The 57,671-nt window shown below is 27.5% G+C and carries 57 protein-coding genes, 1 riboswitch and 1 other annotated feature (2 of these 59 only partly in view); of the genes, 14 read left to right on the forward strand and 43 right to left on the reverse strand.

Features of this window, described 5'->3' with window-relative positions:
* The 3 genes from IC213_RS05185 to add all read right to left on the reverse strand — a co-directional run.
* Positions 1 to 581, reverse strand: the 5' portion of a protein-coding gene (locus IC213_RS05185) for a double-cubane-cluster-containing anaerobic reductase (RefSeq protein ID WP_227483213.1). The gene continues 571 nt to the left of window position 1, outside the view; 581 of the gene's 1,152 nt are visible here — the first part of the coding sequence; the start codon lies at positions 579 to 581; its stop codon lies beyond the left edge, outside the window.
* A 198-nt stretch (positions 582 to 779) separates the two neighbouring features.
* Complete coding sequence (locus IC213_RS05190) at positions 780 to 1,517, reverse strand: EcsC family protein (RefSeq protein ID WP_227433250.1); 738 nt, start codon at positions 1,515 to 1,517, stop codon at positions 780 to 782.
* A gap of 74 nt (positions 1,518 to 1,591) precedes the next feature.
* The gene (gene add, locus IC213_RS05195) at positions 1,592 to 2,581 is read right to left on the reverse strand and encodes an adenosine deaminase (protein ID WP_227831052.1); all 990 of its coding nucleotides are present in this window, start codon (positions 2,579 to 2,581) and stop codon (positions 1,592 to 1,594) included.
* A gap of 270 nt (positions 2,582 to 2,851) precedes the next feature.
* Between add and IC213_RS05200 the strand changes: the two genes are divergently transcribed.
* Together IC213_RS05200 and IC213_RS05205 are read left to right on the forward strand one after the other, a co-directional pair.
* Positions 2,852 to 4,105, forward strand: a complete 1,254-nt coding sequence (locus IC213_RS05200; RefSeq protein ID WP_227433248.1) for a sodium/glutamate symporter — start codon at positions 2,852 to 2,854, stop codon at positions 4,103 to 4,105.
* A gap of 96 nt (positions 4,106 to 4,201) precedes the next feature.
* Positions 4,202 to 4,426, forward strand: a complete 225-nt coding sequence (locus IC213_RS05205) for a FeoA family protein (RefSeq protein WP_003423664.1) — start codon at positions 4,202 to 4,204, stop codon at positions 4,424 to 4,426.
* Between the two features lie 276 nt (positions 4,427 to 4,702).
* Here the strand turns inward: IC213_RS05205 and IC213_RS05210 are convergent, their stop codons facing one another.
* From IC213_RS05210 to IC213_RS05245, 8 genes are all read right to left on the reverse strand, one after another.
* Entirely contained in the window at positions 4,703 to 5,146 is a 444-nt protein-coding gene (locus IC213_RS05210; RefSeq protein ID WP_227433245.1) for a FlxA-like family protein, read from the reverse strand.
* An 87-nt stretch (positions 5,147 to 5,233) separates the two neighbouring features.
* Positions 5,234 to 6,619, reverse strand: coding sequence for a sensor histidine kinase (locus IC213_RS05215; RefSeq protein ID WP_227862814.1), 1,386 nt, complete (start codon positions 6,617 to 6,619; stop codon positions 5,234 to 5,236).
* A gap of 1 nt (position 6,620) precedes the next feature.
* On the reverse strand, positions 6,621 to 7,328 hold the full coding sequence (locus IC213_RS05220; RefSeq protein WP_227862815.1) for a LytR/AlgR family response regulator transcription factor: 708 nt from the start codon (positions 7,326 to 7,328) through the stop codon (positions 6,621 to 6,623).
* A 299-nt stretch (positions 7,329 to 7,627) separates the two neighbouring features.
* Positions 7,628 to 8,935 carry a sarcosine reductase complex component B subunit beta gene (grdF, locus tag IC213_RS05225; RefSeq protein ID WP_227433242.1) on the reverse strand — a complete coding sequence of 436 codons (1,308 nt, stop codon included), beginning with the start codon at positions 8,933 to 8,935 and terminating at the stop codon, positions 7,628 to 7,630.
* A gap of 85 nt (positions 8,936 to 9,020) precedes the next feature.
* Entirely contained in the window at positions 9,021 to 10,307 is a 1,287-nt protein-coding gene (gene grdG, locus IC213_RS05230) for a sarcosine reductase complex component B subunit alpha (protein ID WP_227834475.1), read from the reverse strand.
* Positions 10,308 to 10,586: 279 nt separating this feature from the next.
* Positions 10,587 to 11,912 carry a sigma-54-dependent transcriptional regulator gene (locus tag IC213_RS05235; protein ID WP_227483221.1) on the reverse strand — a complete coding sequence of 442 codons (1,326 nt, stop codon included), beginning with the start codon at positions 11,910 to 11,912 and terminating at the stop codon, positions 10,587 to 10,589.
* Positions 11,909 to 13,903, reverse strand: coding sequence for an ATP-binding protein (locus IC213_RS05240; protein WP_227483222.1), 1,995 nt, complete (start codon positions 13,901 to 13,903; stop codon positions 11,909 to 11,911). Before IC213_RS05240 ends, IC213_RS05235 begins: the two co-directional genes overlap by 4 nt.
* A gap of 83 nt (positions 13,904 to 13,986) precedes the next feature.
* On the reverse strand, positions 13,987 to 15,234 hold the full coding sequence (locus IC213_RS05245) for a GntP family permease (RefSeq protein ID WP_227483223.1): 1,248 nt from the start codon (positions 15,232 to 15,234) through the stop codon (positions 13,987 to 13,989).
* A gap of 237 nt (positions 15,235 to 15,471) precedes the next feature.
* Between IC213_RS05245 and IC213_RS05250 the strand changes: the two genes are divergently transcribed.
* Both IC213_RS05250 and IC213_RS05255 read left to right on the forward strand, forming a co-directional pair.
* Entirely contained in the window at positions 15,472 to 16,017 is a 546-nt protein-coding gene (locus tag IC213_RS05250; protein ID WP_227433237.1) for a helix-turn-helix domain-containing protein, read from the forward strand.
* A gap of 12 nt (positions 16,018 to 16,029) precedes the next feature.
* On the forward strand, positions 16,030 to 16,716 hold the full coding sequence (locus IC213_RS05255) for a YjjG family noncanonical pyrimidine nucleotidase (RefSeq protein ID WP_227862816.1): 687 nt from the start codon (positions 16,030 to 16,032) through the stop codon (positions 16,714 to 16,716).
* 109 nt (positions 16,717 to 16,825) lie between these two features.
* Here IC213_RS05255 and IC213_RS05260 read toward each other — a convergent pair whose 3' ends face one another.
* From IC213_RS05260 to IC213_RS05275, 4 genes are all read right to left on the reverse strand, one after another.
* The gene (locus IC213_RS05260; RefSeq protein ID WP_227483225.1) at positions 16,826 to 17,446 is read right to left on the reverse strand and encodes a hypothetical protein; all 621 of its coding nucleotides are present in this window, start codon (positions 17,444 to 17,446) and stop codon (positions 16,826 to 16,828) included.
* Positions 17,433 to 18,458, reverse strand: coding sequence for a uroporphyrinogen decarboxylase family protein (locus IC213_RS05265; RefSeq protein WP_227855695.1), 1,026 nt, complete (start codon positions 18,456 to 18,458; stop codon positions 17,433 to 17,435). Before IC213_RS05265 ends, IC213_RS05260 begins: the two co-directional genes overlap by 14 nt.
* Before the next feature lies 1 nt (position 18,459).
* Positions 18,460 to 19,098, reverse strand: coding sequence for a cobalamin-dependent protein (locus IC213_RS05270; RefSeq protein ID WP_227862817.1), 639 nt, complete (start codon positions 19,096 to 19,098; stop codon positions 18,460 to 18,462).
* 194 nt (positions 19,099 to 19,292) lie between these two features.
* A complete protein-coding gene (locus tag IC213_RS05275; RefSeq protein ID WP_227433232.1) occupies positions 19,293 to 20,444 on the reverse strand; it encodes a GNAT family N-acetyltransferase in 1,152 nt (383 codons plus the stop codon).
* A 440-nt stretch (positions 20,445 to 20,884) separates the two neighbouring features.
* Here IC213_RS05275 and IC213_RS05280 point away from each other — a divergent pair, with 440 nt between their 5' ends.
* Positions 20,885 to 21,697 carry an Mrp/NBP35 family ATP-binding protein gene (locus tag IC213_RS05280; protein ID WP_227855694.1) on the forward strand — a complete coding sequence of 271 codons (813 nt, stop codon included), beginning with the start codon at positions 20,885 to 20,887 and terminating at the stop codon, positions 21,695 to 21,697.
* A gap of 96 nt (positions 21,698 to 21,793) precedes the next feature.
* On the opposite strand, the gene IC213_RS05285 is transcribed toward IC213_RS05280, so the two are convergent.
* The 7 genes from IC213_RS05285 to IC213_RS05315 all read right to left on the reverse strand — a co-directional run bounded on the left by IC213_RS05285 (position 21,794) and on the right by IC213_RS05315 (position 28,243).
* Entirely contained in the window at positions 21,794 to 21,985 is a 192-nt protein-coding gene (locus IC213_RS05285) for a hypothetical protein (protein ID WP_227433230.1), read from the reverse strand.
* 159 nt (positions 21,986 to 22,144) lie between these two features.
* The gene (locus IC213_RS05290) at positions 22,145 to 23,356 is read right to left on the reverse strand and encodes a nitrogenase component 1 (RefSeq protein WP_227433229.1); all 1,212 of its coding nucleotides are present in this window, start codon (positions 23,354 to 23,356) and stop codon (positions 22,145 to 22,147) included.
* A gap of 1 nt (position 23,357) precedes the next feature.
* Positions 23,358 to 24,635: a nitrogenase component 1 gene (locus IC213_RS05295; RefSeq protein WP_227862818.1), complete on the reverse strand. Its 1,278-nt coding sequence runs from the start codon at positions 24,633 to 24,635 to the stop codon at positions 23,358 to 23,360.
* A 106-nt stretch (positions 24,636 to 24,741) separates the two neighbouring features.
* On the reverse strand, positions 24,742 to 25,536 hold the full coding sequence (locus tag IC213_RS05300) for an ABC transporter ATP-binding protein (protein WP_227433227.1): 795 nt from the start codon (positions 25,534 to 25,536) through the stop codon (positions 24,742 to 24,744).
* Complete coding sequence (locus IC213_RS05305; protein WP_227855692.1) at positions 25,536 to 26,516, reverse strand: iron ABC transporter permease; 981 nt, start codon at positions 26,514 to 26,516, stop codon at positions 25,536 to 25,538. The genes IC213_RS05300 and IC213_RS05305 overlap by 1 nt, the downstream gene beginning before the upstream one ends.
* A gap of 16 nt (positions 26,517 to 26,532) precedes the next feature.
* Positions 26,533 to 27,429 carry an ABC transporter substrate-binding protein gene (locus tag IC213_RS05310; RefSeq protein ID WP_227433225.1) on the reverse strand — a complete coding sequence of 299 codons (897 nt, stop codon included), beginning with the start codon at positions 27,427 to 27,429 and terminating at the stop codon, positions 26,533 to 26,535.
* Positions 27,430 to 27,493: 64 nt separating this feature from the next.
* A complete protein-coding gene (locus IC213_RS05315; protein WP_227433224.1) occupies positions 27,494 to 28,243 on the reverse strand; it encodes an AAA family ATPase in 750 nt (249 codons plus the stop codon).
* Positions 28,244 to 28,391: 148 nt separating this feature from the next.
* Here IC213_RS05315 and IC213_RS05320 point away from each other — a divergent pair, with 148 nt between their 5' ends.
* Both IC213_RS05320 and IC213_RS05325 read left to right on the forward strand, forming a co-directional pair.
* Positions 28,392 to 29,132: a helix-turn-helix transcriptional regulator gene (locus tag IC213_RS05320; RefSeq protein WP_227433223.1), complete on the forward strand. Its 741-nt coding sequence runs from the start codon at positions 28,392 to 28,394 to the stop codon at positions 29,130 to 29,132.
* Positions 29,133 to 29,445: 313 nt separating this feature from the next.
* On the forward strand, positions 29,446 to 31,065 hold the full coding sequence (locus IC213_RS05325) for a Na/Pi cotransporter family protein (protein ID WP_227855691.1): 1,620 nt from the start codon (positions 29,446 to 29,448) through the stop codon (positions 31,063 to 31,065).
* 149 nt (positions 31,066 to 31,214) lie between these two features.
* Here IC213_RS05325 and IC213_RS05330 read toward each other — a convergent pair whose 3' ends face one another.
* Together IC213_RS05330 and IC213_RS05335 are read right to left on the reverse strand one after the other, a co-directional pair.
* Entirely contained in the window at positions 31,215 to 34,121 is a 2,907-nt protein-coding gene (locus IC213_RS05330; RefSeq protein ID WP_227855690.1) for an EAL domain-containing protein, read from the reverse strand.
* Positions 34,122 to 34,423: 302 nt separating this feature from the next.
* On the reverse strand, positions 34,424 to 34,705 hold the full coding sequence (locus IC213_RS05335) for a hypothetical protein (protein ID WP_004454426.1): 282 nt from the start codon (positions 34,703 to 34,705) through the stop codon (positions 34,424 to 34,426).
* A gap of 311 nt (positions 34,706 to 35,016) precedes the next feature.
* On the opposite strand from IC213_RS05335, the gene IC213_RS05340 reads away from it, so the two are divergent.
* From IC213_RS05340 to IC213_RS05350, 3 genes are all read left to right on the forward strand, one after another.
* Positions 35,017 to 35,826: a helix-turn-helix transcriptional regulator gene (locus tag IC213_RS05340; protein WP_227433220.1), complete on the forward strand. Its 810-nt coding sequence runs from the start codon at positions 35,017 to 35,019 to the stop codon at positions 35,824 to 35,826.
* A 41-nt stretch (positions 35,827 to 35,867) separates the two neighbouring features.
* The gene (locus IC213_RS05345; RefSeq protein ID WP_227483233.1) at positions 35,868 to 36,134 is read left to right on the forward strand and encodes a DUF3795 domain-containing protein; all 267 of its coding nucleotides are present in this window, start codon (positions 35,868 to 35,870) and stop codon (positions 36,132 to 36,134) included.
* Between the two features lie 392 nt (positions 36,135 to 36,526).
* Positions 36,527 to 36,727: a cold-shock protein gene (locus IC213_RS05350; protein ID WP_227433218.1), complete on the forward strand. Its 201-nt coding sequence runs from the start codon at positions 36,527 to 36,529 to the stop codon at positions 36,725 to 36,727.
* 246 nt (positions 36,728 to 36,973) lie between these two features.
* Here the strand turns inward: IC213_RS05350 and IC213_RS05355 are convergent, their stop codons facing one another.
* Positions 36,974 to 37,663: a radical SAM protein gene (locus IC213_RS05355; protein WP_227855689.1), complete on the reverse strand. Its 690-nt coding sequence runs from the start codon at positions 37,661 to 37,663 to the stop codon at positions 36,974 to 36,976.
* Positions 37,664 to 37,681: 18 nt separating this feature from the next.
* Positions 37,682 to 38,389: a B3/4 domain-containing protein gene (locus IC213_RS05360; protein ID WP_227855688.1), complete on the reverse strand. Its 708-nt coding sequence runs from the start codon at positions 38,387 to 38,389 to the stop codon at positions 37,682 to 37,684.
* A 63-nt stretch (positions 38,390 to 38,452) separates the two neighbouring features.
* Positions 38,453 to 38,547, reverse strand: a riboswitch (guanidine-I (ykkC/yxkD leader).
* Between the two features lie 293 nt (positions 38,548 to 38,840).
* On the opposite strand from IC213_RS05360, the gene IC213_RS05365 reads away from it, so the two are divergent.
* The gene (locus IC213_RS05365; protein WP_227855687.1) at positions 38,841 to 39,596 is read left to right on the forward strand and encodes a lysophospholipid acyltransferase family protein; all 756 of its coding nucleotides are present in this window, start codon (positions 38,841 to 38,843) and stop codon (positions 39,594 to 39,596) included.
* Between the two features lie 71 nt (positions 39,597 to 39,667).
* A complete protein-coding gene (locus IC213_RS05370; protein WP_227433215.1) occupies positions 39,668 to 39,952 on the forward strand; it encodes a transcriptional regulator in 285 nt (94 codons plus the stop codon).
* Between the two features lie 82 nt (positions 39,953 to 40,034).
* Here IC213_RS05370 and IC213_RS05375 read toward each other — a convergent pair whose 3' ends face one another.
* From IC213_RS05375 to IC213_RS05435, 12 genes are all read right to left on the reverse strand, one after another.
* Positions 40,035 to 41,579: a hydantoinase/oxoprolinase family protein gene (locus tag IC213_RS05375; protein ID WP_227855686.1), complete on the reverse strand. Its 1,545-nt coding sequence runs from the start codon at positions 41,577 to 41,579 to the stop codon at positions 40,035 to 40,037.
* Positions 41,580 to 41,599: 20 nt separating this feature from the next.
* On the reverse strand, positions 41,600 to 42,679 hold the full coding sequence (locus IC213_RS05380) for a DUF917 domain-containing protein (RefSeq protein WP_227433213.1): 1,080 nt from the start codon (positions 42,677 to 42,679) through the stop codon (positions 41,600 to 41,602).
* Between the two features lie 53 nt (positions 42,680 to 42,732).
* The gene (locus IC213_RS05385) at positions 42,733 to 44,022 is read right to left on the reverse strand and encodes a cytosine permease (protein ID WP_227823823.1); all 1,290 of its coding nucleotides are present in this window, start codon (positions 44,020 to 44,022) and stop codon (positions 42,733 to 42,735) included.
* Between the two features lie 162 nt (positions 44,023 to 44,184).
* Positions 44,185 to 44,396 (reverse strand) — a binding site (T-box leader).
* A 665-nt stretch (positions 44,397 to 45,061) separates the two neighbouring features.
* On the reverse strand, positions 45,062 to 45,496 hold the full coding sequence (locus IC213_RS05395; protein WP_227433211.1) for an MOSC domain-containing protein: 435 nt from the start codon (positions 45,494 to 45,496) through the stop codon (positions 45,062 to 45,064).
* A 34-nt stretch (positions 45,497 to 45,530) separates the two neighbouring features.
* A complete protein-coding gene (gene moaC / locus IC213_RS05400; RefSeq protein WP_227433210.1) occupies positions 45,531 to 46,001 on the reverse strand; it encodes a cyclic pyranopterin monophosphate synthase MoaC in 471 nt (156 codons plus the stop codon).
* 3 nt (positions 46,002 to 46,004) lie between these two features.
* A complete protein-coding gene (gene moaA / locus IC213_RS05405) occupies positions 46,005 to 46,964 on the reverse strand; it encodes a GTP 3',8-cyclase MoaA (RefSeq protein ID WP_227433209.1) in 960 nt (319 codons plus the stop codon).
* A gap of 46 nt (positions 46,965 to 47,010) precedes the next feature.
* Positions 47,011 to 47,514, reverse strand: a complete 504-nt coding sequence (locus IC213_RS05410; protein ID WP_227483237.1) for a molybdenum cofactor biosynthesis protein B — start codon at positions 47,512 to 47,514, stop codon at positions 47,011 to 47,013.
* 62 nt (positions 47,515 to 47,576) lie between these two features.
* Complete coding sequence (gene yqeB, locus IC213_RS05415) at positions 47,577 to 48,392, reverse strand: selenium-dependent molybdenum cofactor biosynthesis protein YqeB (RefSeq protein ID WP_227823822.1); 816 nt, start codon at positions 48,390 to 48,392, stop codon at positions 47,577 to 47,579.
* Positions 48,393 to 48,580: 188 nt separating this feature from the next.
* Positions 48,581 to 48,919, reverse strand: coding sequence for a heavy metal-binding domain-containing protein (locus IC213_RS05420; protein WP_227433206.1), 339 nt, complete (start codon positions 48,917 to 48,919; stop codon positions 48,581 to 48,583).
* A gap of 163 nt (positions 48,920 to 49,082) precedes the next feature.
* Positions 49,083 to 49,454: a CoA-binding protein gene (locus IC213_RS05425; protein ID WP_227433205.1), complete on the reverse strand. Its 372-nt coding sequence runs from the start codon at positions 49,452 to 49,454 to the stop codon at positions 49,083 to 49,085.
* 47 nt (positions 49,455 to 49,501) lie between these two features.
* Positions 49,502 to 50,083 (reverse strand): molybdenum cofactor guanylyltransferase, encoded by a 582-nt coding sequence (locus IC213_RS05430; RefSeq protein ID WP_227483266.1) that lies wholly within the window; start codon positions 50,081 to 50,083, stop codon positions 49,502 to 49,504.
* Between the two features lie 42 nt (positions 50,084 to 50,125).
* On the reverse strand, positions 50,126 to 51,493 hold the full coding sequence (locus tag IC213_RS05435) for a GTP pyrophosphokinase family protein (protein WP_227433204.1): 1,368 nt from the start codon (positions 51,491 to 51,493) through the stop codon (positions 50,126 to 50,128).
* A gap of 277 nt (positions 51,494 to 51,770) precedes the next feature.
* Here IC213_RS05435 and IC213_RS05440 point away from each other — a divergent pair, with 277 nt between their 5' ends.
* Positions 51,771 to 52,031 (forward strand): autorepressor SdpR family transcription factor, encoded by a 261-nt coding sequence (locus IC213_RS05440; RefSeq protein ID WP_227433203.1) that lies wholly within the window; start codon positions 51,771 to 51,773, stop codon positions 52,029 to 52,031.
* Between the two features lie 9 nt (positions 52,032 to 52,040).
* Entirely contained in the window at positions 52,041 to 52,550 is a 510-nt protein-coding gene (locus tag IC213_RS05445; protein WP_227862819.1) for an SdpI family protein, read from the forward strand.
* A gap of 179 nt (positions 52,551 to 52,729) precedes the next feature.
* Here IC213_RS05445 and IC213_RS05450 read toward each other — a convergent pair whose 3' ends face one another.
* The 5 genes from IC213_RS05450 to thiF all read right to left on the reverse strand — a co-directional run.
* Positions 52,730 to 54,124, reverse strand: coding sequence for a YfcC family protein (locus IC213_RS05450; protein ID WP_227433201.1), 1,395 nt, complete (start codon positions 54,122 to 54,124; stop codon positions 52,730 to 52,732).
* 179 nt (positions 54,125 to 54,303) lie between these two features.
* A complete protein-coding gene (locus IC213_RS05455) occupies positions 54,304 to 55,002 on the reverse strand; it encodes a thiamine phosphate synthase (protein ID WP_227433200.1) in 699 nt (232 codons plus the stop codon).
* Positions 55,003 to 56,106: a 2-iminoacetate synthase ThiH gene (thiH, locus tag IC213_RS05460; RefSeq protein WP_227483240.1), complete on the reverse strand. Its 1,104-nt coding sequence runs from the start codon at positions 56,104 to 56,106 to the stop codon at positions 55,003 to 55,005.
* Between the two features lie 16 nt (positions 56,107 to 56,122).
* Entirely contained in the window at positions 56,123 to 56,893 is a 771-nt protein-coding gene (locus tag IC213_RS05465; protein ID WP_227828421.1) for a thiazole synthase, read from the reverse strand.
* Positions 56,894 to 56,955: 62 nt separating this feature from the next.
* A protein-coding gene (gene thiF, locus IC213_RS05470) for a sulfur carrier protein ThiS adenylyltransferase ThiF (RefSeq protein ID WP_227862820.1) crosses the window boundary here: on the reverse strand, positions 56,956 to 57,671 show its 3' portion. 88 nt of this gene lie beyond the right edge of the window; only the last 716 of its 804 coding nucleotides appear in the window; its start codon lies off the right edge, out of view; its stop codon occupies positions 56,956 to 56,958.

Raw genomic sequence — 57,671 nt, forward strand, 5'->3', positions numbered from 1 at the left:
AGACCTGTAAGTGCAGATGGCTGTAATTTACCAAGTGCATAAAACTCTTTTAGAAGTTCTCTTTCTTCATTCTTATCTTTTATAGCAGCTCTTATATCATCTTCTGTTATAGTCACTCCTAAAGACTTTTCAACTTCATCTTTTAATTTTATCATTTCATCTTTCCAAAGCTTATAAGCAAACTCACCTTTTGCAGTATTTGGTAAATGCATTACATATGTTGGTTTAACCTTTGCAAGTTCTTCATACATTTTTTTCTTGCCATCACAGGTAGTTTCTCCTATTAATAAATCAGAAAAATAGAAATATGGACATGTATCTGTTATTGCATGTCCATAACTTGATTTTATTAAAGGACAAAGATTTCTTGGTAACACTTTTTCTGCATCTGGAATTGGTTCTTCACTAACTCCACAAACACCTACTACTGTTGCTCCTGCTGCCATTGGAATTTCAACTGGAGTAAATGTACAGAACACTCCAACCATTTTTTTCCCACTTTCTTTAAGTTCCTTTGCATTTATAAATCCTTTTTGTCTAGCTTCATTAAAACTATCAAATTGTTTTGGTAAATTTGCCATGAAAACATTCCTCCCAATTACTTCTCTTTATAATTCATTTTGTATTTTAAACAGTAAAACTTAAATATTTCCATTAAAATACAAACCTCTACATTAGATTTTATCATGCTTTACCTTTCACTCATCATTGTTTTTATCAATGCAAATCAATATATATATAGATATATTTTATAGTCACTTTTAAAATTTTAACACTTATTAATTAAACTCTCTAATCCTCAATCTATAAGCAAATACTGCTGTTTCATGTAATTTATCAATTAATTTTCCATTCACATAAAATCCTACAAATGCTCCTATTCCAGGCATTAGTTGCAAAAATTTGGCTAAATCTAAATAGTCCCTGTATTCTTGCTGAAATGTTCTCCAATCAAAATCATTGATATCATTTGGTAAATTTTTTATATACTCATCCCAATTATCCATCAATTTAAATGTTGTATTTATATGAGATTGGCTAGAAAAGGCCAACTGCAATATATTTAGTATATAAATTCTTTCTCTATAGTCTTTGACATCATATCCATATATTGAAGCAACATCGTATAAAAATTTTATCTTAATACCTAAAAGTAGAGGAAAATCAGAAAGCCCTAAAAAAATCCCTCCAGCTCCTGTACCTGCTCCTTCAATCATTGCTGTAGTTTTATAATTTTTAGCCTTTTCATCAACTAGCTTTTCCCTTTCCTCTAAAGATATATTTCTAATTGGTGTCTTTGTCGCATATTTATATCCAAACAATACAGTTTTTGTCATTCCTTTTATTGAAGAAGTCATTATTTCATGGTATTTATCTGGCAAGACTCCATTGAATTTATTTTGTATACCTTTTGACGCCTTATCAAATATAGACGGTTTTTTTAATATATCTTTCTTCCATTGTTCTAATTCTTTTTTTGCTAATTCATTATAAGAAATCTCTTTATAATTTTTCAAATTTATCTCCTACTCTAAAATACAAATTTAATTAACTTACTTAATTGATTTAAAGTTATAGTTCATTTAACCTACTAAATTAGACTGTATAAATATTTTTTAGTCTCCTTATCTGCAAAACTTGCTTCTACTGTGTTTTTATAAATTATTTTATAGTCTTCTAAATTTAGATTAAATATATCAAATATTAGATTTAGTTCTGAATTTAAACTTATATCTGACACAGTTCTATTATCAGTATTTATGCTTACATTCAAATTATCTTTATAAAAATCGTAAAATGGATGACTTTTATAAGAATCTACTGTCTTAGTTTGTACATTACTGGTTGGACATATTTCCAGTAATACTTTTTTATTTTTAACTAAATCATATGCATCTTTTTCTCCATTAATTTTTATACCATGGCCAATTCTATCTGCCTTTAAAATATTTATAGCATCTAGTACATTTTTTCCACTTGCAGCTTCTCCTGCATGTACTGTAACTTTATATCCATAATCTCTTGCCAATTTAAAAGCTTCTTCATATTCACTGCAAAATCCGTCCTTCTCTGGACCACATAAATCTACTGCTACAACACCTCTATTTATAAAAGATTTACCTGCTTCAATTACCAACAATGCCTCTTCTGAGGTCATTGTTCTCATACAACCTAATATTAAATTCCCTTTTACATCATAAATACTTTCAGCATCTCTAATTCCTTCAACCACACTTTCAATTATACTTTTAGCACTCAACCCATTTTGAGTATGAAGTAATGGAGCAAATCTAATTTCTATATATTTAATATTTTCTTTACTTACATCCTCCAAAAGTTCAAAAGTAATTCTTTTTAAACTTTCTTTAGATTGCATAACTTTTAGAGGTAAATCAAATTTTTTTAAATATTCATCAAGTGAAGTACAATCATGTGGAACTTTTGATAATTTTTTTATTTCATCAATATTATCTGATGGTAAGTCTATTTTCTCTTTAAGTGCTATATCAAATATAGTTTCTACTCTAACACTTCCATCTAAATGGCAATGTAATTCTATCTTAGGTAAATTTTCAAACATTTTATCCTCCTTTTATACTTATAAATAATATATTCTATTGATAAGTTTTTAAGTCTTATTTCTATTATAACAATATACTAAAATTTTTCATGTTAAAAGCTGTGTATTAGTAAAATATTCTCATTTAATTTATAATTATCTAATTATATCCATTGATTTTTTTTAATATACATTTATTAATATACATTTGATAGTAAAAATTCCATTACATAATAATTTAAATTATATAAAGGCAATTTTAAATTTTTAAATTACAAAGGAGGACTTATTTTGATTACTTTAACTTTTAATACTATACAAACTTTAACCTTATCTATGCTATTCTTTTTAATTGGTAATCTGTTAAAGAATAAGATTAAATTTTTAAATAACTTCTGTATACCTGCACCAGTAATAGGAGGTCTATTATTTTGTTTTTTAAATTTATTTCTTAAATACTTTCATATAGCAGATATCTCTGTGAGTGGAAACTTAATGCCAAATTTCATAACTTTCTTTTTTACAACTATTGGACTTGAAATAAGCATAAACCTTATAAAAAAAGGTGGTAGTGTATTATTTAGATATTGGATTTTATGTGGAATATTAGCATTTTGTCAAAATATCATAGCCATATCAATATCAAAAATTATAAAACTTGAACCACTTTTAGGACTTATGTGCGGTAATGTATCTATGGAAGGTGGTCATGGTTACTCGGCTGCATTTGGGCTTACAATAGAAAGTCTTGGTATAAATGGTGCAGTTGGAGTTGGCTTATCGGCTGCAACAATAGGTCTTATTATAGGCGGGATATTGGGATGCCCTGTTGCTAGATTTCTAATAGAAAAGTATAAATTGCAACCTTCAACAAAAGCAGATTTATCAAGCCTTAAATATAAAAAAGATTCAATGAGAGTAATGAATAAATTTTTTAGAAACAGGAATAAAATAATCCAAAATAACTCGTCCCAAAAGATAACTCCTACTATATTTTTGGAGCAAGTTCTTCTTATATTTATTTGTATAAATACAGGAGAAATTATAAGCAGAATATTTTATATGACATGTAACATTCTTTTACCTTCTGTTGTGACTTGTATGTTTTCAGCAGTTATTTTTAGAAATTTAAATGACAAAATAAATATACTGGAGTTAAATTTTAAACTTATAGAGTTTCTAAAAGAACTTTCATTAGGAATTTTTCTAACATTATCACTTATGAATATAGATTTATTTGAATTATCAACATTATTGCCTCCAATTCTTCTAATAGTAACTTTTCAAGTAATCTTTATAATTTTATTTTCAATCTTTATTTGTTTTAAGATACTTGGAAAAGATTTTGATTCTGCCATCATAATAAGTGGCTTAATTGGACATGGAATAGGTGCTACTCCAAATGCTTTAGCCAATATGAGCTCTTTAACACAAAAATACGGAGATTCTCCAAAAGCGTTTTTGGTTGTTCCCTTAGTAAGTGGTTTTTTACTAGATGCCATTAGTATCCCTTGTATACTATTTTTTATAAACATACTGAGCTAGTATGTTTATTTTTTGTTATATATTGACAATTTAGCTTTTTTATTATATATTATAAGTATAGAACTTGATAATGATTTTCATTAGGAGGTGTTAATAATGACTGTTTACAACTTAAAACTTGGACAAAAGGGAATTATAGATAATATAGCTGGGAATGAAAAACTTATGAAGAGACTTCTTGCTTTAGGATTAATAGATGGCACTGAAGTTGAAGTAAAAAAAATAGCCCCTCTTAATGATCCTATAGTGATTAGATTTAGAGGATTTGATTTAGCTATTAGAAAATCTGATGCAAAAAATATAAATTTAAAAAATAATTAATATAAAATAAAAATAAGAAAAGAGATTTTAAAATCTCTTTTTTTATTTGCATTAAAAACATTTGTATTAGAACCATAAGTAATCTTAAGAAGATAGCCACTGACATTTATATTTGTTATAAAATTTAAAATAGAAATTCATAAATAGTAGTTATAAAGCTATATTTAAATTTGTATAAATATAGTATATTTATTTACATTTAATATATTTATATAATTATTACTTAAGAGTATAAAATACTAATTAATATTTCAACAAGTTGATTTTCTAGATACACTATATAGGTCTATTAAATTTTACTTTTAAATTTTTATCGTCTTGAACAAGACTATAAGTATTGTCCCATTGTTCTTCTTCATTGCTTTTTTCAAAAATATCATATGGTGTTTTTGCATTTTTATTATTAGAATTTTCTTCTTTTCTATCTAATGTACTATTCTTCACTTCAGAAACAGTATTTTGTCCTCCCTCTGACTCTTGTGCTTTCTTTTCTTTTAATTCTTGAATTTTACTTTCGATTTCTTTTATTTCTTTTTTTAAATTTTCTATTTTTGACTTAGCCATTTCATTATCAATACTTTTATCGTTTTTAACTTTCTCCAATTCTTCTTGCAATACTTTTTTTTGCTGTTCTAAACTTTGTATTTCACTTTGGTTATTACCTGAACTGTCTATATTAGACATCCTTGGTGTCTGACCACTTATACTTTCAATTTTCATTTTAGTAACCTCCTATTTCTATATGTTAAATTTTTCATTTATATATACTTTTATTTACATATATAATATTGGTTACAAATTCTATTTTCAAGTTAATTGTTCTGAAATGTCAGTATAGTGTAATGAAATAATTAGTAATATATTTATTTGAAAATAATCTGATGTATTCTCTATACTTATAGCTCCCTGGTATTTCTTAGCAACCTCTCTTATATTTGAAATTCCGATACCTGAACCACTTGTGTAATTATTTGCTGCATTATAACTATTCCTTATTTCTATCATAAAAAATCCACCATCTAGTTTAGTTGATAGTTTTAAATATCTATTTCGTTTATCTACAAATTTACAAGCTTTAATTGCATTGTCAATAGCATTGGCAAATACTATACAGAGGTCAACATCATTTATACTAGTATTACTTGGTATAATTACGTCACAATCCACCTGTATTCCTAATTGTTTTGCTATGCTTAATTTATTGTTGAAAAGGGCATCAATTACAACATTTCCTGTATTACAAGAAAATGATAGGTCACTGGTTATTTTTTCGAGTTTATTTAGGTACTCTTGTGCTTTTAAAATTTCGCCTTTTTTTAGCAATCCATTTACAATAGCTAAATGATTATTAAAATCATGCCTAAAAGACATCGTTTGTGACAATCGAGATTTTGCTTCTTCAATGTAATTTTTTTGAGAATGAATTTGTTGGTTTAAAATCGCCTTATTTTTCTCTTCTTTTAAATATTGCATCAATTTCTTAAACTCAAATAAAGAGAAAAAAACACATATAATTCCAATTGAAGAAAAAAGGAAAGCTTGAATTTCTTTAGTAAGAGATGTATTCATTAATAATTTTACAGTTTGAAGTTTTGTATCGATATTTATCGTTGAACTCGAATAACCAGTATGCTCAAATGATTGCCAAAATAATATTATGAGTAACAATGGCATTATCAAAATTATTGAATATCTATCAAATTTTACAGTTTTAATATTAAATTTTTTAGCACTATACCAATATATAAATCCAACTATTATAATCGTAATAAAAAATGAAATCTCTGTATTTATAACAAATTTATAAATATTTATATCTGTATTATTTATAAATAGTAAGTAATTAAATGGAGCTATAAATCCATATGCTAACTGCTCAATTATATATACTAATAGAGATAATACTATAGATAAAACTGTAGATTTTTTTATTACATACTTTACAAACAAAAAAGTCAGTAGAAAAAATATAAACCATGAATAAAATAAATTATATAAATTAAAATATGTATTTATACTAATTGACAAAACTGATACTAACAAGTATAAACTACAGTCGCCAAATTTCGACTTAGTATTTGTAAAACTAATTAGAAAGTAATATTGCAATACTGCCATTAGACTTCTATCTACTGCAAAAACGAACAAAATACTATATTCTAATAATACATTAGAAGAAGATAAATTAGCCATGCTATCTCCTCCTATTTTTCATATTTTCAAGCATAGCTTCAGAAAATTCTTGTTGACGTAACCTAGAAACAGGTATCATATCTCCATTTTCCATAACTACATTACCATTTTCATAGCTATATACAGCTTGTAAATTAATTATATAACTACGATGACATCTAAAAAAATTTATTGGTAAACTTCTTTCTAGACTATCAATAGTTTCATAATAATCAATAATTTCTTTTTTTAAATGGATATAAATCTTTCTTTTTATAACTTCACAATATAAAATAGCTGCTATTTTTAACCTCCAATATGAGTGCCCTTTTTGTATTGTTATATAATTTTTTTCATTACTATCCAGCTTTATAATTATTCTATTCATTGTCTTAGATAGTTTTTCATTAGATAATGGTTTGAGCAAATAATTTATAGCATCTACTTCAAAAGCATCATATACAAATTCCTTTAAAACTGTCACAAAAATTATAAAACAATCATTATCATATGACCTTAGTTTTTTAGCTGCTTGCATTCCATTAATACCTTCCATCTGTATATCTAAAAAGATAATATCAAATAATTCATGATTATATAATAGAGTCTCAGCTTTATCAAAAAGCTCTATATTATATAATAAATTATTTCTATTCATATATAGCTCTATATTTTCTTTTAAATCATTTAGCATATATGATTCATCATCACAAATAGCAATTGAAATCAATATGTAACACCTTCTTTCTCATATTATTTTATTATATAAAGTTAACTTCTTTCTTTCAATTAATCTGTTCTAGTATGCTTAATATATGTTCCAAAGTGAATAACTTTACGTTTCATAGTATATCTAATTTAAATTTATGTATCAATACTCTAAATTTAATTTTCCATTCTAGTAAATTTAAAAACACACAAATATATTTAATATTTTTAAATTACTTAATAAAAAAAGATATCATAAAATAATTTTTAAAAACTATTTTATGACATCTATTTTAATTTAAGTGTTGTGCTATATTTTTATTATTCAAATACTGTTTGGCCTTCTACATCTTCTTTTAATGAATTTAAGGCTTTTAAAACTATGTTCTTTCTAATTTTTTTACTTTCTTCTTCTCCTAGCTTTGGATTCCCAAGTGGGTATGGTATACCTACTGCTGGAACAATTCTATTTGCTCCTATTGTAAGTGATATTGGTACTACAGTACAAACATGGACAACTGCTATACCTGCTCTTTCAATCTCTTTTACCATCGTTGCTCCACAACGAGTACAAGTGCCTCATGTAGATGTTAAAATTACAGCCTCTACTTTATCTTCTACCAATTTTTTAGAAAATTCTTCTCCAAATCTCTTAGAATTACCCACACTTGTTCCAGTACCTGTAGTGGTTATAAAGTAATTTGCCAACTCTCCAATCACACCATCTTTTTCAAATTCTCTAACCACATCTAATGGCACAACTAAGTTTGGATTTTCAAGTACATATGCTCTATCATAACCTCCATGTATAGTTGTAAAATCTTTATTTGACATAGAATTCATACCTGTTAAATCATAAATACCATACTTAGTAGCACTTGAAGATTCGATTTTATCTGGATTATCAGTTGGAACTATCCCCCCAGAAGTTACTAATGCAAGTTTTATTTTAGATAAGTCTTTGATAGCCTCTACAGGTGTAACTCTATCGAATTCTGGCATTGGATATTCAGTTTCAAATTGTTCTCCATTCATTTTCTTAACCAGCATTTCAATTGCTCTTTCAGAACCTCTAAATTCATGGAAGAAATTTTTTCTTATTCCCCTCATTATATATCCTTCTACTTCGGGAGGTCCTACTTCTTCGCCCTTAACTAATTTAATCCCTAGTCTTGACATTATTGGAACTACCTTTCTAAGACTAGCTGCTGAATTTCCTGTGGCTATTATGTGTAAATCTAGTTTAAACATATCTACACCTGGATTTTCTTTATACATTCCTGTAACTACAGGAATATTTAATTCTTCTTCAACAGCTTTACAAATAGTTCCACAGGCTACTCCATATCTCCCTGCATTAAATGCTGGCCCTGCAATAAATAAATCAGGTTTTTCTTCTTTTATCATTTTTAAAAGTTCTCTAGTAGCATTTTCAATATTTTCTCCAAAATATGTGTCTCCACAAATTACAGTTGAAACTATCTCTGCTTCATCTTTGAATTGACTTTGAAATGCCATTCCAGGTCCTACTACTCCCTTTCTTTTTTCTGGTTGAATATCTGCTTTTTCTTCTCCTCCTATACCAGCAAAGAAATTATTTATATAGTGAACAACTCTGATTTTACTCATATCTTAATCCTCCAAATCACTTTATAGTTATTACATCAATTAAGTTAATAATGGTATTAACAATAACCTATACTCAAATATTTATTTAATAATATCTTGCTGTCAAATGATTGTAACCATTTGCTATAGTTGATGCTATTATAATCTGTAATTCTGCATCCATACTTCCATCATCATTTAAGCATCCTTTATATCCACCAATCATCATTTCAACATAATCCAAAGTTCCTATAACTTTTTTCATAGCAGGAAAATGGACTACTAAGTTTCCCTGACCACAAGAAACAAGTGCATCTGCCTCTTTAGTAGCATCTGCTATAGATTGACTCTTTCCATCTTTTCCAGGAAACTCATCAGTTATTAAAACTACACTTGCTCCAACTTCACTACATTTTCTACAATTCATCATAAGGTCAGTGTCTGGATTTCCGTATCCTTCTTCTGTTATTAATACTCCATCAACCCCTAAAAATTCTACTAACTTTGCAACCATATCAGAACTTCTTTCTTTGTCAACTAAAAATACATTTTCATTAGTTAAAATTACACCTATAAAATTTAAGTCTTTTCCATGTCTTTTATATAAGTCATGTATAACTGGATTATTTAAATGGTGGAAAGTAGTCACTTTATCACATGGTGCAACACAATTACCAGATATTATGGCTCCATCCATTATTTCAGTTGGATACATAAATGTTGGAACTATTTGTTTAGCATCAACTCCATAATAATAAGTATCATGTAAAAGTCCCTGTGATTGCAACATATGAACATATGCTACTGTTGGTAGGTCTGGATATTCTTTCACTTGTTTTAATAGTGGTTTTGTTTCATATACTATTATTTCATCTGGTTCAATTTCCTTGCCTGCTTCTCCTATATAGGCGCCTATCTTTAACCCAACTATTCTAGCTGCTTCTTCATAATCATGAGTTTCTATTCCCTCTTTTGCTTTTATAACAATACATACATTATTTGTTTTTGAAAAAGGTGTATATTTAGCAGTAGGACCACTCATATCAATTACACCTTCCTGAAACCCAACTATATTTCCACAAGTTATAACACAAGCTCCTGAAAGGATATGAGTTCTTCCACTTCCTACAGTCTTTACTTTGTTAATAATTCCAGGAAATATTTTGCTTTCATCTCCAATTTTAACTCTAGGTTCTATAACATCTTTAACTGGTGCTATTCTTATTGATTCACCAGGTCTTGCAAGTTCAACATTTACACTTACAATTCTTTCATCTTCTAAAGCTATCTGTTCTATTTCTTTACCATTCACGTATAATATGCCATCTTTTACTTCTGTTTTCTCGCCAAATTCAACGTTTTTTATAAATATATTCCCTAGCTCTAACTTCATATGAAAATCCCCCTTAATACATTTAATCGCAATTAAAAATATCTATTATTACGTTTATTTATATACAAAGCATTTTATATGCCAATTATTTAAAATATAGCTTTTTTATGTTAATGCTATAGATATTTTCATTTTTTACTTATATAAACATTGAATTTACCTATAATTATTGTAAGTCTTAAATTTAAAAATTATAATAAAAAAAATAAGTAGAATTTTTCTACTTATCTTTTAATAATTGTGAGAAATTTTTTGCTCAGTATATGAGAAGTTTTTTTCTCACTTAATATTGTACTCTGATATTTTATTAGTTAATTGTCTTCTGCTAATCTCCAATTTTTTTGCTGTATTTGAAATATTATTTCCACATAGAGATAGAACCTTTTCAATATATTCACACTCAAATTCTTTTCTTATTTCTCTTAGAGGTCTAATACTTATTTTATCATCTATGTTTATATTATTTGATATTAAGTTTAAATTATCTTTTGATAACTTACTTCCTTCACTTAAAACTACTAATCTATTGATTATATTTTTTAATTCTCTTATATTACCTGGATAATCATAATTTATTAAAAAATCAACTACTTCTTTATCAATTGAGGATATTTTTTTATCATGTTCAATCTGGTATTTATTTAAGAAAAAGTCTATAAGTGTATTTAAATCTTCTCTTCTATTTCTTAAAGGTGGTATAGTTATTGTTATTGTACTTATTCTATAAAAAAAATCTTCTCTTATATTACCATTTAGTATTTCTATTTTAGGTTCTTTATTCATTGCACAAATTAATCTAAAATCAACTTTAATAGACTTGTTGCTTCCTATTCTCTCTATAGATTTATCTTCAAGTGTCCTTAACAATTTTACTTGTACATTTAGAGGTATATCTCCTATTTCATCTAAAAATAAAGTGCCCTTATTTGAAAGTTCAAATCTGCCTTTTCTATTATCTACTGCTCCAGTAAAAGAACCTTTTTCATGTCCAAATAACTCAGATTCTAATAAGTTTTCAGAAAAAGAACAACAGTTTACAGGTACAAATATTTCATCTCTTCTTGGACTTAGACTATGTATATATCTAGCTAAAACATCTTTTCCTACCCCAGATTCTCCAAGAATTAGTATATTTACATCTTTACAAGCAGCCTTTTTTGCGATTTTTATTATATTATTAAAATCCTTATTTTTAGATTCTAAAGTAAAGTCCAAATTATTTTTTTGTGTACAAACTACTTCTTTTTCTATTTTTACTTTCTCAATTTCTTCTAATAAAGTTTCAATAGGATTGCTTTTTATAAAATAAGATAAAGCTCCTCTTTTCATGGCTTCAACTGCATTTTCAATACTTCCATATCCAGTAACTAATATAACTTCTATATTTTTATTAATAGATTTAATTTTATCTAAAAGTTGTACTCCATCCATGTTTTTCATCATAACATCAGACAAAATCAAATCATAATTTTTATTTTTTTTGATAATACTCACAGCTTCTTCTCCACTTAGTGCTATATCTACCACATATCCATTCTTTTGCAAAATTTTTTTCATTATTGTTCCATACTCTAATTCATCATCAACTACTAGTATCTTCATCATATAGTCACCTCTTTATTTAGTGGAATTTTTATATAAAAACAAGTACCAACTCCCAATTGACTTTTGACACTTATATCTCCGTTATTCTTTTTAATCTCATTATATGTAATATACAATCCTAATCCAGTTCCTTCACCAATCGGCTTTGTAGTATAAAAAGGATTAAATATATCCTTTAAAACGTTTTCTTTTATACCATCACCATTGTCTTTAAAATCTATAAATAAACAGCGCTCTTTCACATAGCAATTTATAATAATTTTACCGCCTTTATGTACTGCATCCACTGAATTAGATATTAAGTTTATAAATACATGTTTTAAAGACTCTCCATTTATGTAACACACTAAATCCTTATTGCAGTTTATATTTATTTCAACATCTTTTAACTGTAAAACTTTATACTGAAGCTTGACTATATTTTCAATAAAATTTCTCATATTTATATTTTCTAAACTATCATCTGATATTCTTGCAAAATTTAATAAGTTCGTTATTATATTACTTGCTCTATCTACATTACTTTCTATTGATTTTACACAATCATTTACCTCTTCTATAGTAACATTATCTTTTAAAAGATAACAATTATTTCTTATTATTCCTAGAGGGTTTCTTATCTCATGTGCTACTCCAGAAGCTAGTTGCCCTATAGATATCATTTTATTATCTCTCAACAACTTTGCTTCTATTATTTTATCATTAGTTATGTCTTTAATTAAAGCTACTATATATTCAACATTATTTTTTTTATATTCTACAGGGAAAGTACTTATTTTCAAAATTTTATTACTCAATTCTATTTCACTTGTTTCATGTGTATTTTCAGAAAATGTATTCTCAATAATATTTTTTATTATATCAATTAATTCTTCTTTTTTATATTGTGTCTCATTGATAAAATCATAGAATACTTTATTTGATTCAACTATATTGTAATTGTCATCTATAAGCATTATTATGTCTGTGATACTATTAAATGTAGCCTCTAAAGCCTTCTTATTTTCTATTACTTCTTCTGTTTTCCTTCTTATTTCTATTTTTAATAAATATGTATAACTATAAAAAATATAAATAGATATCAAAATTATGCCTATAAAAATATAAATGATTGGTATGACTCCTCTATCATATAATACATCATCAACTTCATTATATATAGAATACCATTTTTTATTTAAATCTTTATATACACCATTTTTCTGAAGTTTAAAAATTCCCTTATTTAAAATACCAACTAATTCTTCATATTGTTTAGGAACAGCGAGAACTGCCTTTTTGGTATAAATAGGAGTATTTAAAATACTATATTTATCTGAAAGTTCATAGTTTATTACATAGTATTGTAGTACTGGTTCATCACCAACAACTACATCTACTTTACCTGACATTAAATAATTGACTCCAGTCTTTATATCTGGAGTCAACACAATATCTATATTATCAACTCTTTGTTTCAAAAAGTTTATAGAATAGTCACCCTCTGGTATTGCTATTGTTTTTCCTTTTAAATCTCTATAACTATTTATATTCTGTGATTTTTTATCTTTCAATATGTTTGCGCTTAACGTATAAATTGGGTCAGTAAATACAAACTTATTTGCTCTTTCTTTTGATGGAATTAAGTCAAAAAATCTTATACTATCATCCACTGGATTTACAAAGGATTCTTTCCACCATGTATTTGGTTTAAAATAGAAATCTCTACCTATTTGGATTGATAGGGAATTAATTAAATCAACAACAATTCCTTTGTATTGACCATCTTCTTGACCTTTATATCTAAGGGGAGGAGAGCTCTGGTCAGAACTATAAACTAAATTTTCATGTTTTTTTAGCCATTGTTTTTCCTCTTCTGTAAATGGAAGTGATTTCTTAACATATTCAAATATATTCAAATTATACTCCATACCTACATACATATTTGCGAGTGAAACTACAACTAAAAATGAATAAATAATCCCTATAATTACTATCTTTTTTTTATTCACCTTAAAACTCCAATCTTTCTTTTTTATATAAATTCAATATTTAATAACAAAATCCTACTTTTTTCATTAAATATTTATATTTATTATAAGATTAATTGTATAGATGTTGAAACTATAGTCATTACTATTCCTATTAGTGCTTCATACGGAATCAATTTAAATCTTTCACCTATATCCATATTTATACTACCTGCACTAGTATGAAATAATGAACCATGTGGTAATTGTTCAAATACACTAGAACCTGCATTAACAATTGATGCACCTGAAATTGGCGATAATCCACCACTTAATATAGCATCAGAAAAAGTTGATGATGCTATAGTAGCTCCAGCTGTTGATGATGCTGTTGCCAGTGACATAAGTATACCTGAAATTGGTGCTAATAAAAATTGTGGCATATTTAAATATTGTAGTATACCTATTGTACTCTGTTGTAATTCAGACATTTGTATAATACCTGCAATAGTCCCTGTTCCGAGTAATAATATGCATACACCTTGCATCTTAGATAATCCAAAAGATAAATACTCTCTTGTATTCTTCAAATTTCCTGTAGCTATTAAGGTCGCTACTCCTCCTATAGGAAGTGCAACCATAGGGTCTATTACTATAGGTGATATATTTCCTAAAAACAATAAAAATATAGCTACAATTGGACCACATAATGACTTAAACAAACTTGGTAAGCCCTCTCTTTGCTCCAAGAGTTCATATGATTCCACCTTGTTTCCTTTATTTATTAATAAACTTGCCAAAACAACTGTAATCACAATACCAACAATTGCTGGAATTACGTTTGCTATCATAACACTAGATAGATTTACAGAAAAATTTCCTGCTACCGCAATGGTATTTGGATTTGGTGATATTATATTACCTGCTTTACCTCCACCTAACATAGCTAAAAGTATTGCTAATTTAGAGTAGTTTAATTTTCTTCCTATGTATAAGCCTATTGGTGCTACAGTTATTACAGATACATCTAAATTTACACCTACTCCTGCAAGTACCATTGTTGAAGCAGCTATAGAAAGTAAGGCTCTCTTTTCTCCTAATATCTTTACGATTTGTTCTGATATTTTATCAACTGCTCCTGTTTTTATTAGACTTCCAGCCAATACACCTGATGCTAAAGCTCTAAGAATTGATGGTGAGATATTCATAGCTCCAGTTGCCATAAAATCTACAGTTTCTGTTATACTCGCTCCTCCAATTATTCCCCCAACAAATGCCCCTAACATTAAACTATATACAGCTTGAAATTTCTTTATAATTAAAATAATTGCTACTAATAAGCCAAATATAGCTCCAAAAGTTGTTATTTGCACACTATTCCCTCCTATCTTAAAGTAAGTTAATTATTTTTTACTTAATTTAATTTTATTTAAATATATTTTAAGTATTCTGTATCCACTTGTCAATTATATTTTAATTTATTCAATTAGATTTAACATTATTTATTCAAAATTATATCTTATATGTTATAATGATTTCATACTATATAATCTTTTTATTTAGGTTATTTTAAAGTAATATTTTTAAAACGAAAAAGAGAGGATATTTATATGAATGATTTAAATTTAGGAGAAAAAATAGCTGAAGTTCGAAAAAAACAAAATCTAAGTATTCGAGATTTAGCAAAACTAGCAGATGTTACACCATCATTATTGAGTCAAATAGAACGAGGTCTTGCTAATCCATCTGTAAACTCATTAAAATCTATAGCCTCTTCTCTAAATGTTCCTCTATTTACATTTTTTGTATCTGAAGTAGATAAAAAAAGTTTAATAGTGAGACGCGATAGTAGAAAGAAAGTTATTTTACCTGGAAGTAATGATGTTGTATATGAAGTTTTAATTCCAGATTCTAGTGGTAACTTAGAATTTGCTATTATGGATTTGGCTCCAAATACATCTTCTTGTGTTGATAGAATTACTCATAATGGAGATGAAATTGCATACATTTTAGAAGGAGAAGTCAAACTATTTATGGATGATGATGAATTTACTCTATTCAAAGGTGATAGTGTTAAGATTCCTCTAGGAACAAAGCACAAATGGCAAAATGATTCTAATAGTGAAAGCAAAGTAGTTTTTGCAGTTATACTATAAAGGGTATACCTTATGAAGAGATATAAATTTATATTTTTTGATGCAGATGATACTTTATTTGATTTTAAAAAGAGTGAATCTTATGCTTTCAAGAAACTTTTATCTAAATTTGGATTGGATTTTAACTTTGACAAATGTATAAAAATATATAGAAATATAAGTGATAAGCTTTGGCTTGACCTTGAAAAACACACTATAACTTTAGATGAGCTTAAGCTACTTAGATTTGAACTTTTTGCAAAGGAAATGAAATTAAATGTTGACCCTATAATTCTTAGTAAAATGTACTTAAATCTTTTGTCAGAATGTACTTTTTTAATGCCAGGTACACTTGATGTATTGCCATACCTTAAAAGTAAATATAAAATTATCATAATAACAAACGGAATTTCTAAAGTCCAAAATAATAGGCTTAAAAACTCAGAAATAAAAAAATATATTGATGGAATGATTGTATCAGAAGAAGTAAAAGTATCAAAACCGAATCCAGAAATATTTAAATATGCATTTAAAAAGTTTAAGTGTTATGATAAAACTTCGGCTTTGATGATTGGTGATAGTTTAACTTCAGATATATTAGGAGGAATAAATTCAGGAATAGATACTTGTTGGTTAAACTCCAATAACAGTATAAATTATACTAGTTCTATACCAACTTATGAAATAAACACTCTCATTGAATTAAAAAATTTATTATAATTTATAAGTAGAATCTTATTATTTTGCAATAATTTTTTTAGCTAGCGTATCTTTAAGCTAAAAAAATTATTGCAACTTGCCAATATCAACTTTAATCTTGTAAAAATTTCTAAAAACACTTTCTAATACATTTACTGCATCTTGATTCAGTATTTTCCTTATCACCCATTAATATGAGCATCGCGACACTTTTTATAGGAGCCAATTGATGATAATCATTGATTTTTATTTCCAAATTATTGTATTTATTTTTTATATATTCATAAATGTCTTTTTGATTTTCAACTTTAAAATCTTTATCTCCTGGATATATCTCGTATGATATATTGAGATTACTATAGGTTTCCTTTAAATACATTTTTATTTTTTCATTAATGTAATCTAAACATACTACACCTATTTTGTCTAGTGCTAGACCTGCCATCATATTACAATTTTTCATGTAGTCGTTCATCTTAATATCAATTTTATCTCCTATAGTATATAAAATAGCAAATGCCTTTTTACACTCTTTAGGCATTTTATCAGTATCAATTTCACTTATATAAACTTTAATATTCAATATGCTTTTTATACTTTTTATTTCTTCTTCAACTATTTCATTAATCATTTCTGGAACTTTTCTATTAGAATATCCCAAAAACTTTAGCACTGTATCTTTATTTATATAAATATTTTCTAAATCTATAAATTCTAAATAAGGCATATTTTTACTGTTATTCCAACTCATTCATATCAATCCTATCTAATTCTTTATAACTAATTCTGCCTGCTTTTATGGCTGCTTGTAAATTTTCTACTGGTGTTGTATTTAAACAGTTACAACCAAAATCGCATAGGAAATTATCATACTTTCTCATCTTTTTTAACAACTTTAGTGTTTCCTTTGTGATTTTATCAGGTGTAGAACGTCCAAGAAGTTTTATTGGGTCTAAATTTCCAATTAAAACTATATCTTTTGGAATTCTTGGTGCAATCTCTTCATAGTCTAGAATTTGGTCTAAACTTACTGCATCTACATTGCAACTCAACATATCATCTAACAACTCTCTTGTGTCTCCACATATATGCATACCTTTCCAACAATCAAGTTCATCATATATCTCATTTAAATTTTTTACTATATATTCATTAAATCTAGCTTTGTTTAAAGTTACTGATGTTGGCTCTGCTATTGAAATATATTTTGCACCTGCTTTATTTGCAGCCACAGCATATCGCCTTACTAACTCAGTAGTGAATTCTAATAACTCCTCCACAAATTTTTTATCAGTTATTATACACCTTAAAAGTTGTGTAGCCCCAGCTAATTGACCTGCAAGAGTAAATGGACCTTGTATTGATTCATATAATGGTTTTTTTATAGTTTTTGATATTAGTGACAAGCTTTCTAGATTGAGTGGCATACGTCCACTTGTATAAGGGTCTGGTACATCTAATTTTCTTAACTTTTCACTATCTGTTATTGTATGTGTCAATACACTTGGAAAATCGTAATCTGGTCTTAGTGTCTCTAAGCCCAGAGTCTCACAAAATGTAATTCCATCACAAAATGAATATATAAAATCTGATTCAAAATATTTGTCCATAGTTCTTGCTAATTCCAATTGTAAATCTACACTATCATATACTTCATATGCTTTTTTATTTATTAAAAATAAACCATTTGTACCCATATCAGGCAGGAAAAATCCTCTATCTTCACTATTTATATATTGCAATAAAGTCATATCTGAAAACATTCTAAATTTCTCCTCCTATAAGTTTGTCTATTAATTTAACTGCTTTTGGAGCATTTGGACTATATCCATCTGCACCTATCTCTTCTGCAAAATCCATACTTACAGGACCTCCACCAATTATTACCTTTGGCCTTTTACTTAAATTAAGTCTATTAAGCTTATTTATTACTGATTTCATGTTTTCCATTGTCGTTGTCATCATTGAAGATAAACCTATTATATCTACATTGTTTTTTATAGCTTCTTCTATTATATCTTCGCTTTTTCTATTTACACCTAAATCAATTACTTTATATCCAGTAGCTTCAACCATTACTTTTACAATATTTTTTCCAATCTCGTGGGTGTCACCTTCTACTACAGACATTAAAATTACTCCCTTTGATTTTTTCTTTATCTTTCCAGTGCCCTTTAAGATGCTAATACCTTTGTTTAATGCATCTGTACATACTATCACTTCTGAAAGATAGTATTCTTTATTCTCAAACTTATCTAAAGCACCTATCATACCCTTGTTTAACCCATATTCATATATATCCTCTACATTAATATTTTCCTCTATAGCGTCTTTTACCAACTCTTTTATATTATTTACACCCATATTTAATATACATTCTGCTATTTTTTCAAGTATGTCCATATAATACTCATCCTTTCAAATTCCTTCATAAAAGTACTTTTCCAACACTCATTGAACTAATCTTCCATACCAAATAACTTTATACTCAAGTTACTTGATGTAGGTAATCTCTTCTTTGATTAGCTAATTGAATCAACTTCTTTAAGCCATCTCTAAGAACATTTCTTTTAAATCTTAGGCAAAAAGTATAATAATTATTGGTAGTTTAAATTTGCAGTCCATGGAAAATCTATAGGAAATACTTTTGTAGTAAATTCATATATTTTTTTTAAATGTTTAAATTCATTGTATTGTTCTTCATTTCTTTCGAAAAATAGCTTGTTAAGTTTATCTAAACTTTCTATCATAAGCTCCTCTTCCTTATATTTGATGATATATTTATTTTCAACTTGTTTAAACTCAATATGCTCTAATAGTTCAGAATCTACATATTGATTAAAATAACCTTTTAAATTATCACATAATTTACTGTAATTTATTATTTTAATTGTTCCTTGTTGATAATCTAAAGACTTTAGTTCATTACATCCTAATTGGTCCTTTAGATTTCTTACATGTACCTTATAGTCTAAATACTCTAAACCAAATTTATTCGTAACATATTTTAATATATTTTCAACATTTATATTATTCACTCCTATTTCAACTACTTCTCCTATAATAGAACCTTCTTTTTTTATTGTTCTTATTATTAAATATCCTATTATGTTACTATTTTCTTTTATAAATACTTTCTTATAATCAATTGGCCCCCAAGCAATAGTAGCTGCATGTAATAATTTTTTAAATTCATCTCTCGTTCTTATAAATCTAGTACTATTTTGATTATATAATTCAATCATTTTATCTAAATCAGCATCTTTTTCAAAATTAGTTTCATCAAATTCAACTATTTCATATGGTATTTCAATATTTTCTGGCTTTATTGTATATTTATAGAAACTCTTCACTACACTACAGTTTCTTCTACTATATAAACTTCTTGTCCCTGAAATAATTAAAACATCTACACCATCAGAAAACATTTTTTCTTCTGCTTTATCTAGTATTTTAGATGAATATCCCTTCTTCTCATAATCTGGATGTGTGCATACTCCACCTATAGCTGCAACCTTTAGTTTATTTCCTTGAATAGATACATCTTGTACCAAATAGTTTACATCTGAAACTACTTTTTCATTTTCTGATATTATAATCATATTTTCTATGTTATCTTTATTCAATAAAAGTGGAAACTCTTCCACCATAGTTGGCTTATAGTTTCTTGATATTCTAAACACATAGTTTATTAATCCTGTTACTTTATCAAACTCTTCTACTTTTGCACTTCTTGGTTTTATTTCCATCTATATTCCTCCTGATGTTATTTAAAATATTTCAATGCTATAATTTTTAGTAAAATATTTATTACCACATTTTTAAATTTATCACTACATTTCTAATTATATCTTTTTTCTTCATGATTTTTAATTGTTTTTCAACAAACTTCTATAAAAAATATATATAATTCCCAGTTATACTTATAAAATGACCATTTATGTATAATATATTGAAATATTTCCTATATGTTTATATGATTAAACTCTATAGGTCAATTGAAACAACCATTTTATTGAGAAGGTTATATTTTTTTATTACCTTCTTTTTTTTATAATAAATTACTATTTGATTAATAGAAAATATTCTAAGTTCCTTTTAAATAATGACTTTATTGTTTAATTGTACTAAAATAGTATATGTAGGTTACAAATAATCTAATAAATACTAAACATTGGAGGTAATAGATATGGCAGATTGTAATTCATGTCTATCAAAGGGAAATTGTAATAGTCAATCAAATTGTTCTATTGAAAATAACCCTAACAATAAATTCGGAAAAATAATTGGTGTTATGAGTGGGAAAGGTGGAGTTGGTAAATCGACTGTAACTGCTTTACTTGCTAATAAGCTAAATAAAATGGGATATAAAGTTGGTATATTAGACTCTGATATAACAGGACCAAGTATTCCTAGACTTATGGGTCTAAAAAATGTAAAAGCTTATTCTGATGGTTCTTATATTTATCCTGTAGAAAATTCAAATAACATAAAAGTAATGTCTATAAATCTTATGATAGATGATGAAAATGAACCTGTTGTTTGGAGAGGACCTCTAGTTGGAGGAGTTGTAAAACAATTTTATACTGATGTACTTTGGGAAGAACTAGACTATTTACTTATAGACATGCCCCCAGGCACTGGAGATGTTGCATTAACAGTTATGCAATCTATACCTATAAGTGGAATAGTTATGGTTTCAATTCCTCAAGATTTGGTATCTATGATTGTATCAAAAGCTGTTAATATGGCTAAAAAAATGAACATAAATGTTCTTGGAGTTATTGAGAATATGAGTTATATTCAATGTCCTGATTGTTCTAAAAAAATCAAACTATTTGATGGTGACTCTACTGAAAAGTTTTTAAATGATTTAGATTTAAAACTTCTAGGTGAACTTCCTATGACTAAAGAAATCATAGATATTACTCATAATGGTGTTACAGACATTAGTAATGATTTAGACTCAATATTAACTGATATTGTTGAAAATATCAAATAGATATAAATTAAAATTTTATAGTTTTACACTTTAATACTAAAAGAGGTGTGTATTTATTTTGTAATATTACAAATAAAATACACACCTCTTTTACATCTATCTATGTTTTAAATACACAAAATATTCTTCTATTATATCTCCATTTTTCACTTTTACTAAGTATTCATTATAGTGAGCATTGTATGGCTGTGTCATTTTACACTCTACTACATTTTCTATATCTTCCAATTCTAAGAGTTCTACATCTTTTAAAAATTTTCTTTCTAAAAGCTCCATTAGTCTTTCCATAACCTATTCCCCCACTTCTCCAGCATAATTAAAATAAAGCAAGTAAATTATCTATTTATAAAATTTACTTATTTATATTATATCCCATATCTTACAAATCCTAACAGAATTCATAAATTATTGTGAGAAAATATGTATTAACCTTTTAATAAATCTATCTTATAGTGATATATTAAGTATTCTTTCAATTATGTAAAGCACTCCTCTTAGTCCAATAAATGGTGTATATGGATATATATTTACACTTTTTAGGTTTGGATTACTTATCTGTATATCTAACTTTGAATTGTGACTCATATCAATACTAGTACCATCTCCAAATAAAACCAATAACTCATTTTCTTTTAAATATTTATTTCTTTCTAACTCATTATTTCCAATATATACAGATTCGTCATTACAATCTGTATTATGCAATATATTAACTCTATCAACTTCAAGACCTAATTCATTCAATAAATCTTTAAATCCTAAAGCAGTGTCATAATCTCCAAATACAGCACATTTTTTGCTTTCCTTATAAAAATAAAACTTCCTTTTTATATTAAATACTTGTCTTTTTATGTTAGATACTTCAGCTTCATAAGCACTTTTATCCAAATCCCACATAGTTACTTTTTGTATGTCTTTAATAAATTCTTCAGTATTTTTTATTCCATAAGGCTTTTTATACACATAAGGTATATTGTACTTATCCTTCATAAAAGTGGCTGCTTTAATACCTTCTTTCCTAAGTACTATATTTAAACTAGATTTAGATGCATTTTCTATTTCATCTATTGATGTGTATGATGTAAAGGTTACATTTACTTCTTTTTTGAAAAAAGTCTTTATCATCCTTTTAATTTCTTCACAATCTGATAAAAAGTTATATTGGTCTATATTACATCCAATTATATTAAAACTATCAATTTTTTCATTGCTCTCTTTTACTACATCCTTTGCTAATATATAAAGAAAATCTTCAACTCCTTGATTATAATCTTCTCTTAATCCACCTGTTGTAATTGGGATTAACTTACAGTTTACAGAATCACTTATGATATTGCAGATTCCTACTATATCCACACCTATAATAGAAGATACAGATGAAGCCATTACAAATATATATTTTGGGTTAATATTATTATCTATTTCAATTATAGCCTTTTCTAATCTATCATAATTTCCAAACGTAACATCACTTTCACTCATATGAGTTGAATAAATCTTTGCTTTGTCTTCTCCATTTAAACTTCCAATTGCTTCTATCGCATAGTGAGTTGTTCCTGATGGGCCAAATTCTATGACACAGGCTTCACTTATTGATGATACTGTAAATATTATTCCCATTCTATCAGAAGGATTTGGAAAATATTTATATACTTCCATATTAAATCACTTCCTTTCTTGTAACTTTCTCCACATCAAACAATTTAATTAAAGTTTCCATTATGCCTATTGGAAGCTCAAACCCTATTTTTTGTGCATGTTCGTCTAACGTTATTTGCATAAGTCCTTTTTCTTTTAATAACATTGGATTTTCATGGCCTATATAAATATCTGCATTTATAGTATCATACAAACTTCTAAGTGGAGCTATATTCGCAATTCTGCTTATATATGGATTGTGTCCTTTTTTTATTATGTTGTCTTTAAATAAACCATCTTGTTCATAAAGTTCACGCACTTGTATAAATTCTGGCACTAACCCTAATTCTGTTAAGAAATCCACTGTTTCAAACACCATCATTGGTGTATTCCCATAAATTAGCTTTTTACCTTCCATTAGAAGTCTACATTTATTCAATAACAAATTATATTTTTGTCTTTGTTCTAATAATTCATCTTGTACATCTATATCTAAAATGTTACAAAGTTTATTATAGTTTTCCATTATAATTGACTCTTTCATGTTTTTATCAAAATATATGTATTCTATTCCAAATTTATTTTTCATATCTTCTGCTAAATCCAATGCTATCATGTCTGTTACTATATTTAATTTAGCACTAGATGCACTTTTTATATCTCTTATAGTACATTTAGATGGTATTACACAATTTATTTTTACGCCTTCTTTAAAAAGTAACTTTACAAGCTCTGTATCTTCTACATTCTCTTGTCTATGCCCTAAAATATTAACACCTTTTTTATTTGTATGATTCTCCATAACTGATGATAAACTCTTTAAAGCTCTAGTCATTCCAATTATATGAGAATTACAAGTATAATGTTCGGTATTAACTGCTAAAACAGGGATACCTATCAGTTCTTCCAATTCCTCAGATAAAGCATTATAATCCTCACCTATTAACTCTGGTACACATGTAGTTACTATCATTATTGCATCAAACTTTTCAACTTCTGAAATATACTTTACAGCTTCTATTACTTTTTTTTCTGCACCAAAAACTATATCTTTATCTTTTAGAACTACTGAATAAACACTATCTTGACCAGACTGTCTATGATATACAAAGTTTTTACTATAATAAGTACATTCATTTGTTCCTACTATCACAAGAGCCATGTTTTTTATATATGATGCAGTTAATACAACTCCAAACAATGGACAATGAGTCCCTGGAAACACAGCATATGATAAAGATTTTATATCTTTATCATATGCTATATCTTTTAATCTATTTAATACATTTAAAGTATACATATTTTTTCCTTTCCAATCCTATTACTTATACAACTTTATAAATTTAAAGTTACACTTATATTACTTTTTATATTTTTAAACTGTGCTCATTTCAAATGTTAAAACTTTATATACTACTAGTTCTTCTACATAACATTATTGGATGAATCCTAGGCTTTTTGCTAATTGGGTCTATATCTATATCACATTTTACCTTATAAACATCTTTTATTATTTCTTCACTTATTACGTTATTAGGATGGCCATCCGCTACTATAGCACCATTATTCATAATAATAAGTCTGTCACTGTATTTGCTCGCTTGATTTATATCATGTAGAACCATAATTATAGTCATTCCAAATTTTTTATTTATATCTTTTACAAGTTCCATTAGTTCTAATTGATGAGATATATCTAAATATGTTGTAGGTTCATCTAATAAAAGTATATCTGGCTTTTGACAAAGTGCCATCGCTAACCATACTCTTTGTCTTTCTCCTCCAGATAAATTGCTTACCAATTTATCTTTATATGCTTCAAGACCTGTATTTCTCATTGCCCAATTTACTATCTCTTCATCATTTTTATTTTTACTTTCAAAAAAACCTTTATGTGGTATTCTTCCATAATATATTAAATCCTTTACTTTTATATCCTTTAAGGAGGCATTATGTTGAGCTAATAATGCCACTTTCCTCGAAATTTCTTTATTACTCATGACTTTCATATTTTTCTTACCAATATATATGTCACCCTGTTTAATTTTCAAAATTCTAGATAAGGATTTAAGTAGCGTAGATTTTCCTGAACCATTTGGACCTAATATAGAAACTACTTCTTTTTCCTTAATGCTCACACTCAGATTGTCTATGATAATCTTATCTTCATAACCTATTTTGACATTTTTTACATTGAACATTAATAACCGCCTCTCTTTCTTAATAAATATAAGAAGAATGGACCCCCTATTATAGACATAATAACGCCTACTGGAATCTCTATAGAGCCTCCTATTGTTCTTGCTAATGTATCTGCAATTAATAATACTATACTCCCTAGTACTATACTAAATGGTATCGTATATTTATGGTCACTACCAAGCAACATACGAGTTATATGTGGTACTATAAGACCCACAAAGCTGATGACACCAACTATAGAGGTAGAAACACCTGCTAAAAATATAGCTACTAATGAGATTAGAAACCTACTTTTATTTACATTGAAGCCAAGATTTGTAGCTGCGTCATCTCCTAGTTGTAGTACATTTGCGCTTCTGATAAGTAAAATTGATCCTATCAATCCTATAACAGAATACCATATTAGCATATTTACATCTAACCAAGTCTTTGTGGCTAAACTTCCGTTTAACCACAACATTGCACTTTGAATTCTTTCACTATACATAGTTGATAAATACGATATAACACCACCTAATATAGTGTTTACAGCGACTCCAGCTAGTATAATTCGCTCTGGTCTAAGCCCATTTTTATACGCCATCAAATATACTACTCCACAAGATATGAGTCCTCCTATAAAAGCAACTATTGGTAACATACTTGTATATTGTGGAAATAAAAGCAATATTATAATAGCAGCTACACTTGCTCCTGTAGATATACCTGTTATACCAGGGTCTGCTAATGGATTTTTCATAACAGCTTGTAACAATAATCCTGAAACTGCTAGATTTGCACCAACTAACGCTGCTAAAATATTTCTAGGCAACCTCATTTTATAAACTATTGTAGTAACCATTGTATTATTTTCATTTATCAATGCATCAAATATTTCCCCAATACTTAAATTTACACTCCCTACAGTAGAAAAAACAATTAATAAAATAATTACAGTTATCAACCCTGTAAATATCAATAAGACTTTTTTATTATCCATATTATTCACCTAAAATCTATTTATCTCCATATAAGATATCTCCCAGTTTATTTATTGAATCTTTGACATGTATATTTGCTGATACATTAAATATACTTGAGTCTAAATCTATAACTTTTCCATTTTTCACTGCATTCAATGTAGCCCATGCAGGATTTTTATCAAAAGAATCATCAAATGCTTTTTTAGTCTCTTCTATATTCCCATGTGCAAATCTAAGTATGTAATCTGGATTTTCTTTTATAATTTGTTCTAAGCTAAATTGTATATAATCTGAATCCACACTATCTGTTAAGTTATCAGCTATATTTTCAGCACCTACTGTTTTAACCAAATCACCAAGATATGAGCTCTTTGTAGCTAGCATAAAACTATTTCCACCACCAAATAAAATAGCTACTCTTGGTTTTTTATCCTGTTTTTTTGATTTTTCTACGACCAATTCTTCTACTCCTTTTAGCTCTTTTATAAGTTTTTCTGCTTCATCTTGTTTATTTATTTTATTACCTAAATTTTCTATACTTTTAAGAAACTTTGTGTATGTTCCAGTTTCAAAATAGAATGTATCTAGGTTATATTCTTTCATACTCTTCTCAACATTTTCTTTAAACATACTATCAACTATAAATACATCTGGCTCAAGAGATGCTACAATTTCTAAGTCAGGATTCATAGCTTGTCCTACTTCTGGTAGATTTTTATATTTTTCTGGCAATTCAGATTTAGTCGTTGGAATACCTACTAAAGTAGCATCTAATTTATCTAGTACTTGTGTTGCTGCTACTGTGGCTGAAACAACTTTTACGTTGTTATTTGACTCCTTATTTGCAGACTCATCATTTGATGGTTTTGAGCATCCTGTTAATATTAATGCGCTAAGTAAAAATACTGAACATATCTTTTTAAATTTCATAAAAATTTCCTCCATAATAAACTTTATTTTAAATCTGTATTTTCTATTTTAATCTTATATTTATCTAGTTACTTTGCATAATCTTATTTGCAAGTTCTATATATACTTGTGACATTTCATCATCTTTATCTTCTTCTATAACGGTTCTTCCATTATTCTCAGACTGTTGCATGATTTTATTTCTTGGGATATAGTGAAAAACTTTACTTTTTATTTCATCAGCCAATTTTTCAACTAATTCTATTTCATTCTCAACATTTTTAGCGTTTAATATGAGTCCTTTTAAAGAAGCATATCCTCTATTTTTAAATTGCTCTACAGCTAAAGATATATTACTAGCAGCATACATTGACATCATTTCTCCAGAAGTTACTATATACACTTCATTTGCAAATCCATTTCTTATTGGCATTGAAAATCCTCCACAAACAACGTCTCCAAGTACATCGTAAATTACTACATCTGGATTATATATTTCAAACGCCTTTAATTCTTCTAATTTTTCAAAGGCCGCTATTATGCCTCTTCCAGCGCAACCTACTCCTGGAGTTGGGCCTCCTGCTTCAATACATAATACTCCACCATATCCTTCAAATACTATGTCTTCAAGTTTTAAATCATCTTTCTTCTCTTTCATTACATTTAGAACTGTTGGTATAAATTTTCCTTTCATTAAATTTTTAGTAGAATCTGATTTAGGGTCACATCCTATTTGCATAACCTTATATCCTAAATGAGAAAGTGATGCAGATAAATTGGAAGTTGTTGTTGATTTTCCAATTCCTCCCTTCCCATAAATAGCTATTTTTTTCATTGACTTTTTACCTCTCTTACATCATAATATTATTTAACGAAATTAATTATCATTCGCAATAACTATTTTACGCGATATGTTTTTTAAATTCTTAACTATATTTGTTTTTTTATAAAAATATTTGTATAAATTTAGATGAGGTGATTTTTTGAAATGTTTTAAAGATGATATAGAACTTATCATTAATGATTTTTTTGACTGTTGTAATATCCCAACAAAAGTGATTAATAAGGATTTAAAAGAACTTTGTAGTGTTGGCTACAGTGATAAACTAGAAATATACTTTTCAAGTTTAAACATATTCAATAATATAAAAAGCACAGATTTTATATCTAATAAAAACTTATCCTATATAATGTTAAGTTTTTGCAATGACATACAATTTTTAATTATGCCAATACATAAATTTGATATTTCTAGTGGCTATTTTGTTATAGGGCCTTTTAAATCATGCATTAATAATGATATTGAGTTTTCTGATATACCATTTAAGCCTCTATCATGTGTAGATTATATATCAAATCTTTTATCAGAAATATGTAATGATAAAATGAAACACAAACCAGCTCTTAGTTTTTATGTAAAAAAAACTATCGATTATATTCATAAAAACTACTCAGAGGATATAACAGTAAGTGATATATGTAATGATTTACAACTTAATAAAAGTTATTTTTGCTCCCTATTTAAAAAAGAAAGTGGATATACATTTACTAACTTTCTCAATAAGGTTCGAGTCGAAAAAAGTAAAAAATATTTGCTTCGAGAAGACATGTCTATTTTAGATGTTGCTGTATTTGTTGGGTTCAATAGCCAAAATTATTATAGTATGGTTTTTAAAAAGTTCAACAACCTTACACCAATTGAATATAAAAATATTTATAATTAAAAAATATCATTCTGCAAAGGATGATATTTTTTAATTATAAATATTTTGACGAAAACAGTTAATTCTTTGTTAAGTTGACTTTATCCAAAATATGCTAAATATCACCTTAAGTATTTAAATTACTACATGATATAAGTTTTCTCAAATTAACAACAACTTAAAGATTTAACATTCTCTTAACCTATACTTAACAAAACGTTAATATTTAAATTGACAAAATTTGTTATTCTATATTATGGAAACGATAAATTTTAGTTAATAAAGTTTATAATTCATATAAAAAATTTATTAATTTCTTAAGGGAGGAAATATCGTGAATATAGCAGTTAGTCTTATCGGTGGACTTGGACTTTTTCTTTATGGAATGAGTTTAATGGGAGAAGGTTTACAAAAATCGGCAGGAGACAAATTAAAGAAAATCATCGAACTCTTAACAAGTAATGTTGTTATGGGTGTATTGGTGGGTACAGTTGTTACAGGTATCATACAAAGTTCAAGTGCTACTACTGTAATGGTTGTAGGTTTTGTAAATGCAGGAATAATGAATCTAAGTCAAGCCATTGGTGTAATAATGGGTGCAAATATAGGTACTACTGTTACTGCCCAATTAGTTTCATTTAATCTTGAAGGAATAGCCCCAATTGCATTAGGTATAGGTATAGTATTTTATTTATTTACATCAAATCAAAAAACAAAACACTTAGCTGAAATACTTATTGGTTTTGGTATATTATTTACAGGTATGGAATTTATGAAAGATGCAGTAGCTCCACTTGCTGAGTATAAGGGATTTACTGATACACTCTTATATTTTAGTAAAAATCCTATCCTTGGTATATTAGCAGGATTTGCAATCACTGGTATCATACAAAGTTCAAGTGCTTCTATGGGTATGCTAATAGCTTTAGCTTCTCAAGGAATACTTCCTCTATCAGCTGCTTTACCTATACTTTATGGAGATAATATTGGTACTTGTGTTACTTCACTTTTATCAAGTGTTGGTGCAAATAGAAATGCTAGACGTGCAGCTGTAATGCATTTAAGCTTTAATGTCATTGGTACAATAATATTTATGCTTGTTTTAAATAAACCTATATCAGCAATAGTTACTCGTTTTGACCCAACTGACACAGCTAGACAAATAGCAAATGCACATACTTTATTTAATCTTACAAATGTTATAATATTATTGCCATTTTCTAAATACATAGTTAAATTAGCAAATAAACTTATACCTATTAAGGAAACTGAGTCAGAAATTGTAAACAATACTAAGTACTTAGATGAAAGAATGTTTAGTACTCCATCTATAGCACTTGGTAATACTGTACAAGAAGTTGTTAGAATGGGCCATAAGGCTACAAACTCTTTAGAACATTCAATTGCAGGTTTTTTAAATAAAAGTAGTGAGGATATTAAGAAAACTTTTGAGTCTGAAAAAGTTGTTAATAAATTGCAAAAAGATATATTAAATTACTTGTTAAAACTTTCTAAAGAACCACTCAGAGATGATGAACGATTTAGAACAGATTTACTTTTCAATACAGTAAATGATATCGAAAGAGTATCTGACCATGCTGAAAATATAGCTGAATTGGCTATGACTGTTAAAGAAATGAATGTTAACTTTTCTGATAGTGCAATAAAAGAAATCTATGAAATATACAATAAAACTATGACTAACTTTAAGGATGCTTTAGTAGTTTTAGATGTAAAAGATTTTGAATTAGCAAACAAAGTTTTAGAAGTTGAAAATGAAGTAAATTACTTAGAAAAAACTTTTAGAAATTCTCATATGATTAGATTAAATAATGGTAGTTGTACAATTGATGCTGGTGTACTTTACCTTGACTTACTTACTAACTTAGAAAGAATTTCTGACCATTCAACAAATATAGTAAAACAAGTTTTAAAACTTAAACAGAAAATATAATGACTACAATTTGTATTTAATTTTAATTAACTACTTAATATAATAAAAAGCTATAAATAATAATTCTATTATTTATAGCTTTTTCAATTTAGTTAATATAAATTTAGAATAGGTATTTTTCTTTTTCTCTTATATAATAAACGAGTACCTTAAACATTTGATTTGATTTTAAGCACAGGATTTTTTAATAATTGCTCAAAATCATCTTGTGGCATTGGCTTTGCATAAAAATATCCTTGTGCCAAATAACATCCAATTTTTTTTAGTATTCTCACTTGTTCTATACTTTCTACCCCTTCACATATAACTTTCATATTTAATTCTTTTGCCATATTTACCACTCCACGCACGACAGCTTGTTCACGACTACCATGCATTCCTTTTTGTATAAATGTACGGTCCAACTTAATTATATCAACAGAAAATTGTTGTAATAAGCCAAGAGAGGAATATCCAGAACCAAAATCATCTATAGAAATAGGAAATTCTGATTCTCTTAGTTGATTAAAATGACTCAAAATCTGATTGAGATTTTCAACAAAAATACTTTCTGTGACTTCTATTTCAAGGTATTTGTGAGGTATTTTATAGGAATCCGCTATTTCTATCAATTTTTCTGAGAAGCTTTCATTATTAAAATGAATTCTGGAAAAATTGCAGGATACTGGACTAATATTTAATCCCAAATCCATCCATCTCTTTAACATTTTGCAGACTTCTTCATAGATATAAAAGTCAATTTCTACCACAAATCCGTTTTTTTCAAAATAAGGAATGAATTTTGCAGGACTTATTATACCTTTATGTGGATAATTCCATCTTACCAATGCTTCACTTCCTACCAATTTATTTGTATTCATATCTACCTTTGGTTGAAAGTATGGAACAAACTCTCCTTGTTCTAAGGCTATTTGCATTCTATCTGTTAAGTTTCTTTGATGTAGCCCTTCCTCTCTCATAGTCATATCATAAAGTACAACACAACTTTTGTGAGTTATTTCTGTATTTCTTCTTGCATAATTTGCTAGGTCAAGCATGAGAGATATATCATGTTTTTCAACTTCATCTACTATATATACACCAAATACAAGAATAAGTTGGTAAGTTTTTCTCATTTTTTCTACCCAACCATTTAATTGATTATCAATCTTGAAGAGACGTTCTTCTAAGCACTCCCAACTATCGTATTTTAATAACATAACAAATTGGTCTGCAGAAACGCGAGCACAAGATTCTTCAAAAGATACAGAATCTTGTAAAGCTTTAGCTAGTGCACAAAGTATTTCATCTCCTTCTGAAAAACCTAAAGTGTCATTAATCATTCGAAATTGTTTTATATCTAAATAAACAATCACATATGAACCACTTTCTGCACTTCTTAAACTCTTAATAGCTTCTTTACAAAATTTATTTAAATTCCAAATTCCTGTAAGACTATCTCGGTATAACAAACTCTCAATACGTTTATTATTTTTTGACTTTAATAAAAGTAGAAAACTCAAAAGTATAATAATAATAGCTGATACTATAATAACGCCTCCAATAATTGCCATTGGATGCTGGTGGATAATATCTTGCCAAGTTATATCATATTGAATTATCGTATTTTTTAAAATTATTCTGTCCATTTGTTCTGTTGACATATATTGAATACATTTATCTAGTATAGAAAATAACCTCGAATCTGCAGAATCAGAAATACCAATACTTATTTCTTCTGCATAGTTTGTCAAGGTCGAAACAGAAAATTTTTCATAACGAGGATTGGACAATAGATAATCTGCAATATATGTATTTACATAAACAGCATCCACTTTATCCTTTAATACAGCCTCAAAACATTCTTTTGGAGAATTATAATACTCTATAGTTCTATCTAGTTTCCCATCTTCAGTAATATTTTGTCCAATTAAAGAACCATTTACAGCTGCCACTTTTTTAATTTCATTTTCTTTTTCTCCACTAACTAAAACTACTGGAGCACGTAAATAATACTGCGTTGTTCTTATATTGTTTTTTTGGTTGTTAATATAATCGTTTTCCATACCACAAACTATAGATATTCTAGAATCTTTTGATACTTGAAGAGCTTCACTATAACTTTTTGCAGAAACAAATCTAAATTTTAAGCCAGTGTTATTTGTAATTTCCTTAAATAAATCAGCAACCACACCAGAAAACTCACCTGTTTTTGAATCACCATATTCTAGTGGTATCTTTGTAGAATCATAAACAGCTGAAATTTCACCAGATTGTTGTATATATTCTTGCTCATCTTTTGTAAATACTGGCTTCTGAGCAGTACTTATAGAAAAATATTTATTATATAATTTTGTTTCATAACTTGAATTCCTAAGTGTCAATGTATTCAAAGCAGAATTCAGTTGAGATAATAAATCCAGTTTCTTATTTGAAACCACAGTATAGAGTGGCTCTGGAGAAAATTGTGCTACACTTTTAAATGTACTAGTCCGACCAAGATGTGTTATAGCAACACCATCAAGATTTCCATTTTTTAAATCTCTTAATAAATCATCTGTTTCTTTATAAGATATAATTTTAACTTCAAAATCATTTGTTTTACAATATTCTTTAAAGTTTTCAGCATCCTTACTATTACTAATAACACCTACTTTCATATCCTGAAATGAATCAAAATCCTCATAATCATAACGAGTATCATCCACTTTTACATTTAAAGTTGTATAGATATTACACATTGGTAGTGTTGGAAAAAGCATTTCTTTTGTACGTTCTTTTGTATAATAGACACTAGGAAGAACATCTATCTCACCTGATTTTAACATTTCAAGAGCATTTTCCCAACTTTTACAATCTACTATTTCATATTTCCAGTTAGTGTACTTAGTAATTTCTTGTAAGTATTCAAAATTAAATCCTATATACTCTCCATTTTCATTTCGACTCATATAATCGCCATCATCATAATACCCGACTTTAACTGGAACCCTATCTGAAGCAGAGTTAATTTTTATTGGAAAAGAAAGAAAAATCATACAAACAATCAGAATCAATTGATAGGTTTTTAACTTCAAAATTTTGTCCTCCTCCCTCTTAGTAGCTATATTATATCATTTTCAATAGAAAAATAGAATATACTGCCAATTGTTTAACTTTCAAAATACGTCTAAAATATATATTACAAGTGAGAATACAGAAAACTTAACTTATATAAATATACTATTATTTTATATCTATCACACATAATAAGAATACTTAAAAAGCTATATGAATTTGCAAAATAACAAATTTATATAGCTTTTAACATGGTAAAATAATTCATTTTTTATATAATCTTTTTATAATTACATCAAATTGAAATTCCTATAAATTAATTTTATTGCACAATTGATACTTTAATAATATCCCCATTTTTTCTTTCTAGATGAACCACTTCTCCAGTTAAATCATAGTCAAATGCCTTAACTAGTATTTCAGTAACTTTTTTACCATCAACTACATCATCTTTTCCATTAAATAAATCTAAAGCATTGTTTTCAATCATTCTCTTTGCAAAATTTACAGGTAATTTTATATGTATTTTGTCGCCTGTATGTGATAGAACTCTTATTCTTAAAAACTTTTCTAAATTATTTCTTGGTATTTGTTTTGATGCCATTCTATTAAATCACTCTCCCTTATTTTTTATTTAATAATAAATTTTATTCTTAAAAATATCTTTATATGTATCTATTATAAAAGTAACACCATTATTTTCTGTGTTTAGTTTATACCTAACTCTATCTAATATGCCAGTTTCATGAATGCATATATTTTTTTTAATAATTGTACATTTTTAGACTTTATTTTATAATTATTCTATATACTTTATACTCTCAATGAAACTTTTTTATCAGAATGTTTTATTACATAAAATACTAAAATTAAACTAATCTATTTATCACTAAATAGTATCAGGGGGATATACTTATGATAGAAAAAATTAAAAACATGCTAAAAAATCACAATCATGATATATATATTTCACCACATAAATTATTAAGACCATATATAGCTCACTATACAATAACTTTTCCAGATAAAAATTCTATAGAAAACTTGACATTGATACCTGATGCCAGTGGATGCATCGTATTTGAATTTAGTAAAAAAGATATAACTAGCAAATTTTGGGGTGCTACAACAAAAACTATTATTGTAAAAAATGATATAGAAAATGTACTATTTAGAGTATTTGTTGAATTTCTTCCATGTGGAGTATACTATTTAACAGGTTTTCCTCAGATAGAATCAGCCGATTTAATAATCCCTGTTAAAGACTTTAACACTCAACTTGATTTCGAAACTAATTCTATCTTTGAAAAGTCCAATACTCTTAAAGAACTCATTGAACAATTCGATAGGTTATTTTTATCGTACTTATTTAAATCTAATATAAAAGATTTAACAATACCAATTCTTATAGATGCTAGGAAACAAAACTCTATTATGTCTGTTAAAAATATTGCTCAAATTAGTTGTTATAGTGAACGCCATTTAAATAGGATTTTTAATAATTCTCTTGGTATGAGTGTTAAGACATACCTTAGATTACTACGTATAAATACAGTACTACAAGAAATACAAAGTAATAATATATCATTTACAACTTTAGCTCAAAATATAGGTTATTATGACCAATCTCACTTTATAAATGATTTTAAATCTATTTGTGGTGTTAATCCAACAACCTATATAAAAAATTTGTCTGATTTTTACAATGAGAAATATAAATTTTAACATATGATTATATTAAAGTTTATATTTGAGGAGGATTTAAAATGATAGAATCAAGATGTGGAATTTTGTGTTGTGAATGTAAGTATAAGGAAGATGTAAATTGCGCTGGATGTACAAATATTGATAAACCTTTTTGGTCTGAAGAATGTCCTGTAAAATCATGTTGTGAGAATAAAAATCTTACACATTGTGGCCTATGTGATACATTTCCATGTGAAATATTAACTCAATTTGCATATGATAAAGAACAAGGTGATGATGGAAAAAGAATTTCTCAATGTGAAAAATGGGCTTCTCTAGCTTTATAATAGTATCATATTTATATATTTTATATTGTATATAAATTAAAATATTAATACCTTAATACATAATTGTATATTCTCTAAGATAGATAGCTATTATTCAATATAAAATAATAGCTATCTATTTTTTTCACAAATAAACATTGATTTTTAAATCTCTTAATTTTATATTTTAATATTTATGTCAATTAAATGTTAGTAAAGTATTTTATCTGCATTTACACCAATATATAGTAACACAAAGCTTTTCAATTTTTTATGGTTAAGCATAATCAAAAAATGTTAACTAAAAATTACAATTAAGTAGACATTTGTATTAATCTATGATACAATAGTATTTGTGGTAATACACAATTAAATCAAGTATATCTTGATATAGGTTAATAGGAGTATTTTTAATGAATAATGGAATAGTGAAATGGTTTAACAACGAAAAAGGATTTGGTTTTATAACAGTAGAAGGTGGAGATGATGTATTTGCTCATTTCTCAGCTATACAAACTTCAGGATTTAAATCATTAGAAGAAGGTCAAAAAGTAAGCTTTGATATAGTTAAAGGTGCTAGAGGTCAGCAAGCAGAAAACATAACTATATTATAATTATATAGATTTTTTCGGAAAAGACTCTTTTAAGAGTCTTTTTTTATTGGTAATATACAATATAATTATTAATTAAGTAAATAATATTATTTGGACAAATAAAAAAATCCCTCTCCTAAATATAAAATACTCTTCATAAATAAGGGTTAATTCAGTAAAGATATATAGTATATTATATATAAAAAATCCAATAGATTAGCTCTATTAGATTTTTATTTCATATATAAATATTTTTCATTAATGTTTTCAAAAGTTTAATAACGTTTTTGAAATTTTATCAAATTTTTCACTAAATATATCAAATTTTTGCTTAAATTTTTCATCGTTCATTCTTTCAACAATTACTTTATCTGGAGATAATTCATAAATAATACTTTTTATCTTATTAATAGATTCCTCATTATCATTATATTCCTTTATAATTGTTACTTCTAAAATAAATTTTCCTTTATACTGTTTATTAAATAAAATCATATTTGAAATATATTCTTCTAGAGTATATCCTATAATTGGTCTCTGAATTTTTTGAAAATCTTTTTCCGATATTGTTTTTATCTCTCCAATGACTTCATCACACATATTGGCTATTTCTATATATTCGTCTTTACCTAATAAATATCCATTAGAAAGTAATCGTACAGGCACTCTTTTGCGCTTTACTAACTCGATTACATCACAAATTTTATCATTCAATAGTGATTCTCCTTTTGAATTAATGAAAACTAGTTCTGCCTTATGCTTTTCTATTATACTTTCTAATTCTCTAAGTGAGTCATCCATCTTGTCAAATGATTGAAGTGTATCCACTTTATTATATGACCTTCCAATAGGACAGAATATACAATCAAAGTTACAATACTTTTCAGGAAGTATATTTACTTCTAATACTCTTTTTCCATCCTCAATATAAATATCTTTATAACTAAAACCACTCATTACTCTATCCTCTCAAAATTAATTTATTGATACTTCTTTATTATTAATATCTAAAATTGAAATTTTACATGTTCCACCTAAATTTTCTTGAACTGTTTTCGCCAAATAATTCAAGGCATTCTCAAATTCTTCAAATCTACTTTCATCTACTAATTCAATACATAAAAATGCATTATTTGTATTTTCAGTAAGCATTGCCCTCACTGCTTCACGCCAATTCCAACATCTACAAATTGCACCTTCATTATCTTTATAGACTATCTCACCTTCATATGGAGATGAGTTTTCTTCTGTTCCTAATGGTATAAATTCTTCATTTCCAACTGCTCTAGTCAACCTAATATCTCCCATAAATTTGTCTATGTCTTCTCCACCACAAGGCAATGCATATTTTAGCGAAATAGAATTGTAAATATCCACTAAGGGGTTAATAGTTGCTATATGATTTCCATTATGAACTCTTTTTAGCAATGCCTCAATAGATGACCTTGCTCCTTTTTTCGTTTTAAATTTTTTGAATGCTTCTCTCCATACTTTAATTACTTGGTTATTGCTAAATTCTAAATCCTTCAAGTGTTTTAATGCCTCTTTTTCTCCCTGCAAAATCATTTCCTTGTATTCTTCTTTATCCTTTATAGAGTTGTCTATGTCCTTACAAATAACAACTCCTATCTTTGAACTAGGAAATAGGTTCCAAAACTCATCCTCAACAACAAATTTTTTCATTAGAATACCTCCTCAACTTTAAAATATATAAAAATAAAAAAGCCTACAGAAATATTATTAAATATCTCCCAGGCTTTTATCCTTCCGTGTACACAATAACTGTGCGTTTTCTCTTGGACCTACCCATTATAAAATGCGGAACCCTAGAAAACTAAACTATATATTTTTGTAATTTATAAAATACAAATAAATTTTAGCATAATATAAGATTTAAAACAATACTATATTGGATTCTTATATTTGTACAAAATAATATTTAAAGGTTATTTAGCTAATCTAATAGAATACTACATTATTGATATAATTTTATTAATAAAATTATAAGTATAAAAATTTCAGAATAAGTCTATTTTAAATGTAAGTTATAAATCCCAATTAAAATAGACTTAAATTTCATTTTATGTTAAAATCTTTACAGTAATAAACAATTTTATTTTAAGGAGATAATTTTATGAATAATTACTTAAAATTTGCTACATATCAGCTCATAGGCTTTACATCTTCTATACCTAAACTTATAAAAATCAAAAAAAATCCAGATAAATTTAGCTTAAAAGAAAAATTTGAATTTATGCAAAAACAAGCTAAAAAATCTTTAGATATAGTAAATATAGACCTTAATATACTTGGCAAAGAAACATTACCAAAAGAACCAATCTTATTTGTTGTAAATCATTCAAGTATGCTTGATAGTTTTATCCTAGCAGCAAGTGTAGAAAGACCAATTGGATGTGTAATTGCAGATGAGCCAGTTTGGAGAAATATACCTATATTTAAAGAATGGGCGAAGTTGTTACGATGTGTATATGTAAACAGAAAAAATAATAGAGAAGGGATTAAAAGTATTGCTGAAGCCTCACAAAATATACTTACAGGTCAGAGTATGGCAGTGTTTCCAGAAGGAGATTTAACCTGGATTAAAGAACCAAATTCTCTAGTATCAGATTTTAGAAGTGGAGCCTTAAAAATAGCATATAAAGCAAAGTGTCCTATTGTTCCATTAGTCATAAAAAATTCAAAAGATACTTATGAAGGATATCAACCTATTGGTAAAATTAACTCTGTTCCTGTTGAAGTTGAATTCCTAGAACCAATTTATGACCATATTAAAAATCCTAGACTAAAATCTTCTGTATTAGGAGAAAATATTAAAAAAAATATGATAAACAAAATAGAAAGTTTTAGAAAAACAAATAAAAACTTTTAAAGAATTTTAACATTAAAATTTATTGACTAGAAAAAATTTTAATGTTAAAATTTTTTTAAGAGGTGATTAAGATGGCAAAAAATACAAAACAAACAACAGTTCACATTGATGAAACATTACTTAAAGAAGTTAAAAGAATAGGAATTAATGAAAATAAAAGTATATCTCAAATAATAAATGAATCAATAATAGATTATGTATTAGTTTACAGAGAAAACGAAGACAAAGAAAAAAATGAACACGATAAAAATTTAAATGATACAATAAATGCTTTTAAAAGAGAGGAAGAAAAAAGAGTTGAGGCAAAAAGTGCTGCTAGAGCTATAGCAGAAGCAAAAAAACGAGTTCTCTACTAATAAATATAAAAAATCGGTACAAACTATGCACCGATTTTTTTATATCTAAAACATATTCAAAAAGACTTAAATTTTCTTTAAATTATATCAAATCTCCAACAACTTTCACTTTTATAAGGAGTGCATTACCTGGAAGATATGCAAGTGGAACATCTTCTATATTTAATACTTCTATAGTATCCTTTTTAGCACCTGCTTTTAAAGCTTTGTTTATGGCTTCTTGTTTTGCGTCTTCTATAGCATCTTCTCTAGACATTTTATCTAAGCTGTACACTTTTTCTACATCCCCACTTATTTGCCCTAAAGCTGCACCAATAGCATTTGCTGCAGTATAATGAGGAGGTCTTATAACATCACTTATACCTTTTAGTTTTTCTGGAACAATTATACTTCCTCCACCAGTTAAAACTAATTCAACATCATTTTGGCTAGTCTTCATTTGGTCTACAGCATCTTCTAGTTTTAAAATTACTTTTTTATATACCTCATCACAATAATCTTTATCTAAATTTTCAACATTATTTTTTCTATCCTCAAATGCCATGCCTAACTTTGTAACAACATCTGATAAAGTTAAAGTATCACCACCAAATATTATTGCATCTTCAGTTATTCTATACCCTACACTCTCAGGACCTATTTTTATATTGTCTTTTTCGCCTTTTACACAAGTTCCTCCAGCAAGTCCAATAGTTAAAACATCAGGCATTCTAAAGTTCGTATGTACTCCTCCAATTGTAACAGGAATTGAAGATTCTCTAGGAAATCCATTGTATAATACACCTAAATCACTCGTAGTTCCTCCAACATCTAGTACTATTGCATTTTTTACTTTTGATAAGAAAGACGCTCCCCTTATAGAATTTGTTATTCCACATCCAATTGTGAAAATAGGATACTTCATTGTGTACTCCAAATTCATTAATGTTCCATCATTTTGACTAAAATATATTTCTGCATCTATTCCTAAATCTTTCAATGCTTTTTCAAATCCTAAAGAAACAGCCTTACCTACTCTAGACAATGCAGAGTTTAAAATTGCTCCGTTTTCTCTTTCCAGTATACCTATATTACCTATTTCATTTGATAAGGATATTGGAATATCACCAAGAATCTCTCTAACCCATTTTGCAACTTCTTCTTCTTGTTGTTTATTTACAGGAGCAAATACTCCACTTATTGCAACACTTTCTACCTTGCCTTTTATCTTATTGCAAAAATCTACAACTTCATCTTTACAAAGTTCATTTATCTTTCTTCCATCAAACTCATAACCACCAGATATCAATATTGAATCTAATTCTATTTTTTCTCTTAAATCTTCTGGCCAATCTATAAATGGTAAAATAGCAGTGGTTGCTGGTTTTCCAATTCTTATCATTGCTACATTATTAAGTCTTTTTCTTTCTACTATTGCATTTGTACAGTGAGTTGTACCAAGCATAGCATATTTTATTAATGAATTGTCAATTTTACTTTCATCTATAACTTTTTTTAAGGCATTATAAACACCAGTTTCAACATCTTTTGTAGTTGCTACTTTAACTGAATGGATTACTTTTAATTCCTTATCCAGTATACAAGCATCTGTATTTGTTCCTCCAACGTCAATTCCTACACGATACATCAAAATTTCCCCCTAAATTTTTATTTTCCTTGTAATTCTTCTACTGTTTTATACTCTACATCATATCCAAAGTATTCAGGTCCAACTGTCTCAATTCCTTTTTTAGTTCTCCATTTTTCATTACAAGGAAAAGCTACTACCATCACACGAGAACCATATTTTATTCTTTCTGTAGTTATTGGGAATCCAGTTTCTAAATCTAATATTGCTATTAAATCTGGCGTAATACAAAGTGGTGTACTACCTTTTTTTGCAATTAGATTTTCATTTTGAAATAGTACAGAGTATTCTCCATCATATCCATTAATTCCAGCGAAGAATGCATGCCCTCTAGTAAAACCACCTTTTAACTCTCTTTTAATATCAACTACTTTTCCTTCAAATAATTTATACCCTTTTAATTCTTTCAATATATTTTCAATAGCACCTTTTGAGTCTGACTTATTCTCAAGTAAAAATCCTCCTATAGTTTCAGCTATAGTCAAGGTATTTCCTATCGCAGCTTTTTTAACTTGAGCTCCACTTAAATTATAGTCACTAATAGAAGAACTTCCTCCCATTTCTACTGTTAAAGTTCTAGCCAATCTTTCTGACCAAATTCCATCAACAGGATAAAGGATGGCTGAATTACCCTTTTCATCAGCCATTACAGCAGGTGATGCTTCATATCCTTCAAGATAAAAAGTTACCATTTGAGCTTCCGGAAACGCTCTACCCATAGAATCTGCATCCAAAATAGGAAGCCCTTTTTTTGCAGCAACTGCTATTGGCATAAGTGAATTTATTCCTCCTATTTCTATAGGAATTATAACATCAACTTTTCTATTCAATAATTTTTCCATTATCTCTAAAGGAGTAGTTAATTCCACTTCAGAAAGTAATTTTTCTATTGTAATTACAGGGGAACCCATACCAGATACTGGTACTACTAAAGCATCATCCTCTAGCTCATCTAAACTAATCACTTTTACAGGCCCATACTTTTTAATTGCTTGTTTTGCAACTAATTTACCTATGTATGGGTCTCCTCCTCCTCCTGTTCCAAGCACTGCTGCGCCAACTGCTATTTTATCCACGCTTTCTTCTGTTAAAAATCTCATGTTACTTTCTCCTCATATTCCAAATTTATTTTATACTTTACAAGCATATTTCATTAAACTGCTTTTTCTGCTTCTTGTTTGTTTTTTGATGAACAAATCACTTTTCCAATAATTGATTGTATTATAAATCCTGCTATAAATCCATCTAAAGGTGCTATAGTAGTAAGAGTTATAAATCCATATGTAGAAAGGTATGTTATTAATATACCAATTATCCAAGATATTATTGAATGTTTAACTATTGGTTTGTATGCTATCCCCTTATCAAATCCTTTAAGTTCTTGTTTTACTATATAATATTCTGCTGTATACACACCACCAACAGGTGCAATAACAATTCCAAGTAAATTTAAAAATCCTATAAATCCTTCATATATTCCAAATACAGCTAATAAAGTTGCTACAACACCAAGAACTATAGTTAATACTTTTTCAGGAGCTTTTTTTAGTACAAGAGCTATACTTAGTGATGCAGAATATACATTGCTTGTATTTGTAGTCCATTGAGCTAATGTAAGTACAATTATACCTGGTATAGCAATTCCTAATGTAATAAAAATTCTCATAATATCTGAAGTACCCATACATTTTACTAATATTATTGATACTACTATCATAAAAGCATTTCCAAATTGTATCCCTAGAAAACTTGAAAGTGCACAATCTCTTCTACTTTTAGCCCAGCGACTTATGTCAGGTGATACTATTGCTCCAACTATTATTATACTCATTGATAGAGAAACTCCACCTGCAAATGTCATAGTCGATTTCATATTATCATCAACTGGAATTCCATTTACTTTAAAAGCTAAGAATATAGTTAACATCATAAGAATTAATAAGAATGGTACTGAATACACACTTAATTTTTCCATTGCTTTATATCCATAAATAGCTGTACTCATCATCAAAAGACCACCTATGAGGCTTAAAATTTGCATGCTCACATCTAGATTAAATATATCTTTTATTATTATTTGAGCATTTTGAGCAAAAAAGCCTACTTGAACTCCAAACCATCCTAATAAAGAAACTCCTATAACTAGAGAAAATATTTTTGCTCCAGCTTCTCCAAACACATATTTTGTTATCATAGATGTAGATAAGCTTGTAGATGAACCAACTAAAGAGCATATAGTATACAAAATAGCAGAAAAAAATGAACCTACAATTACTGATAATATTGCTTGTTTCATTGGCATACTTTGAGCTAACTCAGCTCCTAAAATAACAGATGATAAATCCACACCTATTGCTACTAGCACTGAAAACATAGCTACCCAACCACGTTTTTGATTCTCTGGAACCTGTTCCAGGGCATAATTAATTTTTTCTTCTTCCATTTTCATCCCTCCATTAAAATTGTAAAACCATTTAATTTGTTTGTTTTACAATTTTCTAATTTATAAATTTATTAACAACTATATATTTATAATTTTCATTTAATATATAGTTTTAAATTTTCTGAAATAATTTTATAATAAAAAACGCCTCTTGGAAAAAATCCAAGAGACGAATACCAATCCGTGTTACCACTCTTATTAGTAAAAATTTATTTTACTCACTCATTTTCTTAAGGCGAATTAAACCACTACTACAATAGAACTGTAATAGTATTCTCCAAAGCTCTTTTCACACAAATTTCAATATTAGTTCTCAGCCAAATCTAACTCTCTGTAAAATTCCTTTATGCTACTTTCTTCTTCTGCGAATCTACGTTATTTATTTATTTATGATTTATATCATAATATATATGCAATATTTTGTCAACTTAAAAAGTAAATTACTTGTATTTTTTAGTTTTATATGTAATTTTTTATATTATTACTGTATTTATATTTTGTATTTTTTAAATTTAATAAAAATTTATATTATTTTTATATACAATTGAATATAATTTTACAAATTATTTTCATTTTTTTGTAAAGTTCTACAACCATATTTTACAATTCAGTTAGTATATTCATTTACACTATACCAATCCTTCGCAAGCTTTACAACTAAATCTGGGTGTGTTTTAGAAATGTCATTTAAATTATTAGCAACACTCTTTCGCACATACAGTGATGAGTCGGTTTTTAATTGTTCCAATATAGGTAGAATAGGTGTAGGGTCTTTTTTAAATTTAGTTAGTGCTTAACCCCAAGGCAACTATGGACGACAACATGAACGTACAGCAAATAATCATATCTCACATTATACAACAGTATGTTATATTGTTAAATCTATCTATTTAAAATACTTCACACTGCACATTCTGAAATATTGTAAAGTATCTACTGACAGTAAAAATGTCCGAACAGCCTATAAAACAAGGCTATACGAACATTTAATAAAATTTTAAAATATAATCAGAAATTTATTTTAAGTTCAATCAAATTTTTATTGAATTATATCTATTGAATCTCCAATACTTATAATTCCTTCCTTTAAAACCTTAACAAAAATTCCTTCACGTGGCATTACACAGTCCCCTGTTAATTTTTTAATTTCACATCCATTATGACACTTTTTACCTATTTGAGTTACTTCAACTTCACATTTGCCTATCTTTAATTTTGTACCAACAGGTAATGAAAACACTTCTATTCCTTCTGTAGTTATATTCTCAGCAAAGTCTCCAAATTTTAATTGGTCAAAACCTCTCATCTTCATTTTATCTATACTTTCTTTTCCAAGTAAACTTATTTGACGATGCCAGTTTCCCGCATGTGCATCTCCAACTATTCCATAATTTATTTTTAGTTCTGCACATTGCACAGGAACCTTAATTACACCCTTTTTGTCACTTATATTTATTGACACTACTTTAGCCATATTTCCTCCAAATTTTCACCCATATATTCTTAAATTATTCAAACTTAAAATCACCTGATTTTCCACCAGTTTTCTCCACAAGATGTATATTGCTTATAACCATCTTTTTATCAACTGCTTTACACATATCATAAATTGTAAGTGCTGCTAAAGAACAAGCATTTAATGCTTCCATTTCTACACCAGTTTTACCAAGTGATTTACAGGTTGCATATATTCTAATAGCAGATATAGAATCATCTATCTCAAATTCCAAATCACATCCAACCAATTTAATTTGATGGCACATTGGTATATTTGAAGATGTATTTTTAGCTCCCATTATCCCTGCAACTTGAGCTACAGATAATACATCTCCCTTTTTTATTTGTCCATTTTTTACCTTTTCTAAAGCTTCTTTACCAAGAGTAATCGTAGCTGTTGCTATAGCAGTTCTCTTTGTATCATCTTTTTCACTTATATCTACCATTTTAGCATACCCTTTTTCATTTATGTGCGTTAACATTACCTATCCTCCAATTTCATACATACGTCTATTTGTATCACTACATTTATTTTCTATTAAATGATGTTTTTCTGGCTTTTCTTTTATTATATCTTTCATAGTTTCTCTAAATAACAATGGTTTATGTAAAAGTGGTTTTATATCTATTTCCTCTTTTGAATGTAGACACAGTTTTATTGCACCACTAGAGGTAAGTCTAATACGATTACAAGTGTTGCAAAATGAACAACTTAATGGAGTTATAATTCCTATTCTTCCTTTTGCTCCTTTAAACTTATAATATTCTGCTGTACTTTTTTCATCATTTTTAACTTTATATAAACCATATATTTTTTCAACCATTTCTTTTACATTAAAATATCCTTTTTTGTAGACTCTATTAGCTTCACCTAATGGCATAAGTTCAATAAATCTTACATCAATTGGTGATTTAACTGTTAAAAACATAAAGTCTTTAAGCTCATCATCATTAAATCCATTTATGGCAACACAATTTACCTTTACTTTTATACCTAAATTTAAACATGACTCAATCGATTTTAATACTTCTTTTAAATTGCCACCTCTTGTCACAGATTTATATTTATATTCCTTTAAAGAATCTAAGCTTATATTTACTTTATTCAGACCACATTCTTTAAGCTCAAAGATTCTATCAGAAAGTCCAAGAGCATTAGTTGTCATTCCTATATTTTCTATTCCACATTCTTCTCTTGTAAACCTTATAAGTTCATTTAAATTGGGATATAAAAGAGGTTCTCCTCCAGTAAATCTAACCTTTTTTATACCTTGTTCTGACATAGCCTTTATAATGAATTTATAGTCTTCAAAACTTAGATTATCGTTTATATAATTTTTTTCAAATTTAACATCTGGTGGCATACAATAAACACACCTTAAATTACACTTATCTGTAAGTGAAATACGAAGGTAGTCTATTTTTCTTCCATACTTATCAATCATACTCTATCTACCTCTTTGTCTATTTTTTATCTATCTGAATTATATACTATTTTTTGTTATTAGTGGCACATTCTGTGGCTTCTCCTCTTAAAATTTCTATGCCATGGTCTAAGACATCAATAATGAAACTTAGATTTTCAACTGCACCTTTAGGACTTCCAGGTAAATTTATTATTATAGAATTATTCCTTATTCCACTTACACCCCTACTTAGTATAGCTTTTTTAGTAATTTCTGTAGATTTCATTCTCATGTATTCACTGAGACCTGGTATCTCTCTTTCTAAAACATCTTTAGTAGCCTCTGGAGTTATATCTCTCTTTGAAAATCCAGTACCTCCATTAGTAAGAATTAAATCTACTTTATTACTGTTACAAATTTTTATAATATTTTCCTTTAACATTTCCTTATCATCTTTTATCAACACGTATTCAGTAACTTTATAATTCCCTGTATTTTCAACAAATTCAGTTAATTTTTTTCCTGTTATGTCTTCTCTTTTCCCTTCATAGCCCTTATCACTAAGCGTTATAATTGCTACATTAAACATATGGTTTCACCCCTTTATATATTAATTAAACTTTTATAAATAAAAAATCTATTTAATAGAACCTATTCTGGTAATATTCCTTCTGATAATAATGCTTCTAAAACTGCTCCTGCTATACAACGTCCTTTATCTGATATCGTAAATGAATTTTTTACTTCTTCCATTCGAGGGTCTATATCCAATATCTTTAATCCTTTTTCTATTTGTGAACCATTTCTCAATAAGCCTCTCAAAACACCATCTATAGAAGCTTTCACTTCTATTTTATTTCCATTTTTTTCAGTGATATAACATATTATATCTCCTTTTTTAACTACATCCCCTATATTACATACATTTTCTATTATTCCAACGTTCTCAGAATAAAAAACTCGTTCTTTGGTTATACCCAATATAGCACCTGGTATTCCTGTATTTTTTAAAGCATATCCTTTTCTTATCACTTTTCCTAAATTATGTCCTCTCATAGTTTCAATAACTATGTCTACATCTTTACCTGCACAAAATCCTGGACCTAAAGCTATTGTAAGTGCTGCCATCGCTTTATTTGTTCCAATATTTTTTTTTGCAAGTATACAATCTATAACCGCTACAGGACGTATTTCACCTATATATTTACCTTTTGGGTCTATTATTAGTGCCACGTTTCTTTTATTTAAAGCTTTTTTTATTTCTGCTTTATCTTTGCAATACACACAATAAACACCTTCCACAGAAACTTTCTTTTCATAGATAGCCTCACTAAAAGAAACTTTCCTTCTTATTGCAAGAGGAGTCTCAACTTCTAAAGCAATTATTTTAAAACCACAGTTATGTAACTTATGTATAACTGCTGTTGCTAAATCTCCAGCTCCTCTAACTATTATAACATTGTTCATATTTTCTCCTACTAATAAAAATTTTAAAGTCTATACTTTATATTATATAATATAATTTTACTTATTTATATAATATCATCTTATTTTATTATTATAATGGTTAAAAATTACTTTTACCTGATATTTTTCAAACAAAAAGAGACATCCATAAAATTTATAAAAGATGTCTCTTTCTAATTCCTTATATTTTATTTTTCAGATATATCATTGTTATCTTCTAAAATAACTGCTGTTCCATAAGCAAGCATTTCTGCCGCTCCTTGCATAACTGAAGCTGAAGACAATCTAAATGCTATTATTGCATTTGCACCTTTAGATTCTGCATCTTCAACCATTCTACCAATTGCAATTTGTCTTGCTTCTGTAAGCATTTCATTATATCCTGTAAGTTCTCCTCCAACAAGATTCTTAAAGCTTGCTCCTATATCTTTTCCAACATGTTTTGCTCTTATCGTACTTCCTCTAACTAGCCCTAAAACTTCTGCTATTTTTTTTCCTTCTACTTTTTCTGTAGTTACTATTAACATAATATATCAACTCCTTTATATTCCTGTTTAATATATTATATCATGTAAATAGCAATCTTCTTAATAAATCTTGTAGTTTAATACTTTATCTAGGAAATCTATACTATAAAATAAGATATTTCGTTAACCAATTATGTTCCTAATCAATTTTCTATATATAAATTTACTTAGTTAACTCATCATATAAACTTAAATTGTATTCTACATTCAATTTTAAATCCTTAATTTTTTTAATAATCATTTCACTAAAGCTTCCTTTTTCAAACCAGATATTTTGTATGTCTAAAAGTTCTATCTCTTCTAAAATGGCCTCCATCTTAGACTGCTTATCTATAATAGCTACAACATCAATATTGTGTGGTACGTCTTTTAGACACTCATATACATCTATACCTTCAATATTCTTTTTCTCTTCATCTATAGCAACAACTTTGTACATATTCTTTTTAAGTTCATCTAATATTTTATATGCTTTGCTTTCTTCGTCACTATTATTTAATATCACTGCCCAAGAATCACATTTAAGTAAATTCATAAATTCTCCTCCATATAAATCCTACTCTATTTTACAACCGTAGCTAATTAAACTTCAGTCAATTTTTTATACTCATCAATAGTATTTACATTTAAAAATAAATCTTCGTTATCAAAGTATATATAGCTTTTATCTATTTTTTCTATAAGAGTTCTAAGCTTCAAATCATTTTTCCCTATACATAAAGATACTTTATTTATTATACTCTTTTTGTATCCAGAACACAATGGTTGTAACTTTCCATTTGTTACTGAAATTACACTTTTATCATCCATTTCATCAGCTATTTTTTCGACTACTTCATTATTTAGATATGGCATATCACATGCAACTGTAACTATATCATACTTTGCATGTTTAAGAGCAGTATATATTCCTCCTATTGGACCAACATTTTTTATTATATCATTATAAACTTTAATGTTATATTTTGAGTATAATTCTTCATTGTTAGATACTATTATTACCTCATCAAAATTTTTAAATACTTCTATTGCAATTTCAATAAAAGGCTTTTCATGTAATTCTAGAAAAGCTTTATCTTTACCCATTCTAGAACTTTTCCCTCCTGCTAAAATTACACCTGTTTTTTCTATACAAATCGCCTCCTTTAAAATACTTTTATTTATATTTGAAAAATGGCGCTATTGCGCCATTTCAACATTGATTGACTACTCAAAAATCTGAATAATTTTTTCTTTAAATGCATTCATAAGTTTTTCTTTTTCTTCTAAATATTCACTATAACACTCATATTCTCTACATATACAATTTATAATTTCACTTGATGTAAAATTGATTTTTTCAAGATTATAGTTATATAAAATTTCAACACTATCAACCTCACTTATGCTATTAAAAATACAATCATATATATCTTCAATTATAAAATTACTATCTTCTTCAAATTGACCTAAAAGTTGTTCTCTATTTTCTTCAAGCAATACATTTTCCTTTATAAACTCTACAAAGTTTTCAAAATCTTCAGTGTTATTACATGGTTCTATTTCAAATAGTATCCTAAAAAATAAATTCCATGGAAACTCTGTATTTAGTCTACTTCTAAAATGATTTCCTAAATCATTACAGAACTTATCATCAAATGTAGGTTCTCTTTCAAACTCTATTTGGTCATTAAAATCTATATCTTTATTTACAATTTCATTTAATCTTGCAAACTCATCAAGCATAAAATTGCCTAAAACTTCATCACTTATATCTTGTTTATTAAAAGAATAACTTAATATAGTTTCACATGGCTTTTTAAAATCCACAACAAAACCTATACTTTTATTCATCTTTTCTGAAAAAGCATCATACACTAATTTTGCAAAGAGTTTTTCAATTTCTTTTTTACTTACTTTCATGTTAAAAGACTTTCCTGAATGAAAGTTTTTATAAATACTCAAAAGCTGATTATCTATCATAGTAAGATTATTCTTTATAGAGTCCATCATATCCTTTATAAATTTATCAGCAAGTAAATATGTGTTATTTTTATAAATTATTTTATGTTCAATCTCACTCCAAAACACATTTACAAGAGATTTAATTTGAAGTTCAAATTTTACTTCTCTATCTAAATATGCAAAAACTCCATCTATCTTATATATTTCAAATCCATTTTTTTGCTTATTAGGTTGTCTTTCAGACAATTTTAATTTAATATTTTTATTTTCTTTATTATAATAGTTTATTTTATCATCTGTTTTATTAAAATATCTTCTTAAAAGCCTATATATCTTATTTTCATCCTCAATAAATCTACACTCAATTCTTAATCCTATTAAATCAGATACATTATGAATAAGATTACTTGCCTCCCCATATTTTTTTAAATATCTATTTCTAATTATCTTTTCCCTCAAACTTGATTCTGATTTTATTCTAGAGGTTACATTTATATACTCTTGATTTTTTTCGTCCAAGATATTTTCAAAGTACTCTTCTATTTCATCTGATATAGTTTCTAAAGTTGGAGACATTACCCTCAACATTTCTATAGACTCTTCAATAAAATCAAATTCTTTTAATCCCATAAATTTTTACACTCCTATGTTTAATAACTGTTAGCTATTTCAGTTCTTTATATTTAACTACATTCTTATTTTAACATTTTTTCCTATTATAAGTAAGTATTCTCCAAAAACCTTCATATATATTTCAAATTAGAATTAAAATATCAGATAAAATTAAAAGATTTTGTGATAATAAAGTTATAAAAATAGTGGATTTTTTTTCCTAATACGAGTATACTATAGATATAAATATTTAACTAATTAGTTAAATATTTATATCTATAGTAGGGAGGATATTATGGTAAAAGTATTTAAAGCATTAAGTGATGAAACTAGAAGAGAAATTTTAAAATTGCTTAATGAAAGAGATATGAATGCAGGAGAAATAGCAGGTCATTTTAATATGTCTAAACCAGCAATATCTAAACATTTAGATATTTTAAAAGATGCAGAACTTATTAGTTCAGAAAAAATGGGGCAATTTTTGATTTATTCTATTAATTTATCGGTCCTTCAAGAAGTACTTGGAAACTTCTTGGATATTTTTAAAAAGATATAGGAGGCTATTATGGAAAATATAGGTTTAATATTACTTATAGCATTATTAATTATAAACTATGTAAATGCACCAGAAATTTTAGGTTTTTCAAAAGATAACCCTAAAGTTAAAACTGCAAGAAGGTTACAAATGTTATTTTTAATAGTCGCAATTGGAAGGTTTATCATTCCTTTACTAGGTATAGATGAGATATTTTCTTATGAAATTAACGACAAAGTATCAGTTATAATAAATGCCATTATAATTATGTATTTTGGTAATTTATTACCTAAGCTACAAATTTATAAGAACATAGATACTAAATGTGCTTGGGCCATTGGAGATGAAAAAATATGGAAAAAGGCAAGTAAGATTTTTGCGTATTTATCATTTGTTATATCTATTGGAATGATTATATTGAGTTTTTATTTTGATTCAGATACAGTCACAACAGCATGCCAGTTCATATGGTTTGCAATACCATTATTATATTTATTACTTCATTATAGAAACAAATTTAGAGCTCCTAGTCCTAAATAAATAGTTGTAAATAAAATAAAGCCACCTCTTCTTAAAAAAAGCTATACTTTATTTTAATATTGAAATGAAGTGTTTATAAAATAAATTGCCACCAAGGCATTTATGGTGGCAATTTATTAATAATCATATTTTTAGTATTTTATATAATTTCTAAATATATTAAATTAAATTTTCTTCAATTAAAAACCTATATATATACCTATTGTTAAAAAAACTAAAGATACAGCTGTTAAAATCAGTAATATAGGCATTATAAATTTTACCCATTTTGAAAAAGGAATATGAGCTACTGCAAGTGCTCCCATTAGTACTCCAGATGTTGGAGTTATAAAGTTTGTAAGACCTACCCCAAATTGATAAGCAGTTACTATAACTTGAGCTGATATATTAACTAAATCACCAAGAGGAGCAAGGACAGGCACTGTAAGTGAAGCAAGTCCTGAAGATGATGGAATCAAAAATGCCAACGCAGCTTCCAAGAAAAATGATAGATATACAAATATAACCTTTGGAAGTCCACCTAAAAAGCTTGCTGCAGAATTTAATATAGTATCTATTATAAATCCATTTTGAGCAATTATTACAATTCCACGAGCTAAAGCTATTGCAAGGGCAGCTGATGCTAAATCTTTTGCTCCATCTATGAAACTATCGGAAATTTCACTTTGTGACAATCTACCAACTAATCCAGAAAGTACACCTATCGCAGCAAAACACATTGATATCTCTGGAATATACCATCCTTGACTTAAAACACCCCAAATCATTATTGCCATTCCTATTCCAAATATAGCAAGAACAGATACTTCTTTAAAAGTAAACTCTTTTATTTCAGTTGAAGTATGATTAAGTATTGATTTATTATTTTTATCTATCTCATACACTATTGAGCTTTCAGGGTTTTCTTTAACTTTTTTAGCATAATACATAACAAATGCTATACTGATTAATATATATGCTATAAAAATCACTACTCTATATGCTACTCCTGAACCAGGAGCAAGTTGAGCTAGTGCTTGTGCAATACCAACTGAGAATGGATTTATTGTCGATGCAGCCGCTCCTGCCGCTGCTCCTATAAATACAATCGCAATGGCGGTTAGAGAATCATATCCTAAGGATGTCATAAGTGGAACAAATATCATATAAAATGGTAATGTTTCTTCTGCCATCCCAAATGTAGTACCTCCAAGACCAAATAAAATCATTGATATTGGAATTATAAGTAGTTCTTTTCCTTTAAACTTCGATATAACTGATGCTATTCCTGCTTCTATAGCTCCAGTTCTATTTACAATACCAAAAGCACCTCCAACTATTAAAACAAATCCTACAACTTCTGCTGAATCAATAAAACCTTCTATGGGTGCTTTAAAAACATCCGTAAATCCTTGAGGATTACTTTCTACACTTTGATAAGTCCCTGGTACAACAACCATCCTACCTTCTACATCTTCTCTACTAAATTCACCACTTGGTACTATCCAAGTTAATATTGCCATTAATACTATTAGCAAGAATATAATTGTAAAAGTGTGTGGTATAATAAATCGTTTCTTCTTACTGTCAATCATTATAATGTCCTCCATACTTTACTAAATTTTGAATCTATATAGGATACTTTTTAATCTCTCTGACTAAAGTTTTCCCTTTTTACAATTTTTTATTAGCAAAGATACAAAATAAAAAAGCTCTCTTTTAGATTTTAAAAGATAGCTTTTTTTATTTTTATTCAATTTAAATACTTTACTTTCTATTTTACTAATTGAATTTTTTCATTATAATTTGATATTGTTTCTTCAATATTTTTAGATTTCATTATAGTTGACATTACAGCAAAATCATCACAGTATTTTAATGTTTCTTTGACATTAGATGGTAGGATTCCTCCAAGTGCAACGGTCTTAATATCAGTAATTTTCTTAGCTTCCTTCAAAAGTTCAATTCCTTTTGGCAATAAATTTTCTTTACACTTAGTTTCATATATATGTGATAATGTTATGTAATCTATTTTTATATTTAGTTTTCTTATTATTTCTTCTAGACACTTTACTTCTTCTACTTTATGTAATGACAATCCCAGTATCTTATTTTTATTGAAATTATATCTATTTCCCAGTAAATTCAAAAACAATTTAAATGGAAGATGAATACCTTGACAATCTGTCTTTTCAAAAAATTCTATATTGCTATTTATTATAAAGTTTACTTTAAATCCATCATTATTCTCTTTCTTTTTTATACTATTCTTCAAGCTTTCATCCAATATTTTTTCCTGAAAATTAATATACTTAATTTTATTTTTTATCTTTATATATAAATCTTTTAATGCTTCATATTCTAAATCTTTTTCTCTTATTATAATATTTTCTACACCACTCAATATAGATTCTTTAATAACCTCTAAGTATCGTTCCTCGCTACATAAATTTCTATTTGTTATCAAATACATCTAAAATCTTTCCCAATCTTTAAATACATGTTGATAACCAATTGAATTTAGCATTTTTTCTATATCTTCAACAGTACTTTCATCATTTATTTTGAATTGAGCAGTATCATGTTCATCTTGAGAATGCCCTCCTACATCTGTAGATACACCTGCACTTAATTTAGTTACTCCTAAAGGTACTATATGACTTCTCATTTCCAAATTTTCTCTAGTAGATATATTTAAAGCTGCATGAGGGTCAAACAGCCTCATACAAACCATCGCTTGAACTAAATCAGTGTCGCTTATATCTACTAATTCTTCAAAACAACCTTTGAATGGTCTCATTCTTGGTGTTGAATATGAAAGCTCAATATGAGGATATTTTGTTTTTAGATATTTCCCATGCAATATTGTAAAGAAGGTCTCTTTTCTAAAATCATTTAATCCTAAAAGTGCTCCTATTGATAGAGTTCTCATACCTGCCTTTGCTCCTCTTTCAGGAGCATCTAATCTAAATTTATAATTTGATTTTGGCCCTTTTAAATGAACTCTTTTATATATTTTCTCATCATAAGTTTCTTGGTATACAGTTAGACCTTCAACTCCTTTGTCTACAATATACTTATATTCATCTATTTCCATTGGATATACTTCAATTCCTATAGATGGAAATTTATCTCTTAATATTTCTATAGCCTCACCTATATATTCTACACTTGAATGAAAACTACTTTCACCAGTTAAAACAAGTAGATGTTTGAAACCTTCTTTTGAAATTTCATTTCCTTCCTCTCTGATTTCATCCATAGTTAGTTTTTTTCTTTTTATTCCACTTTTTATATTGTAACTACAATAAACACATTGATTTACACAATAATTTGCTATGTACATTGGTGTATATAGGCAGACTGTCTTTCCAAAATATTGAACACTTAATTTATGTGCTTTTTGTGCCATAGCTTCTAAATGTTTTACAGCAGTTTTAGAAAGTAAATTTAATATATCAAAATCCTCAAGTTTGTCTTTTGATAAACTTCTTAAAACATCATTGTCTGTAACATTATTTAAATATCCATCAAAATCAAAATCCCTATATTTTTCTATTACCTCATAAAAACTCATCATCAATCACCACTTTCTATAAATTGCCTAAAAAACCTGTTAAAGGAGAAGATGCATTTGCAAATTCTGATACACTTCCTGCTTTTGCTATATAAGCTTCTCGTCCACCTTCTACAGCTAACTTAAATGCTCTAGCCATTTGCACAGGGTCACCTGCTGAAGCTATAGCAGTATTAACAAGCACTGCATCAGCTCCCATTTCCATAGCTTCCATAGCTTGAGATGGTTTACCAATACCTGCATCAACTATTATTGGTATATCTAATTCATCTATCATTATTTTTATCATTTCTTTCATTTGAAGACCTCTATTTGAACCAATTGGAGCACCAAGAGGCATAACTGCTGCTGCTTTAGCTTCTATAAGTCTTCTTCCAGCATAAAGGTCTGGTGTCATATATGGAAGTACTATAAATCCTTCATCAGCAAGTATTTTTGTAGCTTTTATAGTTTCTTCATTATCAGGAAGTAAGTATCTAGTATCTGATATTACTTCTATTTTTATAAAGTCTCCACAACCCATTTTTCTAGATATTCTAGCTATTCTTACAGCTTCTTCTGCATTAGTAGCTCCTGACGTGTTTGGAAGTATAGTCATTTCTTTTGGAATATATGTTAAGATATTTTCTTGTTTATTATCTAAATCTACTCTTCTAAGTGCCATTGTTATTATTTCGCTTCCACTTTCTTTGATTACTTTAGGCAATATATCATTTGACCCATATTTACCTGTTCCAACCAATAATCTGCTATTGAATTCATGTCCCCCAAGTACTAATTTATCCATTTTCTTTCCTCCCCATCTTATTTTTTTCAATTTTCAATCTTTTTATTTTCTGATTCACGTATTTATATATCTATAAGTATTTTTGTTGCCAAATTTGCCATATGATTTGCACAAATAGCAACTCTTGGAGCCATAAGTCCCTCTCCAATTTTAGCTTCATTTACAAAATCTCCACATATATAAAATCTATCTCTTATTTTCTTAGTAGTTATTATATTTGAATCATAGTAACCTGCCATACCTGATGATGCTATCAAATATTTATCTTTCAAATTTATTAAGATATAATTACAAACTTGTGCTTTACATGAAGCATCATCAAAAGCTTCAATTATCAAATCTGCCTCTTTAAGTATATGCATATTATATTTATTTAAAAAAATATTTTGCTTTTTTAATTTTATAAATGGATTAATCTTTGTTATATTTTCAACCATAGCATCTGTTTTTAGTTTTCCTATATCATCTATAAAGTATTGCTGTCTATTTAAGTTAGATGGCTCCACAACATCATAATCTATAAGTAGAAGTTCTCCAACTCCAATTCGAGCTAAAGAGATAGCTATATTGGACCCAAGTCCACCTAGTCCCAATATAGCAACTCTTCCTTTTTTTAATTTATTATGCACATTTGGAGTATGTCTAGCTATCAACAAGCTTTCTAACTCATCAAAAGAAGGTTTAACCCCTTTTTGTATAAGTGTTAATTTATCATTTTCAGAAAGGGGAATGTCAGCTTTAATTGGATATCCATTCAACACCAATACATCACATTTAT

The organism is Clostridioides sp. ES-S-0049-02, assembly GCF_020658465.1.
Lineage (GTDB): Bacteria > Bacillota > Clostridia > Peptostreptococcales > Peptostreptococcaceae > Clostridioides.

What these genes read in the sequence shown, in the direction of transcription:
- add (WP_227831052.1), bottom strand. Translation starts at nt 2,581, where the DNA reads ATGTTTGAAAATTTACCTAAGATAGAATTACATTGCCATTTAGATGGA.
- IC213_RS05205 (WP_003423664.1), top strand. Translation starts at nt 4,202, where the DNA reads ATGACTGTTTACAACTTAAAACTTGGACAAAAGGGAATTATAGATAAT.
- IC213_RS05210 (WP_227433245.1), bottom strand. Translation starts at nt 5,146, where the DNA reads ATGAAAATTGAAAGTATAAGTGGTCAGACACCAAGGATGTCTAATATA.
- IC213_RS05215 (WP_227862814.1), bottom strand. Translation starts at nt 6,619, where the DNA reads ATGGCTAATTTATCTTCTTCTAATGTATTATTAGAATATAGTATTTTG.
- grdG (WP_227834475.1), bottom strand. Translation starts at nt 10,307, where the DNA reads ATGAAGTTAGAGCTAGGGAATATATTTATAAAAAACGTTGAATTTGGC.
- IC213_RS05235 (WP_227483221.1), bottom strand. Translation starts at nt 11,912, where the DNA reads ATGATGAAGATACTAGTAGTTGATGATGAATTAGAGTATGGAACAATA.
- IC213_RS05250 (WP_227433237.1), top strand. Translation starts at nt 15,472, where the DNA reads ATGAATGATTTAAATTTAGGAGAAAAAATAGCTGAAGTTCGAAAAAAA.
- IC213_RS05255 (WP_227862816.1), top strand. Translation starts at nt 16,030, where the DNA reads ATGAAGAGATATAAATTTATATTTTTTGATGCAGATGATACTTTATTT.
- IC213_RS05260 (WP_227483225.1), bottom strand. Translation starts at nt 17,446, where the DNA reads ATGAGTTGGAATAACAGTAAAAATATGCCTTATTTAGAATTTATAGAT.
- IC213_RS05265 (WP_227855695.1), bottom strand. Translation starts at nt 18,458, where the DNA reads ATGTTTTCAGATATGACTTTATTGCAATATATAAATAGTGAAGATAGA.
- IC213_RS05270 (WP_227862817.1), bottom strand. Translation starts at nt 19,098, where the DNA reads ATGGACATACTTGAAAAAATAGCAGAATGTATATTAAATATGGGTGTA.
- IC213_RS05275 (WP_227433232.1), bottom strand. Translation starts at nt 20,444, where the DNA reads ATGGAAATAAAACCAAGAAGTGCAAAAGTAGAAGAGTTTGATAAAGTA.
- IC213_RS05280 (WP_227855694.1), top strand. Translation starts at nt 20,885, where the DNA reads ATGGCAGATTGTAATTCATGTCTATCAAAGGGAAATTGTAATAGTCAA.
- IC213_RS05285 (WP_227433230.1), bottom strand. Translation starts at nt 21,985, where the DNA reads ATGGAAAGACTAATGGAGCTTTTAGAAAGAAAATTTTTAAAAGATGTA.
- IC213_RS05290 (WP_227433229.1), bottom strand. Translation starts at nt 23,356, where the DNA reads ATGGAAGTATATAAATATTTTCCAAATCCTTCTGATAGAATGGGAATA.
- IC213_RS05295 (WP_227862818.1), bottom strand. Translation starts at nt 24,635, where the DNA reads ATGTATACTTTAAATGTATTAAATAGATTAAAAGATATAGCATATGAT.
- IC213_RS05300 (WP_227433227.1), bottom strand. Translation starts at nt 25,536, where the DNA reads ATGTTCAATGTAAAAAATGTCAAAATAGGTTATGAAGATAAGATTATC.
- IC213_RS05305 (WP_227855692.1), bottom strand. Translation starts at nt 26,516, where the DNA reads ATGGATAATAAAAAAGTCTTATTGATATTTACAGGGTTGATAACTGTA.
- IC213_RS05310 (WP_227433225.1), bottom strand. Translation starts at nt 27,429, where the DNA reads ATGAAATTTAAAAAGATATGTTCAGTATTTTTACTTAGCGCATTAATA.
- IC213_RS05315 (WP_227433224.1), bottom strand. Translation starts at nt 28,243, where the DNA reads ATGAAAAAAATAGCTATTTATGGGAAGGGAGGAATTGGAAAATCAACA.
- IC213_RS05335 (WP_004454426.1), bottom strand. Translation starts at nt 34,705, where the DNA reads ATGGCATCAAAACAAATACCAAGAAATAATTTAGAAAAGTTTTTAAGA.
- IC213_RS05340 (WP_227433220.1), top strand. Translation starts at nt 35,017, where the DNA reads ATGATAGAAAAAATTAAAAACATGCTAAAAAATCACAATCATGATATA.
- IC213_RS05345 (WP_227483233.1), top strand. Translation starts at nt 35,868, where the DNA reads ATGATAGAATCAAGATGTGGAATTTTGTGTTGTGAATGTAAGTATAAG.
- IC213_RS05350 (WP_227433218.1), top strand. Translation starts at nt 36,527, where the DNA reads ATGAATAATGGAATAGTGAAATGGTTTAACAACGAAAAAGGATTTGGT.
- IC213_RS05355 (WP_227855689.1), bottom strand. Translation starts at nt 37,663, where the DNA reads ATGAGTGGTTTTAGTTATAAAGATATTTATATTGAGGATGGAAAAAGA.
- IC213_RS05360 (WP_227855688.1), bottom strand. Translation starts at nt 38,389, where the DNA reads ATGAAAAAATTTGTTGTTGAGGATGAGTTTTGGAACCTATTTCCTAGT.
- IC213_RS05365 (WP_227855687.1), top strand. Translation starts at nt 38,841, where the DNA reads ATGAATAATTACTTAAAATTTGCTACATATCAGCTCATAGGCTTTACA.
- IC213_RS05370 (WP_227433215.1), top strand. Translation starts at nt 39,668, where the DNA reads ATGGCAAAAAATACAAAACAAACAACAGTTCACATTGATGAAACATTA.
- IC213_RS05375 (WP_227855686.1), bottom strand. Translation starts at nt 41,579, where the DNA reads ATGTATCGTGTAGGAATTGACGTTGGAGGAACAAATACAGATGCTTGT.
- IC213_RS05380 (WP_227433213.1), bottom strand. Translation starts at nt 42,679, where the DNA reads ATGAGATTTTTAACAGAAGAAAGCGTGGATAAAATAGCAGTTGGCGCA.
- IC213_RS05385 (WP_227823823.1), bottom strand. Translation starts at nt 44,022, where the DNA reads ATGGAAGAAGAAAAAATTAATTATGCCCTGGAACAGGTTCCAGAGAAT.
- IC213_RS05395 (WP_227433211.1), bottom strand. Translation starts at nt 45,496, where the DNA reads ATGGCTAAAGTAGTGTCAATAAATATAAGTGACAAAAAGGGTGTAATT.
- moaC (WP_227433210.1), bottom strand. Translation starts at nt 46,001, where the DNA reads ATGTTAACGCACATAAATGAAAAAGGGTATGCTAAAATGGTAGATATA.
- moaA (WP_227433209.1), bottom strand. Translation starts at nt 46,964, where the DNA reads ATGATTGATAAGTATGGAAGAAAAATAGACTACCTTCGTATTTCACTT.
- IC213_RS05410 (WP_227483237.1), bottom strand. Translation starts at nt 47,514, where the DNA reads ATGTTTAATGTAGCAATTATAACGCTTAGTGATAAGGGCTATGAAGGG.
- yqeB (WP_227823822.1), bottom strand. Translation starts at nt 48,392, where the DNA reads ATGAACAATGTTATAATAGTTAGAGGAGCTGGAGATTTAGCAACAGCA.
- IC213_RS05420 (WP_227433206.1), bottom strand. Translation starts at nt 48,919, where the DNA reads ATGTTAATAGTAACTACAGAAAAAGTAGAAGGAAAAAAAATAGCAGAA.
- IC213_RS05425 (WP_227433205.1), bottom strand. Translation starts at nt 49,454, where the DNA reads ATGAATTTACTTAAATGTGATTCTTGGGCAGTGATATTAAATAATAGT.
- IC213_RS05435 (WP_227433204.1), bottom strand. Translation starts at nt 51,493, where the DNA reads ATGGGATTAAAAGAATTTGATTTTATTGAAGAGTCTATAGAAATGTTG.
- IC213_RS05440 (WP_227433203.1), top strand. Translation starts at nt 51,771, where the DNA reads ATGGTAAAAGTATTTAAAGCATTAAGTGATGAAACTAGAAGAGAAATT.
- IC213_RS05445 (WP_227862819.1), top strand. Translation starts at nt 52,041, where the DNA reads ATGGAAAATATAGGTTTAATATTACTTATAGCATTATTAATTATAAAC.
- IC213_RS05450 (WP_227433201.1), bottom strand. Translation starts at nt 54,124, where the DNA reads ATGATTGACAGTAAGAAGAAACGATTTATTATACCACACACTTTTACA.
- IC213_RS05455 (WP_227433200.1), bottom strand. Translation starts at nt 55,002, where the DNA reads ATGTATTTGATAACAAATAGAAATTTATGTAGCGAGGAACGATACTTA.
- thiH (WP_227483240.1), bottom strand. Translation starts at nt 56,106, where the DNA reads ATGAGTTTTTATGAGGTAATAGAAAAATATAGGGATTTTGATTTTGAT.
- IC213_RS05465 (WP_227828421.1), bottom strand. Translation starts at nt 56,893, where the DNA reads ATGGATAAATTAGTACTTGGGGGACATGAATTCAATAGCAGATTATTG.